Genomic DNA, 56836 nt, shown 5'->3' on the forward strand with positions numbered 1-56836 from the left:
CGGTCCCATCCCGAACCCGGAAGCTAAGACCCACAGCGCCGATGGTACTGCACCCGGGAGGGTGTGGGAGAGTAGGTCACCGCCGGAACACCATTAACGGTCGAGGACCCCCACCACCAGGTGGGGGTCCTCCCGCATTTAACCCCCCTTCTCAGGCAGGGCCGGGCCCCCGCAATACCTGCGGGAGCATCCCGCCACACCCCGCCAAACGTGAGGGAGCGTCACCGGACTTCCCGCCCGAGGTGGGGGAGCGTCACAGCCGCCGTCGACCACCCAACTGCCCGGCAGCCGGCGGCCGCCGACAGAAGTGCCGCAGGAGGTTGTGAGACTTCCCACCGCGGGCCTCCGTCGACCTGTTGCCGTTAGCCGGTAGCGGGTTGCTCGCCTAGAATTGGGGGAGATGTACGGACTTCGAAGCGCTTGATTTCGGGTTGCGTAGGAAACGAAACACGGAACAGAGCGGCTGCGATTGCGCCAGTGGTCAGCTCACAACAGGAGGATTCCAGCATGGCTGAGCACAATGATGGCAACCGCGGCGGCAAGGCCCACGGCAACTCGGGCGGACGCAGTTCCGGTGGAGCCCCGTTCCGCGGCACCAGCAACTCTGGCGGCGATCCCCGCGGATTCCGTTCCAGGGAAGACCGTGAGCGTAAGCCTTATGGTGATCGTGCTCCTCGTGAGGGCGGGGATCAGCGCGGCTTCGGAAACAGCGAGCGTAAGCCGTACAGCGGCGGCGGTGAGCGTAAGCCTTATGGTGATCGTGCTCCKCGTGAGGGCGGGGRTCAGCGCAGCTTTGGCGGCGACAGCCGTCCGTCCTATGGTGACCGCAAGCCGTACAGCGGCGGTGGTGAGCGTAAGCCTTATGGTGATCGTGCTCCGCGTGAGGGCGGGGAACAGCGCAGCTTCGGCGGCGGCGACCGTAAGCCTTATGGTGATCGTGCTCCGCGTGAAGGTGGGGGACAGCGCAGCTTTGGTGGCGACAGCCGCCCGTCCTATGGTGACCGTAAGCCGTACAGCGGTGGTGGCGATCGTGACCGTAAGCCGTACGGTGATCGTGCTCCCCGTGAAGGTGGGGGACAGCGCAGCTTTGGTGGCGACAGCCGCCCGTCCTATGGTGACCGTAAGCCGTACAGCGGTGGTGGCGATCGTGACCGTAAGCCGTACGGTGACCGTGCCCCGCGTGACGGCGGGGATCAGCGCAGCTTTGGTGGCGACAGCCGCCCGTCCTATGGTGACCGYAAGCCGTACGGCAGCGGCGAGAACCGCAAGCCCTTCGGCACCCGCGAGGATCGTCCCGCACGGGGCTTCGACCGTGGCGACTCAGGCCCGCGCCAGTACGGACGCGACCGCCCCGAGGACCGTCCGGTTCGCGTGCCCAATGCCCGCGACCTCCGCAGCGCCAACCGCCCGGACCGGGAGCGTTCACCCCAGATCGACGAGGACGTCACGGGCAAGGAGCTTGACCGCGCCACGCAGCACCAGATCAAGACCCTCGAAGGCACCAGCGCCGAATGGGTGGCCCGCCACCTCGTCATGGCCGGGAGGCTCCTGGACGAAGAACCTGAGCTTGCCTTCCAGCATGCCCTGGCAGCCAGCCGCCGTGGCGGACGCCTCGCGTCCGTCCGCGAAGCTGTCGGCCTGACGGCCTACGCAGCCGGCCACTATGGTGAAGCCCTCCGGGAATTCCGGACGTACCGCCGGATCAGTGGCTCCAACATGCACCTGCCCGTCATGGCCGACTGCGAACGCGGCCTTGGCCGCCCGGACCGTGCACTGGACATGGCCCGGTCCGACGAAGCCAAGGATCTCGACGCCCCCGGCAAGGTGGAACTGGCCATCGTTGCAGCCGGGGCCCGCACCGACCTCGGGCAGCTCGACGCCGCGGTTTCCGAACTGGAAATCCCGCAGCTGGACATCAACCGCGCCTTTTCCTACAGCCCCCGGCTGTTCCGTGCCTATGCTGACGCGCTGACGGCAGCCGGCCGCGCTGCCGAAGCCGCCAAATGGCAACGCCAGGCCACCGTGGCCGAAAACGCGCTGGGCCTCGGGGCTGACGAGGAACCCGACATCATCGATCTCGGCTGGGACGAGGAAGAAGAAGCCCGCGAGGAGGAACGGCAGCGCCGCCTCCGGGCGCAGGAGCATGCCGACACGCACGCCGGAACCGAAGAGCGCGCACCGCGTGCCGCAGGTGCCGCTGCCGCGGCAGAAGCCACCGGCGCCGCAGCCGGAGTGGCCGGCTTGAACGCGGGCGATGAGCTCGCCAGCGACGACGGAGCCGACGACGCAGAAGCCGACTACTTCGAGTCTGACGACGCCGAGTCAGACGTGGATTCAGTGGAATCCGACGTGCTCGACGAAGCTGATGACGAAGCCGATGACGAAGCCGACGGCGAAGCGATCGACGAGGCCGACCTGGAACTGAACGATGACGCGGACGAGGAACTCTCCGCTGACTCAGAGCCGGCGCAGCACGAAAGTGTGGAGGACTAATCGCATGACGGGAACCGCCCTGATCGCCACCTTTGATGCCCTGCTCTCCGATCTTGACGGCGTTGTCTATGCCGGCCCCAACGCCATTCCCGGGGCCGTCGAGTCGCTGCGCCGGCTGGCCGGGGTGGGCGTCGGGCTGGGCTACGTCACCAACAACGCATCCCGTTCCCCGGCACAGGTGGCCCAACACCTGCGCGATCTCGGCGCCCCCGCCGAGGACCACCAGGTGGTGAGTTCCTCGCAGGCAGCGGCAGCGCTGCTGGCGTCGATGCTGCCGGCCGGGGCACACGTGCTGATCACGGGCAGTGCCGCACTTGCCCGGGAAATTGAACTGGTTGGCCTGGTTCCCGTCCGCGGCGCGGAGGATGCCCCCGTCGCCGTCGTTCAGGGCTTTAGTCCGGAACTTGGCTGGAAGGACCTCGCCGAGGCATCGTACGTCGTCGCCGGCGGCGCCCTGTGGGTGGCCACCAACACGGACTGGTCCATTCCCCAGGCGCGTGGAATTGCCCCCGGTAACGGGACCCTCGTGGCCGCCGTGGCAGCCGCGACCGGCAAGAGTCCGATCGTGGCCGGCAAACCCGAAGCCCCACTGTTCCACACTGCCGCCAAGCGGCTGGCGGCGGACCGGCCGTTGGTCGTCGGCGACCGCCTGGACACCGACATCCTGGGCGGCAACAACGCCGGTTTCGCCACCGTCGCCGTGCTGACCGGAGTGGACACGAGGGAATCGATCCTCGCGGCACGATCTGTGGAACGCCCCGATTTCCTCATCAATGATCTGACCGGCCTGTACGCGCCATACCCTGCCGTAGAGCACGACGCCGGGCGGTTCCGCAGCGGCACGGCCTCGGCGGTCGTGCGGGGGCAGTCGGTCCACATCAGCGGCGACCCCGCCGACCTCGATTCGTGGCGTGCCGCCTGTTCGGCCTGGTGGGCCGCAAACCCCGAGACGACCAGCGCACTGGCTCCGGTCCTCGAGTGGTCCGATCACTAGGCTGGACACATGAGCGAGCTACACCAGGGACTGGACCAGGCCCCAGACGAACGGCCGGCTGAGGCGCCGACCCCTGCGGCCGATGTCGCTTGGCCCGAGCTGCCGTCGCAGCAGCTCCCGGCGGAGCTGTCCGGGCACGCCGCACCAGAGCACGCGGCAGCAGACCTTGATCCGGCCGTCAAGGCTGTCCTGGACCGCCTCGGGGCCGTGCGGCAAATGCCTGTGTCCGGGCACGGCGAAGTCTATGCGGGCATGCATGATGCCCTGCTGGAGGCCCTGAACGAAGACGTCGCCGGCCACGCCGGCGTGGCGCGCCGTATCCATGCCGCGGGGAACGGGGGATCGTGAGCCGGCTTGACCAGGCACTCGTCAGCCGGGGGCTCGCCAGGTCCCGGACCCATGCCGCCCGGCTCATTGCCGAGGGCAAGGTGAGCTCCGGGGGCGAGGTCCTCGCCAAGGCGTCCCTGCAGGTCCCGGAGGACGCCGCGCTGGACGTCACGGCCTCGGCCGAGGACGGCTACGTCAGCCGCGCCGGGCACAAGCTGGCCGGCGCGCTGGATGCCTTTCCCGCCGTCGACGTCGCAGGCAAACGGTGCCTCGACGCCGGCGCCTCCACCGGCGGGTTCACCGATGTGCTGCTTCGGCGCGGTGCGGCCCACGTGGTGGCCGTCGACGTGGGGCACGGCCAGCTGGTGCCGGAAATCCGGAATGACTCCAGGGTTTCCGTGCACGAAGGCCTCAACGTCCGCTACATGGCGGCCGCGGAAATAGGCGGACCGGCCGCCCTGACGGTGGCTGACCTGTCCTTCATCTCGCTGACGCTTGTGGTGGCGCCACTCGCGGCCTGCACCCTGCCCGGCGGCGACCTCGTCCTCATGGTCAAGCCACAGTTCGAGATCGGCAAGGACCGGCTGGGCCGGACCGGCGTGGTCACCTCGGAACGCGAACGCCGGCTCGCCGTGGGCAAGGTGGCTGCCGCCGCCGTGGACGCGGGCCTGGTCTTGTCAGGCCTCGCCCAGAGCCCGCTGCCGGGCCAGGACGGCAATGTCGAATACTTCCTGTGGATAAAACGCGCGATGTCGGAAGTCCCGCCTAAGATCGAGGAGCGGGACGCAGCTGTTGCTGCGTTGCTCGGAACAATCTGGCCGAACCACTAGTACCACCAGAAGGCGGAACCTGATGAGCAGGCGTGTCCTGATCCTGGCCCACACAGGGCGCGAGGAGTCCCTCAAGGCTGCCTGGGAAGCGTGTGCGCTGCTGCACGAATCCGGGCTGGTCCCCGTGCTGCAGGAGAACGAGCTCGGGGACATGGTCCGCTTCTTCGGCCGGCTCGACCACCCGGTCGAGGTCCTTCACGACCACGTGAAGCTGCCCGACGTGGAACTTGTCATGGTCCTCGGCGGAGACGGCACCATCCTCCGGGCTGCCGAACTGGTCCGCGAAGTCGATGTGCCGCTGCTTGGGGTGAACCTTGGCCACGTGGGGTTCCTGGCCGAGAGCGAACGGGCCGACCTCGCCCAGACCGTCGAGTGGATCGCCAGCCGTGACTACACGGTGGAAGAGCGCATGACGATCGACGTCCAGGTCTGGGTCCGCGGCCAGAAGATCTGGCACACCTGGGCCCTGAATGAGGCCGCGATCGAAAAAGGCAACCGGGAACGGATGCTGGAGGTGGTCACCGAAGTCGACGAACGCCCCCTGACCTCATTCGGCTGCGACGGCGTGGTCCTGGCCACGCCCACAGGCTCCACGGCCTACGCGTTTTCCGCCGGCGGTCCCGTGGTGTGGCCCGAGGTCGAGGCCCTCCTGATCGTGCCGATCAGCGCCCATGCCCTCTTCGCGAAGCCGCTCGTGGTTTCGCCGCGGTCCCGGCTCGCCGTCGAGATCCTGAACCGCACCGACGCCCAGGGCGTCCTCTGGTGCGACGGCCGCCGCTCGGTGGACCTGCCGCCCGGCGCGCGCGTCGAAGTGACCCGCTCCGCAACGCCCGTGCGTCTGGCCAGGACGCACCAGACCCCCTTCTCCGGCAGGCTCGTGCGCAAATTCCAGCTCCCCATCCAGGGCTGGCGCGGGCCCGTGCCCCAAACCCGGGCCATCCACACCGGCCCCCTCCCGATCATCCGCACGCCCCGTCCCATGCCGCCGCTTCCCTCGCCGCGCCACGCCGAACCCGGTGACGCGCCCGATCCCTCGCCAGATCCCACAACCGAGAAGTGAACCATGCTTGAAGAACTGCGTATCCGCGACCTCGGCGTCATCACCGACGCCACCCTGCCGCTGGGCCCGGGCCTCAGCGTGGTGACCGGTGAAACCGGTGCCGGCAAGACCATGGTGGTGACCGCCGTCGGGCTGCTCCTCGGTGCCAGGTCCGACGCCGGCGCCGTCCGCAGCGGCGCGAAGAGCGCCTCGGCGGAGGCTGTGCTGAAGCTCGACGCCGGCCACGCTGCCGTCGAGCGGTGCAGGGAAGCCGGGGCCGAGGTGGAGGAGTTCGACGGCGGTGTGGAACTGCTGCTGGCCCGCAGCGTCGGAGCTGACGGCCGCAGCCGGGCCTATCTGGGCGGACGCGCCGCGCCGGTGGGGGTGCTGGCCGAAATCGGCGAAACCCTCGTGGTGGTGCACGGACAGTCGGACCAGATCCGGCTCAAGAGCCCGGTGGCGCAACGCGGCGCCCTGGACAAATTCGCTGGCGAGAGCCTTGCGGGCGCGCTGACCGCCTATCAGGACCTCTACGCGCACTGGCATGCCAGCCAGGGCGAGCTGGACTCCTTGCGCAGTGCCGCGCGTGAACGCCTCCGCGAGGCCGAGTCGCTGCACGTTGCCCTGGCCGAGATCGACGCCGTGGACCCGCAGCCGGGGGAGGACGAGGCCCTCAAGGCCGAGGCCGTGAAACTGGCCAACGTAGAGGAACTGCGGATCGCGGCCAGCACCGCCCACCAGGCCCTCATCGCCGAGGACTTCGGTGAAGAAGCCGACGCCACCACCCTCGTGGACGCTGCCAAACGCACCCTGGAGCACGTGGCCGAACACGACGGGGAGCTGGGCTCTGCCGCGGCGCGCCTGGCCGAGGTCGGTTTCCTGCTCAACGACATCGCCGCTGAACTCGCCAGTTACCAGGCCGCCCTTGACACGGAGGGCCCGGAACGGCTCGCCGAAATCGAGGACCGACGGGCCGCGCTGGCCAAGCTGGTCCGCAAGTACGCGCCGAGCATCGACGAGGTGCTGGTCTGGGCGGAGGAGGCCCGGGCCCGGCACGAGGAACTCCAGGACGACTCCACCAGGATCGAAGCGCTGGACGCCGAAGTCGCACGGGCCGAAACCGAGCTCCGGAAGAAGGCCGCCGGGATCAGCAAGGCCCGCACCAAGGCCGCCAAGGACCTCTCCGCGCGGGTCAGCGCTGAGCTCACGGCGCTGGCCATGGCCGATGCCACCCTGGTCATCAATGTGGAGCCCGCAGGCCAGCTGGGACCGTTCGGGGCCGACGAGATCTCCTTCCTGCTTCAGCCGCACTCCGGCGCGCCGGCCCGGCCGCTGGGCAAAGGCGCCTCGGGCGGTGAACTCTCCCGCGTCATGCTCGCCATTGAGGTGGTGCTTGCCGCCGTCGATCCCGTCCCGACGTTTGTCTTCGACGAGGTCGACGCCGGCGTCGGCGGCCGTGCCGCCGTCGAGATCGGGCGCCGGCTGGCGATGCTGGCCCAGCACGTCCAGGTCCTCGTGGTGACCCACCTGCCGCAGGTGGCCGCTTTCGCGAACCAGCACATCAGGGTCACCAAGACTTCCGTGCGGGGCGCTGACGGGGCTACCGCCACCGGCTTCACCTCCAGCGACGTGCAGCTGCTGGACGAGGCCGAGCGCGTCCGCGAACTGGCCCGCATGCTGGCCGGCCAAGAGGACTCCGAATCAGCCCAGGCCCACGCCCAGGAGCTGCTGGACGACGCCAAACTCCTCCCGCAAAGCTAGGCGGGCCCGAAAGGACGTCCGCAGGGACTCCCGCAAGGACCGCTGCTAGGACAACAATCACATCGGGATCCCGCCAAGGAACCCGTGGAAGGCCGAATTGATGATAAGCTCAAACCCCGTGGTGCAGCGATCAAACTCTCGTGTAAATTCCCGGTTTCCGGGCTCGTCCAAGACGACCAAACACATCTTCGTCACCGGTGGTGTAGCGTCCTCGCTCGGTAAGGGACTGACGGCTTCGAGCCTCGGCCACCTCCTGCGGGCACGCGGTCTGTCTGTAACAATGCAAAAGCTCGATCCCTATTTGAATGTGGATCCGGGCACGATGAACCCCTTCCAGCACGGCGAAGTCTTCGTCACTGACGACGGCGCCGAGACGGACCTGGACATCGGCCACTATGAGCGCTTCCTCGATGAAAACCTCGAAGGATCGGCCAACGTCACAACCGGCCAGGTCTACTCGACCGTCATCGCGAAGGAACGCCGCGGCGAATACCTCGGCGACACCGTCCAGGTCATCCCGCACATCACCGATGAGATCAAGCGGCGCATGCGGCTTCCCGCCGAGGGCAAGAACGCCCCCGACGTCATCATCACCGAAATCGGCGGCACGGTGGGCGACATCGAGTCCCAGCCGTTCCTCGAATCCGCCCGCCAGGTCCGCCAGGACATCGGCCGCGGAAATGTGTTCTTCCTCCACGTGTCCCTCGTGCCGTACATCGGCCCGTCGCAGGAGTTGAAGACCAAGCCGACGCAGCACTCCGTTGCCGCGCTGCGCTCCATCGGCATCCAGCCCGAGGCAATCGTGATCCGGTCGGACCGCGAAGTCCCGCAGCCGATGCGCGACAAGATCGGCCGCATGTGCGACGTCGACATCGACGCCGTGATCGGCTGCCCGGACGCACCGAGCATCTACGACATCCCGAAGACCCTGCACTCCCAGGGTCTGGATTCCTACATCGTCCGCGCCCTGGACCTGCCGTTCAAGGATGTGGACTGGACCAGCTGGGACAAGCTGCTCGACGCCGTCCACAACCCGAAGCACGAAGTTGAGATCGCGCTCGTGGGCAAGTACATCGACCTGCCGGACGCCTACCTGTCCGTCACGGAGGCCCTGCGCGCCGGCGGCTTCGCCAACGACACCAAGGTCAAGATCCGCTGGGTCCCCTCGGACGAATGCGAAACCCGTGAGGGCGCAGTGCAGTCCCTGGCCGGCGTCGACGCCATCTGCGTTCCCGGCGGCTTCGGCATCCGCGGCCTGGAAGGCAAACTCGGCGCCCTGAAGTACGCCCGCGAAACCAAGCTTCCGGTCCTGGGCCTGTGCCTGGGCCTGCAGTGCATGGTGATCGAGTACGCCCGCAACGTGGTCGGCCTCGAGGGAGCGTCCTCGTCCGAGTTCGAGCCGGACTCCAAGTACCCCGTCATCGCCACGATGGAAGAGCAGCTGGACATCGTTGACGGCAAGGGCGACCTCGGCGGCACCATGCGCCTGGGCCTCTACGAGGCCAAGCTCGACGAAGGCTCCGTCGTCGCCGAGACCTACGGCGCCACGAAGGTCAGCGAACGGCACCGGCACCGCTACGAGGTCAACAACAAGTACCGCGATCAGATCGCCGCCAAGGGCCTGTCGTTCTCCGGAACGTCGCCCGACGGCAAACTGGTCGAGTTCGTGGAACTTCCCCGCGACGTCCACCCGTACTACGTGGCCACGCAGGCGCACCCCGAGCTCAGCTCGCGGCCCACGCGGCCGCACCCGCTGTTCGCGGGCCTGATTGAGGCTGCCCTTGGCCACCAGCGGGCCGGGGACGCCGCGAACGCTGCAAACAGCAGCCCGAGTGCAAAGGCCGATGCCCCGGCACCTGCGCCCAAGCCCTCGTCGGCAGCAGTGTCCAAGTAATTTCCAACTGAATCAAAGGACGGCGCGATGCCCGGTATGTCTGAGACCCCCAATGCTGCACGGCAGGTTTCGGATGAACCGAGCCCGCGCCGTCTTTTGTCGTCCCGAAAGGTGTACGAGGGCAGGATCTGGGACGTCGTCAGCGACAGTTTCCAGCTCAACGACGACGGCGACACCCTGGTCCGGGACTACATCGACCATCCAGGCGCGGTGGCGGTTCTCCCGATGAACGACGACGGCGACGTGCTGCTGCTCCGGCAGTACCGGCACCCCGTCGGCATGGACCTCTGGGAGATCCCCGCCGGGCTGCTTGACGTCGAAGGGGAGGACTTCGTCGTCGGGGCCGCCCGCGAACTGGCCGAGGAAGCGGACCTCGTCGCGGACCGCTGGAACGTGCTGGCGGACTTCTTCAACTCCCCGGGCTCCTCCAGCGAGGCCATCCGCATCTACCTGGCCCGCGGCCTCAGTGAGGTGCCGGGACATGAGCGGCACGTCCGCACGGACGAGGAAGCCGAAATCGAACTGCGCTGGACCCCGCTGGACGAGGCCGTGCAGGCGGTCCTTGACGGCCGTCTCCACAACCCGTCCGCCGTCGTCGGCGTCCTGGCCGCTGCCGCCGCCCGCGCGGGCAATTTCGAAAGCCTCCGCCCGGCCGACGCGCCCTGGCCCGCCCATCCCAGCCAGCGCTAGTGGAGCCGCTGATCGCCGAACCGCCGGCCCCGGCGCAGGCAGCCGCTCCCGAGCGCCCGCCCGCCAGGGCGTTGACGGCGATCGACCGCGCAATCACTGACTACCTGCAGCACATGGGCGTGGAGCGGGGCCTCGCGGCCAACACCCTCTCCGCCTACCGGCGGGACCTGGCCCGCTACGCCAGGCATCTGGCCCACGCGGGCCGGGAACGCCCCGCGGAGATCACCCGGCACGACGTCACCGGATTCGTTCAGGCGCTCTCCGACGGGTCCGACGGCGGCTCCGCCCTGGGCATCCGCTCGGCGGCCCGGACGGTGGTGGCTGTGCGCGGACTCCACAAGTTCTGGGCCCTCGAAGGCATCACGTCCAGCGACCCGGCCAGCGACGTCCACCCGCCCATGCCCGGTAAGCGGCTGCCCAAGGCCATCAGCGTCGATGAGGTCACCCGGATCCTCGAGGCGGCCGGCACGGACACGGCAACGGGCCTGCGCGACCGCGCGCTGCTCGAATTCCTCTATTCCACCGGTGCCCGCATCAGCGAAGCCGTGGGCCTGGACGTTGACGACATTTCCCTGCACACCTCCGGCGGGTCCGATGCCGGCGACGGGCCCGCGATCGTCAGGCTCTTCGGCAAGGGGTCCAAGGAACGCCTCGTCCCGCTCGGATCCTACGGGGCACGAGCCCTTGACGCCTACCTCGTCCGCGGCCGGCCCCTGCTGGCCGCCAAGGGCAAGGGCACCCCCGGCCTGTTCCTCAACGCCCGCGGCGGCAGGATCAGCCGGCAAAGCGCCTGGACCATTTTGAAGGCGGCGGCGGACAAGGCCCACATCACCAAGGACGTTTCGCCACACACGCTGCGGCACTCCTTCGCCACCCACCTGCTGGAGGGCGGCGCCGACGTCCGGGTGGTGCAGGAGCTGCTGGGGCACGCCTCGGTGACCACCACGCAGGTCTACACCCAGGTGACGGCCGATACGCTGCGGGAGATCTACGCCGCCGCGCACCCGCGCGCCCTGGGCTAAGGCGCAGTCCGCCGGGTCCCCGCACCGCGCCGGTGCCGGCAAACTTTTTTGCGGGCCTGTGTAAGAAAATGCCGTTCACTGGACACTTACACAGCAAGAAGAAGTCATCGATGTCCGGGGGAACCACCATGTTGGCTGCCAAAGAGCAAGCGTTCATTGATCTGCACACCCAGCACTCCGCGCGGGTCTACCGCTACATTGCCTGCCGTATCAGTGACCGGCACCGCGCCGAGGAACTGGCCGCGGACGTCTTCAGAATTGCCTGGGAGAAGGAGCTGTCGGAACCGCCCGGCATTGGCTGGCTGTTGGCAACGGCCCGGAATGTGGTCGGCAATGAGTACAAGGGCCGCCGTCGCCGCCAGGAACTTGTCGAAAGGCTGAAAGACGATGCGCGCAGCCAAATCCCCGAGTCAAACAATGAAGAACGAGGCGCCGTGGCAGAGGTGCTGGTGCAGCTCAGGGAGCGGGACCGCGAGGTCCTCATGCTCAGCTACTGGGACGAGCTGACCATCGCTGAACTGGCGCAGACGCTGGGATGTTCCTCATCCGCCGCTGCGGTTCGCCTCCACCGGGCACGCCGGGCGTTTGCGAAAGCTGCCCCCTCACATCTCATGACCGAACGGAAGGACTAGCCATGGACCGCATCGAACAGCTCATGAGGGATGCAAAACCTCGGGTGGGAGCGCCGGGAGCAGAGCCGGGAAGCGACTCTGCCCGCTCAATCGTATTTTCCACGGATCCGAATGTCGTTCTTTTGGCAGGGCGCACTCCGGCACGACGGAATGCCGTGCGGGCTGCGGCCGCGACTGTACTGGCCGCTGCAGCCATCGTTGGCGCGGTGGTTGTCGGCGGCAATCTGATGCCGCAACCAGCGCCGGGGCCGGCCCAGACGGGCATCCCGGCCCCGACTGTCTCCGCCAGCCCATCGCCGTCGTCCCCAACCCCGTCCGCTGCCTCACCAGCCGCCCCGTCGTCTCCCACGAAAGCGGGTCCTGCCGCTTTGAGCACCGGCGGGGTCGCATGCACCCTTGCCAACATTGACCAGCAGCGCAATGACCAGCAGCGCGCGATCATCCCGATTGCCCGCGCCGACCAGGGCTACTACACGGTGCTGGGCTGCGCCGGCGGCTGGCTCGCCTATTCCATTTCCGGTGACGGGATCCGGGCGCTCCAGCTCGACGGCGGCAACGCCTGGTTCAAGCTCGCCAGACTGCAGAACGGCCGGTTCCTCTGCGATGTCCGGCAGGAGTGGTCCAGCGTCTACAACTGGGAGTTCCAAGCCACGAACAACCAGGGCCTCACGCCGCAGCAGGCCATGGACAAGGAATTCGCGCAGAAGGGGATACCGGTCGAACTGAGGCCGCAGCTTGTCGGCGACGGCCCGGCCGCCGGATAGCGCCGGCAGCCTGCGGCAGCTATAGGGTTGAGCACATGAAGCTCACGCCAGTCACTCTCTGCTTCCCGCTCCGTGATGCGGAGAGCGGCACCGAGGTGCTGCTGGGCATGAAAAGGACCGGCTTTGGCATCGGCAAGATCGTGGGAATCGGCGGCCACGTTGAGCCGGGGGAGAGCGACGCCGAGGCCGTGGTCCGCGAGGTCTGGGAAGAAGCCGGGATCATAGTGCTCCAAGAGGACCTGGCCCACGCCGGCGTTGTCGAGTTCATCTTTCCGGCCCGGCCTGACTGGAACATGTCGTGCCGGCTCTTCACCACCCGGCGGTGGCACGGCGAACCCGCCGAGAGCCCGGAAATCACGCCCGAATGGTTCGACTCCGCGGCGTTGCCGCTGGAGCGGATGTGGCAGGATGCGGGGCACTGGCTGCCTCCGGCGCTGGCAGGCGAAACGATCGACGTCGTCGTGGTCCTCAACGAGGACAACGAGACTGTTGCGTCGGTCCGGATCCCGCGACGCTGAAGTCCGCGGGCAAACAGCACGGGCCGGCCACCTACGAATAGGTGGCCGGCCCGTGCCGGCTGTCCGGTCCCGTGCGTCCCGCAGGAAGCCCTGCTACGCCAGGTGCCGTTCCTCGACGCCGTTGTACTCGCTCAAGGGACGGATCAGGGAGTTCGAATCCAGCTGCTCCATGATGTGCGCCGTCCAGCCTGTGATGCGGCTGGCGACGAACAGCGGGGTGAACGTGGCGGTGTCGAAGCCCATGAGGTGGTACGTGGGTCCGGTCGGGTAGTCGAGGTTCGGCTTGATCCCCTTCGCCTCGTCCATCGCCGTCTCGAGCCCGTTGTAGAGGCCCAGCAGCTCCGGCCGGCCATAGTGCGCGATCATCTTGTCCAGCGCCGACTTCATGGTGGGCACCCGGGAGTCGCCGTGCTTGTAGACGCGGTGGCCGAAGCCCATGACCTTCTTCTTGTGGGCCAGGGCGTCCTCCATCCAGGCCTTGGCCCGGACGTGGGCGTCCTCCAGGGACTCCTCCGGCCGGATGCCGATCTCGTCAAAGGTGTGCATGACGGCCTCGTTGGCACCGCCGTGCAGCGATCCCTTGAGGGCCCCGATGGCGCCGGTCACGGCTGAGTGCAGGTCCGAGAGCGTGGAGGTGATTACCCGGGCCGTGAAGGTCGAGGCATTGAAGGAGTGCTCGGCGTACAAAATCATGGAGACATTGAACGCGTCGACTACTTCGGGGACGGCCTCCTCACCAAACGTCATCCAGAGGAAGTTGGCGTCGTAGCCCAGATCCTCGCGGGGTTCCACCACGTCCTGGCCGTGCCGGCGCCGCTGGTCGTAGGCCACCACGGCCGGCATCGCGGCGAACAGATCGATGGCCTTGGCCAGGTTGGCTTCGCGCGAGGCGTCCTCGGCGAGGGGGTGCCGGGCCCCCAACACCGACGTGGCAGTCCGGCAGACATCCATGGGATGCGCGGTGGTGGGCAGCGCGTCAATCACCTGTTTGACGACCGGATCCAGGGCGCGCCCGGCGCGTTCCCGGGCGGTGAACTCCGCCAGCTGCGCCGCGTCGGGCAGCTCGCCGTTCCAGAGCAGGTAGGCGACTTCCTCGAAGCTGCACTTGGCAGCCAGTTCCTGGACGGGGTAGCCGCGGTACAGCAGCGAGTTCGTGTCCGGGTTGACCTTGGAGACTGCGGTGTAGTCCACCACGACGCCGGCGAGGCCCTTTTTAATGTCCTGTTCAGCCATGCTGAAACTCCTTTGTTCCTAACGCCTGTATACCGGCACGTGCCGGAGGTTCTATGCGGGGCTTACTTACCGGGGATCTGGAAATTAAAGACTCCGGTATCGAAACGGTTGTAAGCCTCGTAATCAACGAGATCGTACAAACGCGCACGGGTCAGCATGCTTCCAACCTGTGCCTCCTGGGTTCCGTCGGCCTTAATCGATTCCAGAGTACGCTCCGCAGCGCCCATGGCACTACGGAGCAGCGTCACCGGATAAATGACCATATTGACGCCGACGCCGGCCAGCTCCTCCACGGTGAACAAGGCACTCTGGCCGAATTCGGTCATGTTGGCCAGGATCGGGACGTTGACAGCGTCGCGGATGGCCTGGAATTCGGCCAGGTCCTTCATCGCCTCCGGGAAGATCGCGTCCGCACCGGCCTCCACGAGCGCTTTGGCGCGCTCCTGGGCGGCCTCGAGCCCGTCCGTGGCGCGGATGTCGGTCCGGGCCATGATCAGGAAGTTCGGGTCGCGGCGGGCATCGGCCGCGGCCCGGATCCGCTTGGTGGCGGTTTCCAGGTCCACGACGTTCTTCCCGTCGAGGTGGCCGCAGCGCTTGGGGTTGAACTGGTCCTCGATGTGGCAGCCGGCCAGGCCGGCGTTCTCGAGTTCCTGGACCGACCGGGCCACGTTCATGGGCTCACCGAAGCCGGTGTCGGCGTCGACGATTGCCGGCAGGTCCGTCATCCGGGCGATCTGCCCGGCGCGGGTGGCGACCTCCGTGAGGGTGGTCAGCCCGATGTCCGGCAGGCCCAGGTCATTGGCGAGGACGGCGCCGGAAATGTACACCCCGGCGAAGCCCTTCTCCTCGATCAGCCGCGCCGAGAGCGGGTTGAACGCGCCGGGGAACTGGGCGATGGTGCCGGAGGCGAGGATTTCGCGGAACCGGATCCGCTTTTGCTCCGGGGTGACTTTCGAATACAACATTAGAAGAGTCCCTTCGGGGCGCCGGCGAGGTCGATCACGCCGTCGGCGGCCTGGATGTTCAGCTGGTCCAGCTCGCCGGCGGCGAGCTCGGGGAGCCGGGCGGCGGCGGCGAGGAAGCGCTCGATCTCCTCGTCGGCCACCAGGCCCGCGGCGAGGGTGCGGAACTTGTTGACGTACTGCTCCCGGGCGAACGGCCGGGCGCCCAGCGGGTGGGCATCGGCGACCGCGATGTCATCAGTGATGACCGTGCCGTCCTTGAGCGTGATCTCCACGGTGCCGCCGAAGGCCTTCTCGGCGATGTCCAGGGAGTGGTAGCGGCGGGTCCATTCCGGGTCCTCGACCGTGGTGACCTTGTGCCAGAGTTCCACGGTGTCGGGGCGGGCGGCGCGTTCCGGGGCGTAGGAGTCCACGTGGTGCCAGGTGCCGTCCTGCAGGGCGACGGTGAAAATGTACGGGATCGAGTGGTCCAGCGTCTCGCGGCTGGCCGTGGGATCGTACTTCTGCGGGTCGTTGGCGCCGGAGCCGATCACGTAGTGGGTGTGGTGGCTGGTCTTGATCAGCACGGATTCGACGTTGGCCGGGTCCGTGACCTCGGGGTGTTCGCCGTTGAGCTTGCGGGCGAGGTCGATCCACGCCTGGGCCTGGTATTCGGCCGAGTGTTCCTTGGTGTACGTGTCCATGATGGCCCGCTTGGCCTCGCCGGCCTCAGGCAGCGGCACGGTGTAGGAGGCGTCCGGGCCGTCCAGCATCCAGGCGATCACGCCGTCTTCGCCCTCGTAGATCGGTACGGGCGAGGTCTGGCCGCGCATCGCACGGTCCGCGGATTCGACGGCCATTTTGCCTGCGAACGCGGGGGCGTGCGCCTTCCAGGTGGAGATTTCGCCCTTGCGGGACTGCCGGGTGGCGGTGGTGGTGTGCAGCGCCTGGCCGACCGACTGGAAGATGGTCTCGACGTCGAGGCCCAGCAGGGTGCCGATGCCGGCGGCCGCGGACGGGCCGAGATGGGCCACGTGGTCGATCATGTGCTTGTGCAGGCAGATGGCCTTGACCAGGTTGACCTGGATCTCGTAGCCGGTGGCGATGCCGCGGACCAGGTCCCGGCCGCTGGAACCGACGTGCTGGGCGACGGCCAGGACCGGGGGGATGTTGTCACCCGGGTGCGAGTAGTCCGCGGCCAGGAAGGTGTCGTGGTAGTCGAGTTCACGGACCGCGACGCCGTTGGCCCAGGCGGCCCATTCGGGGGAGACGCGTTCCTCGATGCCGAAGACCTTGGCGCCCTTGCCGCCGGTGCTGGGGCCGTGGGTGAGGGCCTGGGCCCGGGCGGCGACGATCGGGGCGCGGTTCAGCGAGGCAACCGCCACCGAGGCGTTGTCGATGATCCGGTTGATCACCATGTCGGTGACCTCATCGGTGACCTCCACGGGATCCGCGGCGACCTTGGCGATCTTGTAGGCGAGCTGGTCCTCGCGGCCCAGGTTTTCCTCGCTCTTGTAAACGCGGACGTGGTGTTCCTTAACCATGGTGCTCCCTTTGCTGAGGTGTATGGGTGGCTTTGACGTGCGAAAGACTGCGGTGCAGGTGAAGCGTGGTGGCGGCCTCGGCCAGGCGCGGGTTGCCGGCGGCGATCGCCTCGGCGATGGCAGCGTGCTCGGCGGCCGCGGCAGTGAGCCGGGCGGCGTCGTCGGCGGCCAGGCGCCGGACGCGCACGAGGTGGACGCGGAGACTGCGCATGGCCTGGACGAGGTAGGCGTTGGAGATGGCGGCGTCGATGGCCGCGTCCAGCCGTCCGACCAGCCCGTAATAGTCGTGCAGGGCCGGATCCTGTCCGCCGATCAGTTCCGGGGCCTGGAGCAGTTCGCGCCGCAACGCATCGAAGGTTGCGGGGTCGCCGCGCTCGGCGGCCAGGGCGGCGGCCCTGCCCTCGAGGGTTTCGCGCAGTTCGAACAGTTCGTCGATGTCGTCCAGGGAAATGTCGGTGACGACGACGCCGCGGCCGCCCGCCGTCGTCGTCAGCCCTTCGGCCGTGAGCCGGCTCAGGGCCTCCCGCAGCGGGGTGCGGGAGATGCCGAGACGCGCCGACTGTTCCACCTCCGCGAGCACGGTTCCGGGCAGGAGGCGCCATTCGATGATGTCGTCGCGCAGGGCCGCGTAGGCCTTGTCGCTGGCGCGCATCCTGCCTCCTTCGGTGGCGGCTGTGTCGGGATGGAACATCATCAGTGTATACACGCAACGGCCCTTTGCCCAGCAATTGCCGCCTGTGGTGAACAAATAGCCGAGTTGTGTATACATGACCCTTGTATCGCTGGTCCGCCCCGGTTTACCCTTGTCTATCATTGGTCGCATCACAACGTCGTGGACAGGATGTACGTCATGGTCACCAAGAGCTACAGGGCAGCCTACGAACGGAGCCTGGAACATCCCGCAGAGTTCTGGCTGGAGGCCGCGGAAGGGATCTCCTGGCAGACGCCACCGCGGCAGGCCCTCGATGCGGGCCGGGCGCCGCTCTACGACTGGTTTCCGGACGGGGTCCTGAACACGTCGTACAACGCCCTCGACCGGCACGTCGCCCAGGGCAGGGGTCAGCAGGATGCCCTGGTCTACGACTCCGCGATGGTGGGCATCCGGCAGAGCTATACCTATGCGGAACTGACGGACCTCGTGGCCCGGTTCGCCGGTGTCCTGCGCCGCAGCGGCGTCGGCAAGGGCGACCGCGTGGTGATTTACATGCCGATGATCCCCGAGGCCGTGATCGCGATGCTGGCCACCGCACGGCTCGGCGCCGTGCACTCGGTCGTCTTCGGCGGGTTTGCCCCCAAGGAACTTGCCGCCCGCATCCGCGACGCAGCCCCCGCGGCGGTGGTGACGGCGTCCGGCGGCATCGAGCCGTCGCGCCGGATTGAGTACCTGCCCGCCGTCGCCGAGGCCCTCAGTATCGCCGGCGCCGCCGAAACCCCGGTGCTGGTCAAGGCCAGGGACGGCTTCGCCTCGACGGTGGCCTCCATGGCGGCCGAGCACCCCGGGTGGCTCGACTGGGACACCGAGATGGCCGCCGCCGAGGCGGCCGCGCCGGTGGACGTCAAGGCGACGGACCCGCTGTACATCCTCTACACCTCGGGCACCACCGGCTCGCCCAAGGGCGTGGTGCGGGACAACGGCGGCCACGCCGTGGCCCTGAAATGGACCATGGAAAACCTCTACGACGTCGGCCCCGGCGACGTCATGTGGACCGCCTCGGATGTCGGCTGGGTGGTGGGCCACTCCTACATCGTCTACGGTCCGCTGCTGGCCGGCGCCACCACGGTGCTGTACGAAGGCAAGCCGGTGGGGACGCCCGACGCCGGCGCGTTCTGGCGGGTCATCCAGGACCACAAGGTCAACGTGCTGTTCACCGCGCCCACCGCGCTGCGGGCCATCCGCAAGGCCGACCCTGAGGGCCGGTTCCTGGACAAGTACGACATTGCCAGCCTGCGGACCCTGTTCGCGGCCGGCGAGCGGCTGGACACCGATACCTTCCACTGGGCCTCCCGGGTGCTCGGTGTTCCGGTGGTCGACCACTGGTGGCAGACGGAGACGGGCTGGGCCATCTGCGCCAACCCCCGAGGCCTAGGCGGACTGCCGATCAAGGCCGGGTCGCCGAGCGTCCCGATGCCCGGCTTCCGGCTCAACGTCGTCGACGGCGCGGGCGGGGACGTCGAGGCCGGCACGGAAGGCAACATCGTCCTCGGCCTGCCGCTGCCGCCTGGCACCCTGACCACGCTCTGGCGCAACGACGACCGCTACATTTCCTCCTACCTCCAGGCGTTTGAGGGCTACTATGCCACCGGTGACTCGGGCTACCGGGACGAGGACGGCTATGTCTTCGTCATGGGCCGCACGGATGACATCATCAACGTCGCCGGACACCGGCTCTCCACCGGCGCCATGGAACAGGTGATCGGCCAGCACCCGGCAGTTGCCGAATGCGCCGTGATCGGCCTCGCCGACCCGCTCAAGGGCCAGCGGCCCAGCGGCTACGTGGTCCTCAAGTCCGGGGTGGACGTGCCCGAGGAAGTCCTGGTCAAGGACCTGATCGCCCTGGTCCGGCGCGACATCGGGGCCGTGGCGGACTTCAAGCACGTCACCGTGGTGGATGCCCTGCCGAAGACCCGTTCGGGAAAGATCCTGCGCAAGACCATGCGCCAGATCGCCGACGGCGAGACCTACGTGGTGCCCTCCACGATCGAGGACGCCGGCGTGATCGACGCGCTGCTCGACACCCTGCGCCCCGGCCCTTCGGAGTGACCGGAGCAGCCTCGTGGTCTACTGATAGTCGCCGGCCCGTTCGCGGGCGATTTCCAACAGGGTGGAGTGGAAGGCCACCTCGGCCGGGGCATAGACCTTGTCCTCCCGCTGCGCCAGCAGTATTCTCCGCAGCGGGGCCGCGGAACCCAGGCTCAGTACCTTTACGTCGGGATGCTGAAGTGCCACGGCGGTTTTGGGCACCATAGCCACGCCCATTCCCACGCTGACCATGGCCTGGGCCTCCTGGTAGTCGTTGGCCAGGAAGGCAATCTCCGGTTCGAATCCGGCGTCGTGAGCGGAACGCTGCAGCACCTCCACGACGGGGTGGGCCTCGGCGCGCACGATCCAGGACTCGTTGCGCAGGTCTTCCATGCGTACCTGCTCCCGCTCGGCGAGTGGATGGCTGCGGGCCACCAGGATAACGGTGCTCTCCCGGAAGACCTCGGTTACGCGGATGGAATCGTCCCGGAACGGGTTCCAGGGGTAATCCCAGAGCAGGCACAGACCCGTGACCCCGGACTGCAGATCTGCGACGAGTTCGTCGAAGCGGGCGCTGCGCAAAGAGAGGCTGATGGCCGGGTAGCGCTTCTTGAAGGTCCGGATGACGATGGGCAGGAAGGATCCGGCCAGGGTTGGGAATGTACCCACGGTCAGGGAACCGCGTCTGAGGCCGGCAATCTGGCCCAGGTCGGACCGGGCTGCCTGCATCTGCCAGACGATCTTGCGGGCGTGGCCGGCCAGAACCTGGCCGGCCTCGGTGGGCACCACCCCGCGGGAGCGGCGGGTGAGCAGAGGCTGCCCCACTTCCTGTTCGAGCTTGCGCAGCTGCTGGGAGACGGCCGAGGGCGTGTACATCATCAACTCGGCCGCCGCGGTGATCGAGCCCTGCTCCACCACCTCCAGCAGAAGCGCCAGCCGCCTTATGTCGAACAAATCCTGACCTTCGTCCTTTAGCAACGCTTCACCCTTCTTCGCCTTTGGTTCATTCCCTGCCGGGACGAGGCCTGCCTTGAGGACTTCGAGCACTTTTCCTGGCAACGGACGCTTTGCAGCTGGGGAATGATCCTCCAGCGCTCTATGAGTTAAGCAATCCTACATCCCCCTGAAAAAATCCAACATTGTCTAAAGTTGTGATCTGGCTCAATCTCTTTTCAGGTCCTCATTCAAGTCTGAGGCACGAGGAGAAGCGGGAAACACCATGAAGATCGAAGCCCAATGGATGCGCGGAGGCACCAGCAAGTGCTGGGTGTTCGAAGCGGAGCATCTTCAGGCGGGCGGCATCAGCCTGGATGTGCTGCTGCCGCGGCTGTTCGGCAGCCCGGATCCGCGCCAGATCGACGGCGTCGGCGGCGCCACCTCGACCACCAGCAAGGCCGTGATCGTGCACCGGCCCGTCAGTGGCGACGTCGACGTTGAGTACACCTTTGCCCAAGTGGGTGTCGAAGAGGCCGCGGTGGACTGGGGCAGCAACTGCGGGAACGGCTCGGCGGTGGTGGGTCTGTATGCCATCGAGAAGGGCTGGGTGCTCCCCAACGGAGACGTCACCCGGATCGTCACCCGCAACACCAACACCAACCAAATCATCGTCCAGCGCGTGGCCACCCCTGCCGGAGCCCTTGCCTCCGTTCCGGACGCCCGGACGCCAGGCGTACCCTTCCCCGGCTACGCTGTGGGGCTTGGCTTCCAGGACCCTGCCGGCAGGACCACCGGTGCGCTGCTGCCCACCGGTGCGGCCACTGACACCCTCATCGCCGGCGGAACCCGCTGGACCGTGTCGATGGTCGACGCCGGAGCGCCCGTGGTGATCGTCAACGCCGAAGAACTGGGCCTGGACCCGGCCAGGTACGACAGCTGGCGCGCCGGAGTGGAGCTGCAGCTGGATACCCTGGAGCAGATCCGGCGGCAGGCGGCGGTGCGGATGGGGCTGGTCCGCACAACAGCCGAAGCGGCCCGGGCCATCCCCAAGCTCGCCATCGTCGCCGCGCCCGCCCAGGCTGACCCAGACTGCGACGCCAACGTCATGATGCTCTCCATGGGCAAGCCCCACCCGGCCCTGGCCATCACCGGCAGCATCGCCCTGACCCTGGCCGCCCGCACCCCCGGCACCGTGCTGCACACCATTACGGGCGACTCCCTGGGGAGCACGCTCCGGCTCCGCACCCCCGCCGGGGTCATCGAGACCTGGAGCGAGGAGCACGACGGGACGCTCCTCGTAGGCGTCGACCGCACGGCCCGCACCATCGCCACAACCATCATCCATCTCCCCGAGGTCCCCGGCAGCGCCGTCGCTGCCTCCCTCGCGGGAGCCACCCGCTGAGGAGACCATCATGACCAAGACTGAGCACCGCACCGCTGTCGCTGCGGACCAGACCCGGGACAACGATGCCCCGCGTCCAACCCGCCGCCGCCGAATCCTACTGGTGGCGGCCGCCGGGTTCGCGTTCCTGGCTTTGATTGCGCTCGTGCTGGGGGGTGATATCTTCAACCCTTCGGCCACCCCGCAACCGGAGCACTCCATGACCGCTGTCCAAATCATCCCGCTCGTCATCCTCGTCATTATGTTCATCGTCGCCACGAAATGGCCGCTGAACATCGGCGTGATGGGGCTGGTTGCCTCCTTCGGCGTCGGCTATTTCATGCTCGGAATGACGGACAAGCAGATCCTCGAAGAGTTCCCCGCCAGCATCGTGGTGACGATCATCGGAGTCACGTACTTCTTCAGCATGGCCCAGCGGAACGGCACCATCGACATCATCGTCCAGACCTGTGTACGCCTCGTCAGGGGCAAGACGATGCTGCTGCCCTGGGTGTTCTTCCTGATCGCTGCTGCGCTCACGTCACTGGGCACCTTCTCGCCGGCCGCCGTCGCGCTGCTGGCGCCGGCGGCCATCGGCTTCGCCTACGAGTCCCGGATCCATCCCGTCTTGATGGGCGCATTCATCATCAACGGAGCCCACGCCGGCGGCTTTTCCCCGCTGTCCGTCGCCGGCGTGCTGGTGCACGATATCGCCCTGAAGAACGGATTTCCCATTTCCCAGGGCGCACTCTTCATCGCCAGCTTCGCTCTTAACCTCATTCTCTCCGTGCTCACCATCGTCCTGTTCGCCCTCCTGGGCAGGCTGCGGGACGGCGAAGGCGGCCAGCATGCCGACGTCGACACCGCCCGCACCAGCCGCCCTCGCGGGCAGCAGATCCTCACGCTGGCACTGATCGCGGTGATGCTCGTGTGCACCCTGGGCTTCCACCTGCCGATCGGCTTTGTCGCACTCTCCGCCGGGCTCCTGCTGGCGCTGGTCAATATCAAAGAACACCAGACGTTCATCGGCGGTGTCTCCTGGTCCACCGTCCTGCTGGTAGCCGGCATGATCACCTATGTCTCCCTGCTCCAGCACGTTGGCGTCATCGACACCCTCGCCGAGCAGGCTCTGGCACTGGGCGCACCGCTGCTGGTGGCGCTGGTCCTCTGCTATGTCATTGGCGTCGGCTCAGCCTTCGCCTCCTCCACGGCGTTGCTGACCGCGTTCATTCCCCTGGCCGGTCCGCTCCTGGCTACCAGCTCGCTGAGCGCATCAGGAACGGTCGCGGCGCTGGCTATAGCTGCCACGGTGGTGGATGTCTCGCCCTTCTCCACCGACGGTGCGCTGGTGGTCGCCAACGCCCGCGACAATGACAGGCAGCGAGTGTACCGGCAGCTGATGGCGTATGCCGGGGGAGTGGTGCTCGTAGCCCCGGCCCTCGCCTGGGTCCTGCTGGTTCCCACCGGCATCATGTAACCGCGCGGCCACCGGCGGTGCGGCTACCGATAGCCGGGCCGACCCCGCCGCATTGAATGAAGTCTTCGTTTGCGGCAAGTAACCACGCAGAAGGCCCGGACACACAGAGCCCGCCGGCACCAGACCGCAGTGGGGCGGCGAATGATGATCACCCGGATCATCGCCTATTCGCAACGCGCGCCGCCCCGCTGCCCTGACACGTCAACAGCGGCCGCATGGCACTAAGCATTCGCGATCATCCCGCCACAAGGAAACCGCCGGGACGGCATTTCGCGGCAGCGTTTCCCGGGATTGCCGGCAAGTGCCCTCCCGGTGACGGTAACGGGGAGCGGCAGGCCTACGTCCGCGGCCGGTTCCAGCGGTATTCGTTCTCCGGCCGCCCGGGGGCGCCGTAGCGGGCGGCGCGGGAGACCGTTCCGGCGTCGGCGAGGTATTCGAGGTAGCGCCGGGCGGTGACCCGGGACATCCCGAGCGCCTCCATGACCTCGCTGGCCGACACCGCCTCGGCCTGCTGCTTGATGTAGTCCTGGACGGATTCCAGCGTGGATACGGCCAGGCCCTTGGGCAGCGACAGCTCGGACGGGGCACGGAGGCTGGCGAAGGCCTGGTCCACATCGCTTTGGGACGCCCGGGCTCCGGCTTCCCCGGCCAGGGGTGCGGCCAGCTGCTCGCGGAACAGCCGGTAGCTGGCGAGCTTGTCCGCAAAGGTCGCGTAGGTGAACGGTTTGATCAGGTACTGGACCACGCCGGTGGCCACCGCGCTGCGGACAATGTTCAGTTCCCGCACCGCGGTGATGGCGATGATGTCCGCGAACAGTCCGGCCGCCCGCATCCGGCGTGCGATGTCCAGCCCGTGGAGGTCCGGGAGGTTCATGTCCAGCAGGACCAGCTCCACCGGATTGCCTGCCGCGGAGAATTCGGTGAGCAGGCGCAGGGCGGACTGGCCGTCGGGCGCGGAGCCCGCCAGGGTGAAACCGTCCAGCCTTTCTATGTAGGCGGCGTGCGCTGCGGCAGCGATGGGCTCGTCCTCGACGACGAGTACCCGGATCTCGCTCATGGTTGTCCCTCGGTAGTGACCGGCAGCGGAGTGACCGGCGGTGTTGTGACGGGCAGAGTGACGCGGAACAGCGCCCCGGCCGGGCTGGTGATTGTCATGGTACCGCCCAGCCGCTGTACCGCCTGGCGCACCAGGGCCAGTCCAAGGCCGCGTCCGAACGGTCCCGGGGCCTTGGTGCTGAAACCGTGCCGGAAGACGTCCTCCACGGCCGCGGGATCGATCCCGGGGCCGCTGTCCTCCACGGTAATCTCCAGGGCGGAGCCGGTGGTCTCGACGGTCAGCTCCACGAGCCGGGGTGCCGGCGCCTCGGCCGCGGCGTCGATGGCATTGTCCAGCAGGTTCCCCAGGATGGCCACGAGGTCCTGCACGGCCAGTCCGGTCACGGCCGTGGAACCGCTGGTATTGAGGGTCAGTTCGACGCCGCGTTCGTGTGCTTCGGCTGCCTTGCCCATGATCAGGGCGCCGAGCACGGGTTCCTCGATGGAGCTCACAATGTCATCCGTGAGCCGCTGGCTCAGTTCCAGATCTTTGGTGGCGAAGTCCAGCGCCTCGGGGCCCCGGCCCAGTTCCATGAGCGAGACGATGGTGTGGAGCCGGTTGGCGTGTTCATGGGTCTGGGCGCGGAGCGCGTCCGAGAGCGTGCGCATGGTCTCGAGTTCACTGCCCAGGGATTCGATCTCGGTACGGTCCCGGATGGTGGCGACCGTTCCATAAACAGGAGTGCCAGCGCCGGCAGCGCCGGACTTCGCTCCGCGCGGGCGGGCGCTGGCAGATTCGGGTCCCACCGCGGGGCCCTGGTTGACCACCAGGATCCGCGAGCCGGTCAGGTGGATCTCATCCAGGGCGGTCCGCCCCGATTCGAAGAGCTCTTTGAGGCTGGGGGCCAGCGGCAACTCCGCGAGGGAGGGCGCCGCCTGGCGGCCGCCCCCCGCAACCCCGCGGTCAGCGCCGGAGGTGGGACCGCCGTCGGCGGACTGCTTCCTCAACCCGAGCAGTTCGGCGGCCTGGTCGTTGTACATCACCACTTTGCCCTTGGGGTCGATGAGGATCACGCCCTCGCGCACCGAATGCAGCACCGATTCGTAGTACGCGAAGAGCTGGCCCAGCTCTTCGGGGCCCCAGCCGCGGGTCACCCGGCGCAGGTACCGTCCCAGGAGCCAGGCCGCCGCCGACCCGCCGGCCAGCAGCGCCAGGCTGATGGCCAGCAGCGCCGGCAACCGGCCGGAGAGTGCGACGTCCACCGTCCGGACCGTCACGCCCGCGGCCACGAGCGCCCGGACCTTGCCGTCGGCATCCTTGACCGGGGCGATGGTGCGCACCGACGGGCCGAGGGTGCCGGCCACGACTTCCGTGAACACCTGGCCATGGAGGGCCGCGTCAATGGAGCCGATATACGGTTTGCCCAGTTCCTCATCCCGCGGGTGGGTCCAGCGCGTGCGGTCCGGGGCCATGATCGTGATGAAATCCGCGTCGGCGTCGTTCATGGTCTTCAGGGCATACGGCTGCAGCAGGGCCGTGGGATCGGCCGAGTCCGCCGCAGCCAGGACGAAGGGGGCGTCGGCGACGGCGGTGGCGATGCCGGCCATCCGGCGTCCGGCCTCGTCGTAGGCGTGATCGCGCGCGTCCACGAACACGGCCGTGCCAACGATGGCCGTCAGGGCCACCACGAACAGCAGGTTGGCCGCAAACAGCCTGCGGGCGATGCTCCAGCGCCGGATCATCAACACCTTCCATGACCAATATGAACGCAAGGGTGATGCGCGTCACCTTCTCATCAATGATGGGGTTACACGCAAGAAGGACAAGAGCGGACCACAGCCAGGACCGCACCAAGTCCAGCCTATCCAAGGAGAACACCATGGCCTCTCAACGAGGAGAGTCAGCAGCACCGGCCGCCGCTCCGGCCAAGAAGCGCAAGGGACTGGACAAGTCCCACTACCTCTACATCGCAGTCATCGTAGCCGTGATCGCAGGTGCCGTTATCGGCCTGCTGTTCCCCGAGGTCGGCAAATCCCTCAAACCACTCGGCGACGGCTTCATCAAACTCATCAAGATGATGATCGCGCCCGTGATCTTCTGCACCATCGTGCTGGGCATCGGCTCCATCGCCAAGGCCGCCACGGTCGGCAAGGTCGGCGGCCTGGCGCTCGCCTACTTTGTGGTCATGTCCACGTTCGCCCTGGGGATCGGCCTGGTGGTCGGCAACCTGATCCACCCGGGCGAGGGCCTCAAGCTCGCCCCCTATGATCCGAACAAGAAGGCGGCCGTCGACAGCACCGTTGACTTCCTGCTGGGCATCATCCCGGGCGACATTCCCGTGTTGCCGACCCTCCTCGCCGCCATCCTGGTCGGCTTCGCGCTGCAGAAGATGGGACCGCAGGGAGCCCCGATCCTCAAGGCCGTCGGTTACGGCCAGGCCCTCGTGTTCCGCATCCTCATCATGATCATGTGGCTGGCCCCGGTCGGAGCCTTCGGCGCGATCGCCGCAGTGGTCGGTGCCACCGGCTTCCAGGCCATCATCAGCATGGCGACCCTGATGGGCGCCTTCTACATCACCTGCGCCCTGTTCATCGTCGTGATCCTCGGCGGCCTGCTCAAGGCGGTCGCAGGCGTCAGCATCTTCAAGCTCATGAAGTACCTCGGCCGCGAATACCTGCTGATCTTCTCCACGTCCTCCTCCGAAGCCGCGCTGCCCCGCCTGATCGCGAAGATGGAACACCTCGGCGTGTCCAAGCCCGTCGTGGGTGTCACGGTCCCCACCGGGTACTCCTTCAACCTCGACGGGACCGCCATCTACCTGACCATGGCCGCACTGTTCGTCGCCAACGCCATGGGCACGCCGCTGGACCTTGGCGCCCAGGTTTCCCTGCTGGTCTTCATGATCATCGCCTCCAAGGGTGCCGCCGGCGTCACCGGTGCCGGCCTGGCCACGCTGGCCGCCGGACTCCAGGCGCACGCACCCCAACTGCTGGGCGGCGTGGGCATGATCGTCGGCATCGACCGGTTCATGTCCGAGGCGCGCGCCCTGACCAACTTCACCGGCAACGCCGTCGCCACGGTGCTGATCGGCACCTGGGTCAAGGAGATCGACGGCGGACGCGTGGACCGTGTCCTGGCCGGTGCCGAGCCGTTCGACGAAGAGACGATGCTGGCCGGCCACTCCGGCGCACAGGATGCCGCCGAACAGCCCGCACAGCCGGCACAACCGGTCCTGGCACACGCCTGAACCCGCGCCTGCACCGTCCCGAACCACGCCGGAACCGGCCAGGGCCGCACCCCGGCCCTAAACTGACCGGACGCACTACCGCTCGATGACGCCCCAAGCGCCCGGCAGCCCAGCTGCCGGGCGCTTGGGCGTTCGGTTCAGCCCTCCTCGGCGCCGAAGGGGGTGACCACCGTGCGGCGGGGCGTCCCGGCGTCGTCGTAGCTCAGGGTGCTGACGCGGACGCCGTACAGCGCGGAAAGCTGCGCATCGGCGAGGAGCGGCCCGGCAGGCCCGGTCACCACACCCGCGGCGCCCATGAGGACCACCGAGTCCGCGAGGAACAGGGCGTGGTCCGGGTGATGGGTGCTCACGAGCAGCGACATCCCGGTCCGCACGAGTTCCCTCAGCAGCTGGAGGACCCGGACCTGGTTCTTCAGGTCCAGCCCGGTGGACGGCTCATCCAGGACGAGGAGCCGCGAACCGCCCGCGATAGCCCGTGCAATGAGGACCAGCTGCTGCTCGCCCCCGCTCAGCGTCGGAAACAGCCGGTCGGCCAGGGCGGCGATCCCCACCCGGTCCATGGCGCGGAGCGCGGCGGCCCTGTCCCGGCTGCCGGGGGAGCGGAAAACGCCGATGTGGCGGGCACGGCCCATGACCACCATGTCCAGGGCCGGGTAGCCGAACGTGCTGCCGCGCGCCTGGGGAACATAGCCCGCCGTCTCGGACCTGCGCACCGCACCCTCCTGTACGGCCAGCATGCCGGCCGCGCAGCGCACCAGGGTCGTTTTGCCGCTGCCGTTGGGCCCCAGGACCGCGGTCACGGTGCCCGGCGGCACCGAGAAGCTGAGATCCTTGAACACCCAGTTCTGCGGCGAATAGCCAAACCCGGCCCCGTGAAGCTCAAGCACCGTCCCAGATCCTCTCCCGGTTCCGGCGCAACAGCACGAAGAACACCGGTGCGCCGATCAGGGCGGTCAGGACGCCCAACGGGATTTCCCCGGCCGTGGCGGTGCGCGCGATGGTGTCGATGGCGATCAGGTAGGCCCCGCCCAGCAGGAAGGAGACCGGCAGCAGCACCCGGTGGTCCGGTCCCACCCACATGCGTGCGAGGTGCGGGATGACCAGCCCCACCCAGCTGATGACGCCGCTGACGGCGACGGCCCCGGCGACCATGAGAGCCACGGCGGCGAGGACCGCCCAGCGCAGGGGGCGCGGCCGGAGCCCCAGGGCGGTGGCGTCGTCGTCGCCGAGCGAGAGCACATTGATCCGCCACCGCAGGGCCAGCAGGACGACGCCGCCGGCAGCGATCGGAATGAGGGCCACCAGCACTTTCGCCCAGGTGGCGGTGGAGACACTGCCAAGCAGCCAGAAAACGATGGCGGGCAAGGTGGTGAACGGGTCCGCCAGATACGTCACCAGGGCCACCAGGGCGGAGAAGAAGGAGGCCGTGACGATTCCTCCGAGGACCACCATGAGGATGTGGGCGCCGCCCCGCCCGGACGTGATGAGGAAGACGATTCCCAGTGCCAGCAGCCCGAAGCCGAACGATCCGCCCACGAGGGCGACGGGGCCCAGGCCCAGCAGCAGGGCCAGGGCACCGCCGAAGGAGGCGCCCGAGGAGACGCCGATGACCTCCGGGCTGACCAGGGGGTTGCGGAACACGGCCTGCAGGGCCGCGCCACCGATTGCGAGGGCGCCACCGACCAGCAGGGCCAGCAGGACCCTGGGCAACCTGATCAGCAGCACCACGTTTTCCTCGGCCGCGGGAAGGCCCGGGCCGAAGGGAACTATTCGGGACGCCAGGATCTGCACGACATGGTCCAGGGACACGCTGTAGCGGCCGCTGGCGAGTGCAACCGCCGACACGGCCGCCAGGACTGCTCCTGAGAGCAGGCATGGACCGATGACCTGGCGCAGCCCCGGTCCCCGGCCGCCGGGGGGTCCCGTGGTCAGAGGCTGGGCCTCACGAAGCATCGAACTGCCGGTAGTTGGCCGAGGTGCCGTTGGCTTCGGTCCAGAGGATCTTGTCCAGCTCCGGCGCCGATGGCCGGTAGCGGTACAGGAAGTCGAAGTAGTCGTTTGTCTCGTCCCTCAGCGTGGAGCGGTTGCCGGAGGGGAAACTGACATCTGTGAGCCAGCGCCACATCAGTGGCGATTCCTGGCCGGGGGGATCCCAGCGGTAGCCGCCCAGCGGGACCTTGTAGACGCGGCGGGAGCGCACGGCGGAGACGCTTTGCCACACCGGGTTGCCGTAGACGTCGGCGGGCATCGCGTCGTCGAAGTTCCCGAGCAGGATGATTTCCGGATCCCAGGCCAGGACCTGTTCGACGTCCACGCCCACCATGCCCTTGCCCTGAAGGCCCTGCGGGCCGGTGGCGGGGTTGTGTGCCCCGATGAGCTTGATGTAGAAGTCGTTGTAGCTGCCGTTTCCGGCTACCTTGAGGCCGCCGCTGAACCTGTTGAAGTAGATGATGCCCGGGCCGCCGGTGCCGCGGGCGGCGGCCTCGGCCTGGATGGCCTTCTGTTGCCCGTCGCTGCGCGCCTTCATCTGCACGGCCCGGTCCGGCCGGCCCAGCATCGTTGCGAAAAGCGCGGTCCACGTGTCCACGTCCTGCTGCGTGCCGGTGTTCGTGATGCCCAGGACCTTCATCCCGGCCTGTTCCAGGGGTGCCGTCAGTTGCGCATCGCTCCACTGGACCACGACGTCGGGGTTCAGCGCCCGGATGCTTTCGACATTGGGCGTGAAGTCGGTCGTGGCGATGTCGTGCGGGATGTTCAGGGCCTCCGGGTACATGGTGCCCATGGCGCCGTCGCGCATGGCGACCCATGAGGCGTTGTGCATCCCGGCCAGATGGCCGGCGCCCTGGTCGACGGCGGCCAGCAGGGAGGCGGCGGGCATGGGAATGGTCACCACACGGGTGACCGGGCGGTCGAAACTCAGGACCGTCCCGCGCTGGTCCGTCACCTGGATCCCGGCCGGGCCGGAGGCGGAACCCGGGGGCGCAGTACCGGCAGCCCCTGCCGGCGGCGTTGACTGCGGCGACGACTGTGGCGCCGTGCCGGCCGCGGCGCAGGAAGCGAGGAACAGCGCCCCTCCGCCGTAGAGGGCCGCTGCCAGGACAGATCGTCGGTTGGCTTCGGGGACGCTCATCGGCCTACCTCCCGGGAAGGACCGCGCGCAACGGCCATTCGCTCCGCGCCGGCCACAGCAATGGTCCCGGTGCGGCATTTCCTCACAGCATCCGCCGAATGCGCAGGGGTGTCAATGCCGGTCCCGCCGGGCATTGTTCGCCGATGGGCGCCGGTGCTAGCCTCGCTGATATCCCCTGTGAAATGAGGCCACGGGATGGAAATCAACGGCGCCCAACTGTTTGTCCGCTACGCGTATCCGCCGAATTCGCGGGGCAGCTGCGGGCCGCCTGACAGCGACGCGCTGCTGCACTATGGCCAGTCCGGGGTGACCGACGCGGGCCTGCGCGAACTTGCGAAGGGGTTCGCCGGGGCCTGGCCGTACCTGGAGCTCATCGCCGGCGCCACCGGCAACCCGGACCCGCTGGACTACGCGGTGGTGGAGGCCTACTGGGTGGGAAACTCGCTGCTGGACTCCGTGGGTGTGCGCAGCATCGGCAATTCCATGGAGGACCGGTTCCGTGCACGGACCGGGCATCAGTTCCCGCATCTGATGGAAGGGGTCCTGGCCGGCGGCGTCCCGCATCACAGCTTCCACGTCCTGGAAATCTATCCGTGGACGGGACTCTTGCGCGATGACAGGCGCTCATCCACGGCCCTGAATGTCCTTGACCAATGCCGCATCCGGTGGGGCGAGGTGGTGGCCGTCGAAGGGGACAGCGCCCTCGTGCGCTCGCGGCCCCTGGCGTGGGACGGGATGGCGCTGTCGCTGGGGGAACCGGTGATCGAGACGGCCAAGTACGCCGTGGCCGGGTCCGGCTTCATCGCTGACCTCATGCCCGGGGACATGGTGTCCCTCCACTGGGACTGGGTGTGCGACCGGCTCTTGCCAGCCCAGCTCCACCGGCTCCAGCACTACTTTGCGCGCCACCTCAAGATCGCGAATTCCGGCGTGGAGCACCGCGGCGCCGCGATCGCCCTCGAATAGCGGCGCCTTCAGTTCCTTCAGTGGGGGAGATCCTTCAGCGGGAGAGTTCCTTCAGTGGGGGAGTGAAGGCTACGGGACCGTGTCGGTGGGGTCCGGGCCCCGTCCCATGAGCTCAAGTCCCGTCATCGCACGGTCGGCGCCTTCCTGGTCCACGCGTTCCAGGGCGAAGCCCATGTGGATCAGGACCCACGTGCCGCTCTCCACGGGGCCGTCATCGAGGAGGCCAATGTTGATTTTGCGCTCCACCCCGGCCACATCCACGAGGGCGAGTTGCCCGTTGTAGCCGTCGATCACTTCGATGATCCGGCCCGGTATTCCCAGACACATCCGTGGTTCCTCCTTAGCCTGTTTCATCCGGAGCCGCGCTCGCGGGCGCTGCGTCTGCGTTCGTGATGCGGGCTGTGACCAGGGTGCGGACTGCTTCCACGGCTGCCGGAACCGCGCGGGACACGTCCTCGGACAGTCCCATGCCCTCGTCCGTTCGCCCCGCGATGCAGCCGACCAGGTAGGTCTCCGGCAGCGATCCGCCCAAAACACGCAGACGGCGGAGGACAGCCAGCGGGTCCATGCCATGAGGATCGAAGGCCGGATTGGCCCGCAGGCCGGCCGGCGTCAGCGGACCGCCGCTTTCCAGGTCCTCCACCCGGATCTTCAGGATCCGGAGCGTTCCCGCGCCTGCGCTCCCGTCCGCCGGGGCCGGAAGCACATCCACGAGCACCAGCGCATCCACCCCGTCGAGGAGATCGTAGGCGAGGTGCAGCCCGCGGATCCCGTAGTCCCGTACCTGGACCTCCTCCGGCGCCCAGCCGGGCAGGCCGGACACCTCCTCGGCCAGCCGGCGGGCGACGGCCGGCCCAAATCCGTCGTCGCGAAGGAACACGTTCCCCACGCCCGCCACGAGGACCCCGCTCACACCGGGCCTCACATGCTCCGCATTCGCACGTAGCGTTTAATGTCCGGAATTGAACGCAGGCCGACGACGGCTGCTGCCAGGCCCGCGGCCAGCAAGAGCACGACTGTCATGATGCCCAGAGCTTTCATGGTGATGGTTCCTTTCCGTTGTCCGGGGCCGGCGCCGCGGCGAGCGGGACGAGTTCCTCGGGGGCGAAATACAGATACCGTCCGTACCACTCCTGCAGTTCGGCGGCGGGGTCGGCCTCGAGGACCACCGCGACGTGCGTTCCGCCGTCGACGTCGAAGTGGACTCCGGTGACACGCCCCGACTTGCCGGCGAAGAAGAGGTCCTGGGCGTCGGCGCGGCGCAGCGGGACAACCCGCACCCTGCTGCCGCGTGAGATCGGGACGCCGTCGATGAAGACGGTGTCCGATCCCGGATCCACGGCGGCGTCCCGGGCCGGATCCCACCACGGCGTGCCGGTGTCCGCGTCGGAGGCGCCCGGAACCGAGAATTCCGGAACCGAGAACTCCGGAACTGCGAACTCCGGATAGGCCGGGACCGCGGGGCCGGGGAAGCCGTCGCCTCCGATGCTCCCGGGTCCGCGGGGCGCACCGGCGTGCGGGTTCCGCAGGATCCCGTGCAGCTGCTGGAGCTCCTCTGCCGTCATGTTTTCGCAGCGTTCGATGATCGCCGCGGCCCGGGCATCGGTTGACCGGGCCTCCGCCTTTTCCGCATCGGTCAGGGTGAGCACCCGCAAGGTCAGGATTTCATCGATCTCCGTCGCGTCGAACAGTTCCACGGTGCTTTCCGGTGCCACCGCCGGATGGTCATAGAGGATGATCGGGGACAGGAGCAGGACATCGCGCTGCCCCTCGGGGCCGGCGAGCACGGGCCAGCAGCGGTGCTGGCTGCACGAAGCCGCCGCCGCCGCTGCCCATCCCGGCGGATCGATCACCGACAGGAAATCGGCATCGTGGACGGCGAGCAGGACATGGGCTCCGATGAACGAGTACTCGATGGCGGAACGCGTGTCGGTGGCCGCTGCCGCCGCGTTCTCCACCGTGACCCTGAGCCGCCACAGCGGCCCGTGGGCCGGCCCCGCCGCGGCATCTGCTCCGGCGGCCTGCCCCGCCGCGGCATCTGCTCCGGCGGCCTGCCCCGGCGTCGCCACTTGCGCCGCCAGCAGGCGCACCTCGCCACGAAGCTCCCGCCGCCGGCGCACAAGCCGGCCCGCAATGGCGCCGGCGGAATCCAGCACGGGCTCGATGTCCTCGTTCGCCGGCACGTTCACCGGCGCGGACACGCCCGCGGCAAGCTGGCCGAGGCTGTACGGCCCGAGGGTGATCTCCTGATCCGTTGCCTCGTCCCAGCTAAGCCACCGGGAGGCGCCGACGGTGAGTTCGTCGACGGGCGTGAATCCGCCGTCATCCGCGCGTTCGGCGGACCGTCTCTGGAGGTGCAGGAAGCGCAGGTGCACGTCGACCCGGGCCGCGGGTCCCGGCTCGAGGAGGCAATCCGCTGCCATGTCCGGCGCTTCGCCGGCACCGGATTCAGCCGCGCCCGGCGGCCCGAGCACGCCGAACTGCCAGCGGGCCTGGTTCTTGGCGGACGAGGCGCGGTAGGGGTACAGGAGGTATCCCTCGTAGAGGACGGCGTCGGCGACGGCGCGGGCCAGGCTGAGTCCGGTGTTCACGGCACCGGGTCACCCGCCCCGGCCAGCAGCCCCTCGATAGCGGCCTCCCAGGAAATCAAGCCGTGGACCGCCTTGTACCTGGCCAGGGCCGCGAGGACGTCGCGGTCCAGGCGGATCCATCCCTGGTTCGGGAAGAATGCGTCCATCAGCGAGCGCCAGGCCGCCACGGGCAGGGCGTACCGCGTTTCCCGGTCCCAGGGAATCTGCTCGACGCCGAAGCCCGCCGCGCCGCGCGTGAAGACCGTCCCGGAGAAGAGGAACTCCAGCGGGACCGTCCCGTCCCGCAGGGAGTTCAGGTATTTTGCCGCTGCGACGTCGAAGTCGAACGTGCAGGGCAGCGGCAGGTCAACGTCGGCACTGTCCGCAAATCCCTGGACCAGGACGCCGCTGTGCATCCAGATGAAGGGCTTGAGTGTGGTGGGCCACCGTCCGCGGGTGCCGAAGAGTTCCAGCAGCCCGGCTTCCTCGTCGGCATCGTAGCCGCGGCGCTGGGCCAGGATCCGCACCTGGCACCGCAGGGCCATGGCATGGACGGCGGCGCCACTCTTCTCCTGGATCCGCAGGCGCGCGGTCAGCTGGGGTGCGGCCGCGTAGGGCTCCGGGGCGATGTCCAGCACACTGAATTCGAGCTCAACCATGGCGTCCCTCCAAGTCTGCCGCGGGGGCGCCCGGCCTGCTGCGGCGGCTGATCCGGTCGAAGAATCCCGCGAGCTCCTGGCGGGACTCCTGGCCGCCGTCGAAGCCTTTCCATACCCGCCGCAGGCGGCCCACCAGCTCGTAGCACGCATCGATGGGGACCAGGTGGCAGTCCGCCCGGTCCCGGTCCGGGCCGGGGGCGCGGATCAGCAGGGCTTCCGTGTCGGGGGCGAGCACGGTGATGGCCGGGTTGGCCGCCTCGACCAACGCCCAGGCAGCCAGGGGAAGTTCGGACTCCGTGGCGCCCGCGGGGCTCGGGTAGAAAGCGGCCGTCCGGCCAAGAGTCGAGTTGAAGAAGAAGAATGCCAGCCCCACCGGGATTTCCAGCTCGTCCCACTGGGCCTGGCCGAGCTCGAAGGGCTCGAACGAGAGGTAGCGGTCAGGGACGGAGCGGTAACGCAGATGGGCCGACGAGTCCGTGAACAGCAGATAGCAGGGCCGGCACGTGCACAGCAGGGAGCGGCCCTCCAGATCCACCACGTGCTGGTGGGCGTCCGGGATGGGCTCCGCGCACATCTCGCAGCGCTCGCCGGCAGGCTGGGCCGGGCGGGTGGACGTTATCCGGCGGAGCACGGCCAGCGCCGACGCGCTGTTTCCGGCCCTGTTGTTTCCGGCGGTGGCGTTTCCGGCGCTGTTGTTTCCGGCGCTGCCGGGCGGCTGACTCCCGGTTCCCGGCGTCGCCGTCATGCCCTGCTCCGTTCCCGTGCCGCGGAATTCATGTGCCGGCATCTCACAGAGGGTCCGCGGTGGTGGGGACGGCCACGGAGGGAACCCCGTCGCGGAGCAGCAGCGGAAGGGGATCAAGATGCAGCCCCTTGTCCTCGAGGCAGGCCCCGGCCTTCCGGACGTCGAAGTGGCTGCGGCAGTGCGGGCAGCGCAACAGCCCCCCGCCCACCGGGGCAGCCAGCGCCCGCTGCAGCGAGGCGCCCGGCATGGTGTGGGTGCACCGCGGGCAGCGGTCCACAAACGCGTAGATGTCCGGGCCGATCCGGCACGTGAGCACCTCCACGCCCGCCACCAGGAAGCCGGCCACGGCTCCGGACTCCAGCTCAGCGAGGGCCGGGACCGCCTGCCACGAGCCTGGGGCCGGTGTGCCGGAGTCGGGGACCGCCCAGTCCGGCGCGGCACTGCGAATGCCGCCGTCGGGCGGGCCGCCCAGCCCGTCCAGCCGCGAGCGCAGGGCGCCGACCGGGATGAGGGCGGGAACGGCGGCGGGGGCCGCTTCCTCCACTTCGATGCCGGTCACCTCGGGCGCCGCAGATTCGATCGCGTCCTCGACGGCGAGCTTGAGCGTCACCGACGACGACGGACAGCCCTGGCAGCTGCCCAGCAGCCTCAGCCGGACGACGCCTTCTTCGCTGATGCCGAGCAGCTCCACATCGCCGCCGTGCGAGCCGAGGTAGGGCCGGACCGAGTCCAGGGCGCCGGCAATCCTGCCGGGCAGGTCCACGGGGTGCAGCCCGTGGATCAGGAGCAGGCCCGACACCAACGGGTCGGACGTGAGGGCGGACAGCGTTCCGGGCCCGAGCGCACCCTGCGAATCGAGCACGTGCAGGATCCGTTCCAGCCCGGCACCGTACAGTTCCGTCACCTGCCGGACCAGTTCTTCCGCCCGGTCCCGGGCCACCGGACCGCCCGAGCCCAGCGCGTCCAGGAGCGAACTGATCCGTTCACCTGCCGAGCCCAACAGATTCTCCCGGTCCATGGCGGGCTACTCACCGGTGAGCGACTGCGTGGGGGAGTGCAGCAAGTCCAGCGTCTGCCCGTCGCCGAGATACATGTGGACGCCGCACGGCAGGCAGGGGTCAAAGCTGCGGACGGTGCGCATGATGTCGATGCCCTTGAAATGATCGCGGTCGTTCTCCTCGAAGATGGGCTGGCCCTGCACCGCGTCCTCATACGGGCCCGGTGTTCCCTCGGAGTCGCGCGGGCTGGCGTTCCACGGCGTCGGCGGATAGGGATGGTAGTTGGCGATCTTGCCGTCGCGGATCACCATGTGGTGCGAGAGCACGCCGCGGACGGCTTCGGTGAAGCCGCAGCTGATGGCTTCCTCCGGCACCTCGAAGGACTCCCACGTCTTGGTGCGGCCGGCCCGGATCTCCTCGAGCGCCTTTTCGGCGAAGTGCAGGGCGGCGGCCGCCGCGTAGGCCTGGAAATAGGTCCGGGCGCGGTTCCGCTCCAGCGTGTTGCTCCACTGAGGGATCTTCCATTCCAGGGTCACCGGGCCCTTCAGCGCAGTCTTGGGCAGCTCGATCTGGACGCTGCTGCCCGTTGACTTGAGGTAGCCGGTGTCGACGAAGCCGGCAAGAGCGGTCGACCAGAGCCGGGCCAGCGGGCCGCCGCCGGTATCCAGCGCCAGGTTGCTTTCGCCGTCATTCCACCGCGGTGACATCACCCAGCTGTACTTGTCCTCGAGGTCGCGCTTCTGCGGCCGCGGGTTGGTGTGCTGGTTCCAGGGGTGCCGGCGGTCCACCGGGTTGCCCAGCGGATCGCGGGTGACGAACATTTCCTGGTCGCCCCAGTCCTCGTAGTAGGACGAGCCCAGCATGATCCGGATCCCCAGGTTGATGCGCACCAGGTCCGTGGTCACGAGTTTGCCGTCCACCACGACGCCGGGCGTGACGAACATCTTCCGGCCCCACTCCGTCATGTCCTTGTAGGCGAAATTGCAGAACTCCGGGTCCTGGAAGGACCCCCAGCAGCCCAGCAGGGTGCGCCGCAGCCCCACCTGCTCGTACCCGGGCAGGGCCGCATAGAAGAAGTCGAAGAGGTCATCGTGCATCGGCACGACCTTCTTCATGAACTCCACGTACCGCATGAGCCGGGTGATGTAGTCCGTCATCAGCTGGATCGTCGCCACGGTGCCCACGCCGCCGGGATACAGCGTGGAGGGATGGACATGCCGGCCCTCCATCAGGCAGAACATTTCCCTGGTCATCCGGCTCACTTGCAGTGCCTCGCGGTAGAACTCCCCGGTAAACGGGTTCAGCGAGCGCATGATGTCCGCGATGGTGCGGTAGCCGTGCGCGGCTGCCTGCGGGGCCGGCGTGTTCTCGGCTTTGGCCAGCATCGACGGGTTGGTTTCGGAGACCATCTTCTCGCAGTAGTCCACGCCGACCAGGTTCTCCTGGAAGATGTTGTGGTCAAACATGTACTCGGCAGCCTCGCCCAGGTTGACGATCCATTCGCCGAGGTGGGGCGGCTTCACGCCGTAGGCCATGTTCTGCGCGTAACAGGAACAGGTGGCGTGGTTGTCGCCACAGATTCCGCAGATCCGGCTCGTGATGAAGTGTGCGTCCCGGGGGTCCTTGCCGCGCATGAAGATGGAATAGCCGCGGAAAATTGAGGACGTGCTGTGGCATTCCACCACTTGGTTGTTCTTGAAATCGACCTTGGTGTAGATGCCGAGGCTGCCGACGATCCTTGTGATCGGGTCCCAGGCCATCTCTACCAGGTTCTCGCCCGCGGTACCGTCCGCTGAGGGCATCGGAATCGTCGAAGTCATTGCATTGCCTCTCTGCCTAGCGTCCCTACCAGGTCCGCTTGGCGCCGGTCAGCAGATCATTACCGGGTTTGCGCCAGCGGGGTTCCTGGTCCAGCGTGTGCTTCGTGATGTTCCGCAGTGTCCTGATGGTCTTGCCGTACGGCATGATCGAGGCGGTCGACAGCTTGCCGCCGGGAGGTTCGTCCATGAACGGCATGAATTTGTCCGGGAAGCCCGGCATTGTGCAGCCGATGCAGATGCCGCCCACGTTGGGGCAGCCGCCGATTCCGTTCATCCAGCCGCGTTTGGGCACGTTGCACTTGACCACCGGCCCCCAGCAGCCGAGCTTGACAATGCACTTCGGGGACCCGTATTCGGTGGCGAAGTCGCCCTGTTCGTAGTATCCCGCGCGGTCGCATCCCTCGTGCACCGTCTGGCCAAACAGCCAGGTCGGCCGGAGCGCCTCATCCAGGGGAATCATGGGGGCCTGTCCGGTGGCCTGATACAGCAGGTACGTCATGGTTTCGGAAAGGTTGTCCGGCTGGATGGGGCAGCCCGGGACGCACACGATCGGGATCCCGGCTTTGGAGCGCCAGTCATACCCGAGATAGTCGGGCACCCCCATGGCGCCGGTGGGGTTTCCGGCCATGGCATGGATGCCGCCGTAGGTCGCACAGGTCCCGGCGGCGATGATCGCCGTCGCCTTGGGCGCCAGCCGGTCCAGCCACTCGCTGGTGGTGATCGGCTGTCCGGTGTCGAGGTTGTTGCCGAAGGCCGCCCAGTAGCCGCCCGCGGCGTGCAGCTTTTCATTCGGGATGGACCCCTCCACCACCAGCACAAACGGCTCCAGCTCGCCGCGGTCCGCCTTGCGGAACCACTCGAGGAAGTCGTCGGCGCCTTGCTGCGGGCCGCATTCGAAGTCGATCAGCGGCCAGTGCATGGCAATCTTGGGTAGTCCGGGAAGCGCCCCAAGGGCTATCTCCTCGACGCTTGGCTGGGTTGCCGCCGTCAGGGCCACGGAGTCACCGTCGCAACTGAGTCCGGCATTGATCCACAGGACGTGGATCAAGGTTTCTTCCGCTTTCAATGCAGTAGCTGTAGGCATCGTTGCCTCCTTCGGAGCCCGCCCTGTGGCCGCGGCTCGAATGTTGCGTCAAACGTCAAACGCGTAGTCCGCCAGAGCGCGGCGCACTCCCGGCGGCAGCCGCCGCCGGGTGGGGATTCTTCCGGATCCACTCCAGCCAGCCGTCCATGCCGTCGCCGGTGGTAGCTGACAGGGTCAGGACGTCGACGCCGGGATTCAGCAGGCGCGCCTGGCGCACGCAACGCTCGACGTCGAACTCCACATAGGGGAGCAGGTCTGCTTTGTTGATGATCACCAGGTCGGCAGCCAGGAACATGTGGGGGTATTTCTGCGGTTTGTCATCGCCCTCCGTAACTGAGATCACGACGACCCGGGCCGATTCGCCGAGGTCGAACAATGCGGGGCACACAAGGTTGCCCACGTTTTCGATGAAGAGTGTCGATCCGGGGACCGGATCCAGCGCGCCCAGCGCCCGCTGCAGCATCCCGGCATCCAGGTGGCAGCCTGCCCCGGTGTTGATTTGGATCACCGGCCGCCCGGTGGACCGGATACGGTCGGCGTCCAGCGAGGTCTCCTGGTCCCCTTCGATCACACCAATGTCCAGCTCACCGGCAAGTTCCCTGATGGTCCGGACCAGGAGCGTGGTCTTGCCGGCCCCTGGGGAACTCATGACATTGAAGGCCTGGATGCCGCGTCCTTCCAGCCAACCCCGGTTCCGTGCGGCCAGGAGGTCGTTCTTGGCGAGCAGGTTCTCCTCCAGGGAGATGAGGGTCCGTCCCTCCGCCGCGGGACTGTGCCCGGCGTCGGCTGTCCCGGGGGATTGGGGATGCTGATGGCCGTGATCGTGATCGTGATCGTGATCGTGATCGTGATCGTGATCGTGGGGATGGCCGTGATCGTGATCGTGGGGATGGCCGTGATCGTGCGGATGCGGATGTTCGTGCGGGGCCGCAGCAGCGGGCAAGATGTCGTGCACAGTGCCGTCGAGGTCCGAAACTCTGGTGCCGGCGTCGTCGCCGCATCCGCACGTCGCACACATGTCTACGCAACCTCCACCGAGGTGACCAGGAGCTCCCGGCCACTGACGACTTCGACATCGGCACTGCCACAGGGGCAGAGCAGAAACATGTCCTCAAGGACGAACTCGTCGCGGCAGCTGCGGCATCTGGCCCGGCCCTCGGATTCATCGATCGTCAGGGTTGCCCCGGCCAGCGGCGTGTCAGCTGAAACGACTTCGAAGCAAAAGCGCACGGCGTCCGGGAGGACGCCGCTCAAGGGTCCGATCCGCAGGTTGACGCCCGTCACGGAGCGGCCACCGGTCCGGTCCAGGACCGCCTCTACAAGACTTTGCGTGATCGAAAGTTCGTGCATGAGCCGCTGCCACCTCGTCGTTTCAATGTAGGCCTGCGGGGTACAAACTTCAATATCTCCGGGGCCGCCGGAGCGCGGGCCCGCCTGCCTGTTTCAGCCCCTCGCTGCGCGCCTGCGGGCGTCCCCTCGGCGTCCCCCCGGGCGTGCCTGCCGGCACGCCCGGGCCGCCGTGACAGCCCGGTAGCAACCTTCGACTTCAACCCGAACGTCAAGGCACAGCCTCCGGCGCAGTGTCAAGGTCCGGCGAATACCGTGTCGGGCGCTGTAACCTTGGGAGGAACGCGCTGGGCTCCGGGAGCCCGGAGGCGGCAAAATGAAGCACGACAATCACCGTCATCGAAAGTGTGGATAGATACGTGAGCAGCGAACAGGGTTCAGCAACTCTGGAAGGCACCGAACTCGATCTGGAAGACGCCGTCATGGGCCCCACCGGGCGGCCCCAACGCGACTTTCCGGAGCCCGCGCCGCTGTCCTCCCACGGTCCTGCGCGGGTCATCGCCATGGTGAACCAGAAGGGCGGGGTGGGCAAAACCACGTCCACGATCAACCTCGCCGCCGCCCTGGCCGAATATGGCCGCCGCGTGCTCCTGGTCGACTTCGATCCGCAGGGTGCCCTGTCCGCCGGCCTGGGCACCAATCCTCACGAGCTCGACCTCACCGTGTACAACGTGCTGATGGACCGCAAGGTGGACATCCGCGACGCCATCCAGAAGACCGGCGTGGAAAACGTGGATCTGCTCCCGGCCAACATCGACCTCTCCGCCGCCGAGGTGCAGCTGGTCAATGAAGTGGCCCGCGAACAGGTGCTGGACCGGGCCTTGAAAAAGGTCGAGGACGACTACGACGTCGTCCTGATCGATTGCCAGCCCTCGCTCGGCCTGCTCACCGTCAACGCGCTGACCGCCGCCCATGGGGTCATCATCCCGCTGATCTGTGAATTCTTTGCCCTGCGCGCCGTGGCGCTGCTCGTGGAAACCATCGACAAGGTCCAGGACCGCCTCAACCCGCGCCTGCAGGTCGACGGCGTGCTCGCCACGATGTACGACGCCCGGACCCTGCACGGCCGCGAGGTAATCGCCCGCCTCGTGGAGGCCTTTGGCGACAAGGTCTTCGAAACCGTCATCAAGCGCTCGATCAAATTTGCCGACGCCACGGTCGCGGCCGAGCCCATCACAACCTACGCGGGCAACCACGTCGGTGCCGACGCCTACCGCCGCCTGGCCAAAGAGCTGATCTCGCGCGGCGGCGCGCCCTAGCCAGGGTCGTGGCAGGCGCCTTTTCTCCGCCAGCGAATCTCGACATGCCTGCGGAGCTCGACACACGCGCGGAATCCGCGCGGGCCGCGCGGCCGGAGGACCCAGCAGAACAGGGCGTCAAAAAGCCCGGATTCGAAGTGCGGCTGGCCAACTTCACCGGCCCGTTCGATCTCCTGCTCGGCCTGATCTCCAAGCACCAGCTGGACATCACCGAGGTGGCGCTGTCCACGGTCACTGACGAATTCATCAAGTACATCAGGGGCCTGCAGCAGCTGGGGGAGGAGTGGGCCCTGGATGAGGCCAGCGAATTCCTGGTGATTGCGGCCACCCTCCTGGACCTCAAGGCGGCCCGGCTGCTGCCCGCGGGCGAGGTTGAGGACGATGAGGACATTGCCCTGCTGGAGGCCCGGGACCTCCTGTTCGCCCGGCTGCTGCAGTACAAGGCGTTCAAGCAGGTGGCCGGCATGATCGGCTCCACACTCGAGCTTGAGGCCCGGCGCTATCCCCGGCAGGTTGCCCTTGAGGGACACTTCGCTGCCCTGCTTCCGGAACTGCTGTGGCGGCACACCCCTGCCCAGTTCGCCTCCCTGGCCGAGGCGGCCCTCAAACCCAAGGAGGCAGCCCCCACCGAAGTAGGCCTCGAACACCTGCACGGCGCGCCCGTCAGCGTCAAGGAACAGGCCGAGCTGCTGGGGAACCGGCTGCGGCTGGGCACGCCGCTGAGCTTCCGGGCCCTGATCGCCGACGCCGAATCCACGCTGGTGGTGGTGGCGCGGTTCCTGGCGTTGCTGGAGCTGTTCCGCGACCGGGCAGTGGGCTTTGACCAGCTGCTGCCGCTGGGGGAACTGACGGTGCACTGGACGGCCGATACCCAGGGGTGGAGCAGCGAAAACCTGAGTGAAGAATACGAGGACCAACCGTGAACGAACGACTCCCTGACGCTGCCCGCGAGGCCGGGCCGGACGCCGGGCCGGACGTCGCGAGCCTGCCTGGGGGCGCCCGCGCGGCCCTCGAAGCGGTCCTGATGGTGATCGACGAACCGGCCACGGCCCAGGCCCTGGCAGCCGGGCTGAACCTGACGGTCGACGTCGTCGAGACCCTGCTGGCTGAACTGCAGCGGGAGTATAACGGTTATACTGTTAATGCCCCGGATGTGGACGATGCCAGTTTGAACGGCTTCAGCGCCACCGCCCGGGGTTTTGAATTGCGGAATATCGCCGGAGGCTGGCGGATCTATTCCCGCGCTGAATTCGCCGAGATCGTTGGGGAATTCGTGCTGGAAGGACAGACGGCCAGGCTGACGCAGGCGGCGCTCGAAACGCTCGCCGTCATCGCTTACCGCCAGCCCGTATCTAGGGCGCGGGTGTCTGCAATTCGAGGAGTCAACGTTGACTCTGTCGTGCGGACGCTGACGCAGCGGGGGCTGATCGAGGATTCGGGAACCGATCCTGAATCCGGAGCAATCCTGTACCGCACGACGTCGTATTTCCTGGAGCGAATGGGAATCGGCTCGGTGGCGGAATTGCCACAGCTTTCACCCCACCTTCCGGGGCTTGAAGGCATCGAAGAGTTTTACGACGCTGGAAGAATGTAGGCAGGAACAACTGCCTGCGCACGAGTATCCACTAGGGCAGAATCATTTTGCCCAGTCGGCGGGTGTTGTCGGGAGACAGCGGCCGTCGGCCAACAAACGAAGGACGGGTCATGACACAGGCGGGACGCCAGGGTTCACCACGTAACAGTTCGGGACGTAACAGTGCCGGACAAAACTCAGCGCAAGGCTCAGGCCGCGGCGCACAGGGCGGTTCGGGCCGCAGCGGCGGAGCCGACTACAAGGGCGGCGCAGGCCGCAGCTCCCAGGGCGGCGCAGGCCGCAGCGGCGGAGCCGGCTACAAGGGCGGCGGAGACCGCCCCTTCAAGCACCCCAAGCCTCGCGAAGAGGCCTTCATCGATCCGGACCTGCAGGGTCCGGACGGCGCGCCGTCGGCCGCCCGCCCGGCTTCCGCTGACTGGAAGTCGAAAGCGCCTTCCGGCAAGGAGGCCGCCCGCAAGGCAGCAGCCCGCAAGCCCGGCTTCGGCAAGGCCCCCGGCACTCCCGGCGCCCTCAAACCCAAGCCGCGCGTCGGCGCCGGAGCGGCCAAGGCCACCGGTTCCCGCGTCTTCGGCAGTGAACGCTTCGGCCAGAACCTCGGGCCCGTGCGCAAGCCGGCCCGCAAGCGCGGACCCCGAGCCGAGGTGCCGCAGTCTGAGCTGCACGACGCCGACGGCACCCGCCTCCAGAAGGTCATGGCTTCCGCCGGCGTCGCCTCACGGCGGGTCTGCGAGGAAATGATCGCCGAGGGCCGCGTCGAGGTCGACGGCCAGGTGGTCACCGAACTCGGCGTGCGCGTCGACCCGAAGACGGCAGTGATCCACGTCGACGGACTGCGCATCCAGCTGGACGAGAACATGGTCTACATGGTCTTCAACAAGCCCAAGGGCGTTGTCTCCACCATGGAGGACCCGGACGGCCGCCCGTGCATCAGCGACTTTGTCCGCAACCACCACGGCGAACGCCTCTTCCACGTGGGCCGGCTTGACGTCGCCACCGAAGGGCTGCTGCTGCTGACGAACGACGGCGAGCTCGCCAACCGCCTGACGCACCCGTCCTATGAAGTGCCCAAAACCTACCTCGTGCAGGTCCGCGGGCCCTTCCCGCAGGGCGTGGGCGCCGAACTCAAGGGCGGCGTCGAACTCGAGGACGGCATCGCCTCGGTGGACTCCTTCAAGCTCGTCGACTCGACCCCGGGCCACGTGCTGATCGAGGTCGTGCTGCACTCGGGCAAGAACCGGATCGTCCGGCGCTTGTTCGACGCCGTCGGCTTCCCCGTGCTGCGCCTGGTGCGCGTCAAGGTCGGCCCCATCGGGCTCGGCGACCAGCGCCAGGGCAGCATCCGCAACCTCGGCAAGCAGGAAGTCGGCCACCTGCTGGCCTCCGTGGGGCTGTAAGCATGTCCGCCTTCCGCACGCACGGCCGCGGCCACCTGAACGGCCCGGTGCTCGTCCTGGGCTCCGGGCTACTGGGCACCAGCATCGGGCTGGGGCTGCGGGGGCGGGGCGTCCCTGTGTTCCTCTCGGATCCCTCACCGACCAACCAGGCCGTCGCCGTCGACATCGGCGCCGGCCTGCCGCTGGCGCGCCTCGAGGGGGAGGCGCCGGAGCTCGTCGTCGTGGCCGCGCCGCCGGATGTCACGGCGGACGTCGTGGCCAAGGCGCTCCAGGACTACCCGCACGCCGTCGTAGTGGACATCGCGAGCGTGAAGGCGCAGATCCTGGCCGATCTCCGTAGCCGCGGTGCGGACCTGGGCCGCTACGTGGGGACCCACCCCATGGCCGGGCGCGAGAAATCGGGCCCGGTCTCGGCCCGGGGCGAGCTGTTCACCTCCATGCCGTGGGTCGTGTGCCCGACGGAGGAGACACTGCCGGAGTCCCTGCGGGTGGCGCGTGCGCTGGCCGGCGATCTCGGCGCCGTCGTGTCCGAATTCGCTGCCGACGAGCACGATGCAGCCGTGGCGCTCGTCTCACACCTGCCGCAGGTGATGTCCTCGCTCGTGGCCAGCCGCCTGCAGGGCACGCCCCTGCACGCCCTGTCCCTGGCCGGCAACGGGCTGAGGGATGTCACCCGGATCGCCGCAAGCGATCCCACGCTCTGGGTCCAGATCCTTGGCGCGAACGCGGAAAAGGTGGTGGAGATCCTGCACGGAGTCCGCGAGGACCTCAACCGGCTGATCGGCACCCTGGAAGCACCGGCCGCTCCCGGCGCCAGGCTGGACCTTGCCCAGCTGATCAGCGAAGGCAATGCCGGCCAGTCCCGGATCCCGGGCAAGCACGGCGGACCCCCGCAGGCATACTCGTGGCTGACGGTGCTGGTGGATGACACACCCGGACAGATCGCCAAGCTGCTGACCGAGATTGGCGAGATCGGCGTCAACGTCGAAGACCTCCGCCTCGACCACTCTTCGGGGCAGAATGTGGGCATGGTGGAAATTTCCGTCCTGCCCAACAAGCACGACCTTTTGATAGCAGCCCTCAACGACCGTGGATGGCGGGTACTCCAGTAATGACCCAGGAACTCATCGAGACAGTGGACGTAGTCCGCCCCGGAAAAAGCCTTGTGGTTGCCATCGACGGCCCCTCCGGCTCCGGCAAATCCAGCGTGAGCAAAGAGGTGGCCCGCCGGCTGAAACTGGCCTACCTCGACACCGGCGCGATGTACCGCGCCCTGACGTGGTTCTGCCTGCAGAGCGGCACGGACCTGGACGACGGGGCCGCCGTCGAGACCGCCGCAGAGACCCTGCCGCTTGAAATCAGCACCAGCCCGCAGGAAGAGTACGTCCGCGTCGGCGGGCACGATGTCACTCTCGCCATCCGGGAACCCGCCATTTCAGCGGCAGTCAGCGCCGTCGCCACCACCCTGGGCGCGCGGACTGAACTGATCCGCCGGCAGCGCGAGCTGATCGAAAAGCACCACCACCGCATGGTGGTCGAAGGCCGGGACATCACCACCGTCGTCGCGCCCCATGCCGAGGTGCGGATGTTGCTGACCGCCAGCGAGGAAGCCCGGCTGCGCCGCCGCGGCATCCAGCTCGGCGGCAGCCAGAATGCCGAGCAGCTGGCAGCCCAGGTCACGCACCGCGATGCCAAGGACTCCACCGTAGTGAACTTCACCACGGCCGCCGACGGCGTCGTGACCCTGGACTCCTCCGACCTGGACTTTGACGAGACGGTCCAGGCCGCACTCGACATCGTGGACACCGTGGTCAACCACTCTCCTGTTCCGCTCCGGGCCGTCCACGGTGACTGAGGGGCGCGCCGGACTGCCGGGGACAGCGCCCGCCTCCCTGCCCGGTCAGTGGACGACGGCGTGGAGCCGGCCCGTGGGCTGGCTCCTGGACCACCTCGTCTACCGCACCTCGGTCAGCGGACGCTCCAACGTCCCCGCGGCCGGTCCCGTGATCTTCGCGGGAAACCACATCAGCTTCCTGGACGGGCCCGTCATGTTCGGCGCCTCGCCCCGGCCCATGCACATCCTCGTCAAGCAGGAGATGTTCAGCGGGTTCCTCGGCCGCGTCCTGGCCGCGTCGGGCCAGTTGCCCGTCGACCGCCGCGGTGGCCGTGCGGCGCTGGCCACGGCCCGGAGCCTGCTCGACGCCGGACGGTGCGTCGGGATTCTTCCCGAAGGCACCCGGGGGAGCGGTGAGGCCGCCGCGATCAACAACGGCGTCGCCTGGCTGGCGCTTAACTCCCGCGCCACCGTGGTCCCCGTGGCCATCCTGGGCACAAGAATCGGCGGCGAACACCTGGACACCGTGCCCGCACCGCGCCGGCGCCTGCATGTCAGCTTCGGCGGGGCCATCAACGTCAGCCGCAGGCCCGGCGAGACCGGGCGTGTTTCAATGGACAGGGCGGGAACCGAAATCCGGGCCGCATTAGCGCGCCATGTCCAGGACTCAGTACTAAGAACCGGGCAGCCCCTGCCCCACGCGGAATCACCGCATGAACGTCATGAAGAAGTAGCCGGGACGCCGGCAGATCACCACCTAAGGAAAGTGCAATGAGCGATACGACTCAAACCTCCGGCAATTTTGGCGCCGGCGAAGACGAATACACGCCCACCGGCACCGACCAGGTGGCTGAAAACCTTGCCGCCCTGGACGATGACGAAGCGGAACTCCGCGCGGCCTCGCTGCGTGCCGGGCTGGACGACTACGAGCTCGACGAAGACGACGCCGCGCTGCTGAGCGGCCACTTCGACGACGAGGACTTTGACGGCCCGGTCAAGCTGGACCCGGTCCTCGCCATCATCGGACGGCCCAACGTGGGAAAATCCACCCTGGTCAACAGGATCCTGGGCCGCCGCGAGGCCGTGGTCGAGGACACCCCCGGCGTCACCCGCGACCGTGTCATGTACTCGGCAAACTGGAACGGCCGCAACTTCACCGTGGTGGACACCGGCGGGTGGGAGCACGATGCCCGCGGCATCCACGCCCGTGTGGCGGAGCAGGCCGAGATGGCCGTGGAACTTGCCGACGCCGTCCTGTTCGTCGTCGACTCCGCCGTGGGCGCGACCGCGACCGACGAAGGCGTCATGAAGATGCTGCGCAAGTCGAAGAAGCCGGTCATCATGGTGGCCAACAAGGTGGACGACTTCGCCCAGGAAGCCGACTCGGCCACCCTCTGGGGCCTGGGCTTCGGCGAACCGTACCCCGTCTCGGCCTTGCACGGCCGCGGCGTGGCGGACCTCCTGGACCACGTCATGGACACCCTCCCGGAGTACTCACTGATTGAGGGCCTCGAGCGCTCCGGCGGACCCCGCCGCATCGCCCTGATCGGCCGCCCGAACGTCGGCAAGTCCTCGCTGCTGAACAAGCTCGCCGGTTCCGAGCGTGTGGTGGTGGACAACACCGCCGGCACCACCCGCGACCCGGTCGATGAATTCATCGAACTCGGCGGACGCACGTGGCGCTTCGTGGACACCGCCGGCATCCGGCGCCGCCAGCACATGGCCCAGGGCGCGGACTTCTACGCTTCCCTGCGCACGCAGAGCGCCCTCGAAAAGGCCGAGGTCGCCGTCGTGCTCCTGGCCGTGGACGAGGTGCTCAGCGAGCAGGACGTCCGCATCCTGCAGCTTGCCGTTGAATCCGGCCGCGCCCTGGTGCTGGCCTTCAACAAATGGGACCTCCTCGACGACGAGCGCCGCCGCTACCTGGAACGCGAAATCGAGCAGGACCTGGCACACGTGGCCTGGGCGCCGCGCGTGAACATCTCGGCCAAGACCGGCTGGCACAAGGACCGGCTCGTCCCGGCCCTGGACACCGCCCTGGAAAGCTGGGACAAGCGCATCCCCACCGGACGCCTCAACGCGTTCCTGGGCGAACTTGTCGCAGCGCACCCGCACCCGGTCCGCGGCGGCAAGCAGCCCCGCATCCTGTTCGGCACCCAGGCCTCGAGCCGGCCGCCGAAGTTCGTGCTCTTCACCACCGGATTCCTGGATCCGGGATACCGCCGCTTCATCACTCGACGCCTCCGGGAGACCTTCGGCTTCGAGGGCACGCCGATTGAGGTCAACATGCGCGTGCGCGAAAAGCGTGGCAAGAAACGTTAATTCCGACACACCTTGCCGGGACAGCCTGAAATTGTCACAGGCACCCTCCCGGATCGTGTAAGCTTTTGGAGGTGGTTCGGCCGGACTGCTTGGAAGAAAACCTGGAGCGAATCCGGGAAGACTTCCGGGCGGAGAACGGTGGAACCAGCGGGCTGTAGCGCAGCTTGGTAGCGCACTTGACTGGGGGTCAAGGGGTCGCAGGTTCAAATCCTGTCAGCCCGACCAACAGCTGAAACCCCGCCATTCCTGATGAAGGAATGGCGGGGTTTTCTGTTTCCCGGACACATCCGCTCCGTGGTGTTCCCAGGAAGGTCCGCGGTGATCCGCTATTTCAGGAAGCGGGACGTCCGGCGGTCGGCCAGGATCTTTCCTTTGGTCTGGCACGTCGGGCAGTACTGCAGGGCGGAATCGGCAAAGGAAACCTCCCGGACCGTGTCCCCGCACACCGGACACGGTTCGCCGGTCCGGCCGTGGACCCGCATGTGGCTCCGCTTGGTGTCCTTGAGCTCGTTGGGCGGCTTGCCCTTGGCCTCCGCCACCGCCGTTCCCAGAATGGTGTGGATGGCGTCGTAGAGGTGCTGCACGTGCGTCCGGTCCAGCGACCTGGCGATCGCGAACGGCGAAGTCCTGGCGGCGTGCAGGATCTCGTCACTGTACGCGTTCCCAATCCCGGCGATGATGCCCTGGCTCCTCAGGACGCCCTTGATCTGCTGGGAACTGGAGCCGAGAATCCCGGCCAGGGCATCGACGTCGAAGTCCGGACTGAACGGATCCGGTCCGAGCGCCGCGATGCCGGGCACGTCATGCGGATCCCGGACCACATAGACCGCCAGGCTCTTTTTCGTGCCCGCTTCGGTCAGGTCCATGCCCACCGGGCCGGAATCGGTGGAGAACGTCAGCCGCAGCGCGATGTGGCCCTTCCCCATTTTCAGCTGGGCGTCGGTGGGGGAGTCCGTGAAGCGGACCCAGCCGGCCCGGGCGAGGTGGAAGACAAAATGCAGCCCGTCCGCTTCCAGGCTGACAAACTTGCCGAACCTTTGCACGCCGCTGACGGCCTTGCCCTGGAGGTCGGAGTAGGGAGGGTCTGCCGTCTTGAGCACGGCGAAGGAGACCGGCTGGATTTTCCGCACCATTGCTCCGCGCAGGTGCTCGTCCAGAAAGTCCGTCAGGGCCGCAACTTCAGGAAGCTCAGGCACGGCCTAGCCCTCACGTGTCCGGACGGTCCCGGCACCCCGGTTGTTCACATTCCCGCCCTTCAGCGGAGCATGTTCTGCCATGGCACCATCTTCGCAGATGCCTCCCCGGCCCCTGCCCGATGTGCCTATACTTTCAGCGGCGGCTAGAACAAACGACTGCCGCCGCCAGGTGATTGACCCGATGAAAGGCCCGTCATGAGCATCATTCCCGAAGACCTGTCCTACACCGCAGAACACGAATGGGTTTCGGCCCCCAACGCCGACGGGGTTGTGCGCGTGGGCATCACTGATTTTGCCCAGGACGCCCTCGGGGATGTCGTCTACGCCCAGATGCCCGAGGTCGGGACCACCATCAAGGCCAACGACGTCGTCGGCGAGGTCGAATCCACCAAGAGCGTCAGTGACATTTACGCCCCGGTGACGGGCGAGGTGGTCGCCAGGAACGAGTCGCTGGACACCGATTCCGCCCTTATCAACTCCGATCCGTACGGTGAAGGCTGGCTGATCGAAATCAAGCTCGCGGAAGCCGACGCGGTCGAGTCCTTGCTCAGTGCATCCGAGTATGAACAGCAGGTAGGCTAAAGACAGAGGTCATTCGGGCCGGGGCCGCCGGCGAGTGTTGTTGGGATAACAAAACAAGGCCGCGCCCCGCCGAAGGGCCTCATTACCGGGACTGCAAGGCTTTTCCGGACGGCATGCGTTGTTTGCAGGGGGGACACCTGCAACGAATGAGGAGGACTCAATGTTTGGGCACGAACGGAACGACACCGGTGACGGTTACGGCACGGGTGGAGTGAAGGCTTCGGAGACCACGTCGATCAACCTCACTCCGGTGCGCGACGAACCCAATTTCACGCCGAAGCTTTCGACTGAGGAACGGGCAGCGGTTGAGGCCCTTCCCTTCGGATCGGCCCTGCTCGTCGCGCACAGCGGCCCCAACGCCGGTGCGCGGTTCCTGCTGGACTCCGACGTCACCACGGCGGGCCGCCACCCGGACGCCGACATCTTCCTCGACGACGTCACTGTTTCGCGCAGGCACGTCGAATTCCGCCGTACTGCGCGCAGCTTTGAGGTTGTGGACACCGGGAGCCTGAACGGCACCTACGTCAACCACGACCGCGTGGACTCGGTGGAACTGAAGTCCGGCAACGAGGTCCAGATCGGCAAATTCCGCCTCACCTTCTACCTCAGCCCTGCCCGCGCAGCAGGCAACGTCTGATTCCGGGGTAGTTGCCTGTGGCCACGGCACATGCGGATCGGCGCGGACCCCAGGTTCTGAACATCGGGGAAGTCCTGGCTCAACTGAGCGACGACTTCCCCAGCATGACTGCGTCAAAAATCCGGTTCCTTGAAGAAAAGGGACTCATCAACCCGCAGCGGACACCTGCCGGCTACCGTCAGTACTCCGAGAACGACGTCGAACGGCTGCGCTTCGTCCTCTCACTCCAGCGTGACCAGTACCTGCCGCTGAAGGTCATCAAGGACTACCTGGATGCGATCGACCGGGGCGAACGGCCGGAGAACCTGCCGGCAGGCGTCACGTTGTCCCCGCGGATTGTCTCCGAGGAGCTCGCCTCCGAGCTGCAGAGCCGGGCACGCAGGCTCAGCGAGGAGCAGCTGCGCGCCGAATCCGGGGCGAGCGTCCCGCTGCTGGAATCGCTCCTGAGCTACGGCCTGATCGGGCACGTCAACGGCAAATTCGACGAACACGCGCTGCAGGTCGCGCGGGCCTGCGTCCAGCTGGAGAGCCATGGCCTGGAACCCCGCCACCTGCGGCCCTTCCAGGCGGCTGCCGACCGCGAATTCGGGCTCGTGGAGCGTGCTGTGGCCACCCTGACCTCCCGCAAGGACGCAGCCTCCCACGCCCGCGCCGCCGAGGCGGCCCGGGAAATCAGCGACCTCTGCCTGTCCTTGCACCAGGCGCTGGTCCACGACCGCATCTCAAGGATGGACATCTGATGATTGAGGTGGAGATTGTCGGCGTGCGGATCGAGTTGCCGTCCAACCAGCCGCTTGTCCTGCTCAAGGAAATCCATGGTGAGCGCCACGTGCCCATCTGGATCGGGACCCCGGAGGCCAGCGCCATCGCCCTGGCCCAGCAGGGGGTCATCCCGCCCCGGCCGATGACCCACGACCTCCTGGTGGACGTTGTCGAGGCCCTGGGCCACACGATCGTCAGCGTCAACATCGTGGCGGTGGAGGACAACATCTTCTACGGGCAGCTGCAGTTCGAGAACGGCACCACCGTGAGCTCCCGGGCCTCCGATGGGTTGGCCGTTGCCCTGCGCGCCAAGTGCCGGATCTGGTGCGCCGACGCCGTCATGGACGAGGCCGGCGTCCGGATCACCGAACACGACGAGGGCGAGGACACGCACCCCGGACCCGCCGTGGACGAGGAAGTCGAACTGCGGCGCTTCCGCGAGTTCCTCGACGACGTCGAACCCGAAGACTTCGGCGGCTGAGCCGGCCCAGGCAACCGGCGCCAGGGAACCTGCCGCGATTGCGGGCGTGCCTGTGACTGCTGGTGTTTCTGATACGTGCGTGACAGCTGTGGCGGCACCAAACGTTAAAGTCGAGGATGAAACTTTCGACACGCCCTTGGAATAGCCCCAACGTCTTTGACCTTGGGCCCCGGCAGGCCTAACGTCGAAGGTACAAGTTCCCATTGCATACGGTAGCCGCGCAAGTCACACTGGAAGGTGCAGTCCGGCTGAATTACACGGATGAAATATTCATCCGGTGTCATGCAGCTGTTCACATCTATTGCTGCCGATGCAACAAACCCAGGGGAACCCACGACAAGGAGGGTCCACGTGAGTCCGAAAGGCGAAGCAGGCGAGCTGAAGCAGGCCTCAACGGCCGGCGTTGCTGTGCCCGCCAGCGGTGCCCAAGGCCTGCTGTTCACCGAGGATCTCCCCGTTCTGGACGAGGACGCGGGCTACCGCGGACCCACCGCCTGCAAGGCGGCCGGCATTACCTACCGCCAACTCGATTATTGGGCGCGCACCGGACTCGTTGAGCCCGCCGTCCGCGGTGCGGCCGGCTCCGGCTCGCAGCGGCTCTACGGCTTCCGCGACATTCTGGTGCTCAAGGTGGTCAAACGGCTCCTGGACACGGGCGTCTCCCTGCAACAGATCCGCACCGCCGTGGAACACCTGCGCGAGCGCGGCGTCGAGGACCTCGCCCAAATCACGCTCATGAGCGACGGCGCCAGCGTCTACGAGTGCACATCGGCAGATGAAGTCATCGATCTCGTCCAGGGCGGCCAGGGGGTGTTCGGCATCGCCGTCGGCCGCGTATGGCGCGAAGTTGAAGGAAGCCTCGCAGCTCTTCCCAGCGAACACGCCGCGGACCAGTCCTTTCCCGACGACGAGCTGAGCAAACGCCGGGCGGCCCGCAAGATCGGCTAGCGCCCGCAGCTGCAAACGTGACTGAGCACAGCAACGACTGAGCACAGAAACTGAGTACAACAAGATGAGGCCGCCTCCCGGACAGGGAAGGCGGCCTCATTTCTGTTGGGCTGTGTACGGCAGTCCGGGGCTACCGAAGGCTGCGGTCTCGGACAGCGCCGGCCGGGGCCACGCCGCCCTGGTTCAGCAGGTTCTGCAGCAGGGCATCGAAGAGCCCGGCCGCATTCTTGGCCGAGTCGCCGGGCCAGTGGTGGATGGAGTGGGCGGCGCCCTGGATCTGCTGCCAGTTGGCCTGCTCCGGGATATGCGGGCTCAACAGCAGTTGGCCGAACATGGATTCCATCTCCGAGAGCCGGAACGTGTGCTCGGCCGAACTGCTGCGCACCCGGTTGGCCACGATGCCGGCAGGGGACAGCTTGGGGGCGAATTCCTGCCGGAAGAGCTGGATGGCGCGCATGGTGCGTTCCGTGCCGGCCACCGAGAAAAGCCCGGGCTCGGCTACCAGGGTCACCTTGTCGCTTGCGGACCACGCCATCCGGGTCAGGCCGTTCAGTGACGGGGGGCAATCGACCAGGACGAGTTCGTAGTTCGTGGCGCCTGCCAGGACCGTGGAAAGCCGGCGAAGGTCGCGGCGGCCCAGGTCGGGGCGGTCGTAGATGCCGGTATAGGCAGAGCCGACGGCCACGTCCAGGACGGAGGTTGCCGCGCCGGACTGAATCCTGCCGTTGGCACTGCCGTTGGCGTTGCTACGGCCGTTGATCCGGGCGTGTTCCACCCAGCCGCTGGGGACCACGTTGTCCGCCAGATGTGCCCGCCGCGGCGACCTCAGCATCCTGCCGATATCGAGCTGATCGTCCGGACTCACGCCCAGGGCCGTGCTGGCGTCGGCATGCGGGTCAAGGTCGACGACGAGGGTGGGGATTCCGGCGGCCAATGCCGCCGACGCCAGTCCGGTGGTCACGGATGTCTTGCCGACACCGCCTTTGAGGCTGCTGATGCTCACTACTTGCACTTGAAAAACCAATACCTAACGCCGGTTGCCGAGACGGGGTCGTGCCGGCTCCTGCGTTCTTCGGAGCCGGGGCGTGCATGCGCCACCCACCCACTCATCATATGTTGATGCTCCGGCGAAACCCGTTTCATCCGGCGTGGGGCGCCAGAACCTCGCCAATCGGACGGACGGGGAAAGCTCTAAGGCCAAGGCCCTGCCCATCGCGGCGTCCGTGACGGATAATGCTGTGACAGTCGCCACAATGATTTGTGTTTGCCCGCACAGGTCCTAGACACTGTGAGCACTTACCGATACGCCCGCGATGAAGCAGGAGAAGTATGTTTTCTAAGATTCTGGTGGCCAACCGCGGCGAAATCGCGATTCGCGCCTTCCGCGCGAGCTACGAGCTGGGTGCCAAGACTGTCGCTGTGTTTCCCCATGAGGACCGCAACTCCATTCACCGCCAGAAGGCCGATGAGGCGTATCTGATCGGCGAGGAGGGACATCCGGTCCGGGCATACCTGGACGTTGATGAGGTGGTGCGCGTAGCCAAGGAGTCCGGGGCGGACGCCATTTACCCCGGTTACGGTTTCCTCTCCGAGAACCCGCGCCTGGCGCGGGCTGCGAAGGCGGCCGGCATCACCTTCGTCGGCCCGCCGGCCGAGGTCCTGGAACTCGCCGGTAATAAGGTTGCCGCCCTCGAGGCCGCGCGCAAGGCCGGCGTCCCGGTCCTCAAGTCCAGCCAGCCGTCGAAGGACCTGGACGAACTGATCGCCGCCGCGGATGAAATCGGCTTCCCCATTTTTGCCAAGGCCGTCGCCGGCGGCGGCGGGCGCGGCATGCGCCGCGTGGACACCCGCGAGGCGCTCCCGGAGGCCCTGCAGGCCGCCATGCGCGAAGCCGACACCGCGTTCGGCGACCCCACCATGTTCCTGGAGCAGGCCGTCCTGCGCCCGCGCCACATCGAGGTCCAGATCCTGGCCGACGCGGAGGGCAACGTGATGCACCTCTTCGAGCGTGACTGTTCCATCCAACGCCGCCACCAGAAGGTCATCGAGATCGCCCCGGCGCCGAACCTGGACGAAGGCATCCGGCAGGCGCTGTACCGCGACGCCGTGAAGTTCGCGAAAGCGCTGAACTACGTCAACGCCGGTACCGTCGAATTCCTTGTCGACACGGTGGGTGAGCGGGCCGGCCAGCACGTATTCATCGAAATGAACCCCCGGATCCAGGTCGAGCACACGGTGACCGAGGAAGTCACCGACGTCGATCTCGTCCAGGCGCAGCTGCGCATCGCCGCCGGTGAGAGCCTCGCGGACCTGGGCCTGTCCCAGGAGAGCGTCCAGCTCAAGGGTGCCGCCCTGCAGTGCCGCATCACCACGGAGGACCCGGCCAACGGCTTCCGGCCCGACGTCGGCAAGATCACCGGCTACCGCTCGGCCGGCGGCGCAGGCGTCCGGCTTGACGGCGGCACCGTCTACTCGGGCGCGGAGATCAGCCCGCACTTCGACTCCATGCTGGTCAAGCTGACCTGCCGCGGCCGCAACTACCCGGCCGCCGTCGCCCGGGCCCGCCGCGCCCTCGCCGAGTTCCGCATCCGCGGCGTGTCCACCAACATCTCCTTCCTGCAGGCGGTCCTGGACGATCCCGACTTCGTCGCCGGGGATGTGGCCACCTCGTTCATTGACGAACGGCCCCAGCTGCTGAAGGCACGGGTCTCGGCCGACCGCGGCACCAAGCTGCTGACCTGGCTTGCCGACGTCACTGTCAACAAGCCCAACGGCGAACTCAAGGTCCACACGGACCCGGCGGACAAGCTTCCGGCCCTGGATGACGCAGCGGCCCGGCCAGGGTCCCGCCAGCGTCTCCAGGAACTCGGCCCGGAAGGGTTTGCCCGTGCCCTGCGCGCGCAGGACGCCGTGGCCGTCACGGACACCACGTTCCGCGACGCGCACCAGTCCCTGCTCGCCACCCGGGTGCGCACCCGGGACCTCGTGGCGGCTGGTCCCGCAGAATCC

At 67.6% G+C, this 56836-nt stretch carries 54 protein-coding genes, 1 tRNA gene and 1 rRNA gene (1 of these 56 cut by a window edge); 33 read left to right on the forward strand and 23 right to left on the reverse strand.

Going from position 1 to position 56836, the window contains the following annotated elements; all coding sequences use genetic code 11:
- The 13 genes from rrf to AC1DDH_RS15665 all read left to right on the forward strand — a co-directional run.
- Window positions 1-88 (forward strand): 5S ribosomal RNA (gene rrf, locus AC1DDH_RS15605); the annotation flags it as partial.
- Window positions 89-1371: 1283 nt separating this feature from the next.
- Window positions 1372-2493, forward strand: coding sequence for a hypothetical protein (locus AC1DDH_RS15610; RefSeq protein WP_476955773.1), 1122 nt, complete (start codon window positions 1372-1374; stop codon window positions 2491-2493).
- A gap of 4 nt (window positions 2494-2497) precedes the next feature.
- Window positions 2498-3487: an HAD-IIA family hydrolase gene (locus tag AC1DDH_RS15615; RefSeq protein WP_476850374.1), complete on the forward strand. Its 990-nt coding sequence runs from the start codon at window positions 2498-2500 to the stop codon at window positions 3485-3487.
- Window positions 3488-3496: 9 nt separating this feature from the next.
- Entirely contained in the window at window positions 3497-3835 is a 339-nt protein-coding gene (locus AC1DDH_RS15620) for a hypothetical protein (RefSeq protein WP_476955774.1), read from the forward strand.
- Window positions 3832-4644 carry a TlyA family RNA methyltransferase gene (locus AC1DDH_RS15625; protein ID WP_459384348.1) on the forward strand — a complete coding sequence of 271 codons (813 nt, stop codon included), beginning with the start codon at window positions 3832-3834 and terminating at the stop codon, window positions 4642-4644. The genes AC1DDH_RS15620 and AC1DDH_RS15625 overlap by 4 nt, the downstream gene beginning before the upstream one ends.
- A 22-nt stretch (window positions 4645-4666) precedes the next feature.
- Window positions 4667-5704 carry an NAD kinase gene (locus AC1DDH_RS15630; protein ID WP_476857871.1) on the forward strand — a complete coding sequence of 346 codons (1038 nt, stop codon included), beginning with the start codon at window positions 4667-4669 and terminating at the stop codon, window positions 5702-5704.
- 3 nt (window positions 5705-5707) lie between these two features.
- Complete coding sequence (gene recN / locus AC1DDH_RS15635) at window positions 5708-7444, forward strand: DNA repair protein RecN (protein WP_476955775.1); 1737 nt, start codon at window positions 5708-5710, stop codon at window positions 7442-7444.
- 100 nt (window positions 7445-7544) lie between these two features.
- Window positions 7545-9338: a CTP synthase gene (locus tag AC1DDH_RS15640; protein ID WP_476955776.1), complete on the forward strand. Its 1794-nt coding sequence runs from the start codon at window positions 7545-7547 to the stop codon at window positions 9336-9338.
- Between the two features lie 27 nt (window positions 9339-9365).
- Window positions 9366-10028, forward strand: coding sequence for an NUDIX domain-containing protein (locus AC1DDH_RS15645; RefSeq protein WP_476850379.1), 663 nt, complete (start codon window positions 9366-9368; stop codon window positions 10026-10028).
- A gap of 11 nt (window positions 10029-10039) precedes the next feature.
- Window positions 10040-11050, forward strand: coding sequence for a site-specific tyrosine recombinase XerD (gene xerD, locus AC1DDH_RS15650; protein ID WP_476955819.1), 1011 nt, complete (start codon window positions 10040-10042; stop codon window positions 11048-11050).
- Window positions 11051-11082: 32 nt separating this feature from the next.
- Window positions 11083-11682, forward strand: a complete 600-nt coding sequence (locus AC1DDH_RS15655) for an RNA polymerase sigma factor (protein WP_476888304.1) — start codon at window positions 11083-11085, stop codon at window positions 11680-11682.
- 368 nt (window positions 11683-12050) lie between these two features.
- Window positions 12051-12446: a hypothetical protein gene (locus tag AC1DDH_RS15660; RefSeq protein ID WP_476955777.1), complete on the forward strand. Its 396-nt coding sequence runs from the start codon at window positions 12051-12053 to the stop codon at window positions 12444-12446.
- Between the two features lie 35 nt (window positions 12447-12481).
- Window positions 12482-12964 carry an 8-oxo-dGTP diphosphatase gene (locus AC1DDH_RS15665; RefSeq protein WP_028277411.1) on the forward strand — a complete coding sequence of 161 codons (483 nt, stop codon included), beginning with the start codon at window positions 12482-12484 and terminating at the stop codon, window positions 12962-12964.
- A 93-nt stretch (window positions 12965-13057) separates the two neighbouring features.
- On the opposite strand, the gene AC1DDH_RS15670 is transcribed toward AC1DDH_RS15665, so the two are convergent.
- From AC1DDH_RS15670 to AC1DDH_RS15685, 4 genes are all read right to left on the reverse strand, one after another.
- Complete coding sequence (locus AC1DDH_RS15670) at window positions 13058-14197, reverse strand: bifunctional 2-methylcitrate synthase/citrate synthase (RefSeq protein ID WP_476932324.1); 1140 nt, start codon at window positions 14195-14197, stop codon at window positions 13058-13060.
- A gap of 62 nt (window positions 14198-14259) precedes the next feature.
- A complete protein-coding gene (prpB, locus tag AC1DDH_RS15675) occupies window positions 14260-15162 on the reverse strand; it encodes a methylisocitrate lyase (protein WP_230007909.1) in 903 nt (300 codons plus the stop codon).
- Window positions 15162-16682: an MmgE/PrpD family protein gene (locus AC1DDH_RS15680; RefSeq protein ID WP_476955778.1), complete on the reverse strand. Its 1521-nt coding sequence runs from the start codon at window positions 16680-16682 to the stop codon at window positions 15162-15164. The genes prpB and AC1DDH_RS15680 overlap by 1 nt, the downstream gene beginning before the upstream one ends.
- Window positions 16675-17334, reverse strand: coding sequence for a GntR family transcriptional regulator (locus AC1DDH_RS15685; RefSeq protein ID WP_028277407.1), 660 nt, complete (start codon window positions 17332-17334; stop codon window positions 16675-16677). Before AC1DDH_RS15685 ends, AC1DDH_RS15680 begins: the two co-directional genes overlap by 8 nt.
- A 198-nt stretch (window positions 17335-17532) precedes the next feature.
- Between AC1DDH_RS15685 and AC1DDH_RS15690 the strand changes: the two genes are divergently transcribed.
- A complete protein-coding gene (locus AC1DDH_RS15690) occupies window positions 17533-19443 on the forward strand; it encodes an AMP-binding protein (RefSeq protein WP_476955779.1) in 1911 nt (636 codons plus the stop codon).
- A gap of 18 nt (window positions 19444-19461) precedes the next feature.
- On the opposite strand, the gene AC1DDH_RS15695 is transcribed toward AC1DDH_RS15690, so the two are convergent.
- Complete coding sequence (locus AC1DDH_RS15695) at window positions 19462-20400, reverse strand: LysR substrate-binding domain-containing protein (RefSeq protein WP_476948479.1); 939 nt, start codon at window positions 20398-20400, stop codon at window positions 19462-19464.
- 241 nt (window positions 20401-20641) lie between these two features.
- On the opposite strand from AC1DDH_RS15695, the gene AC1DDH_RS15700 reads away from it, so the two are divergent.
- Together AC1DDH_RS15700 and AC1DDH_RS15705 are read left to right on the forward strand one after the other, a co-directional pair.
- Entirely contained in the window at window positions 20642-21760 is a 1119-nt protein-coding gene (locus AC1DDH_RS15700; protein WP_476955780.1) for a PrpF domain-containing protein, read from the forward strand.
- A 10-nt stretch (window positions 21761-21770) separates the two neighbouring features.
- Entirely contained in the window at window positions 21771-23216 is a 1446-nt protein-coding gene (locus tag AC1DDH_RS15705) for an SLC13 family permease (RefSeq protein ID WP_476870548.1), read from the forward strand.
- 337 nt (window positions 23217-23553) lie between these two features.
- On the opposite strand, the gene AC1DDH_RS15710 is transcribed toward AC1DDH_RS15705, so the two are convergent.
- On the reverse strand, window positions 23554-24273 hold the full coding sequence (locus AC1DDH_RS15710) for a response regulator (protein ID WP_223916554.1): 720 nt from the start codon (window positions 24271-24273) through the stop codon (window positions 23554-23556).
- Window positions 24270-25994, reverse strand: a complete 1725-nt coding sequence (locus tag AC1DDH_RS15715; protein WP_476850386.1) for a sensor histidine kinase — start codon at window positions 25992-25994, stop codon at window positions 24270-24272. Before AC1DDH_RS15715 ends, AC1DDH_RS15710 begins: the two co-directional genes overlap by 4 nt.
- Window positions 25995-26131: 137 nt before the next feature.
- Between AC1DDH_RS15715 and AC1DDH_RS15720 the strand changes: the two genes are divergently transcribed.
- Window positions 26132-27499, forward strand: coding sequence for a cation:dicarboxylate symporter family transporter (locus tag AC1DDH_RS15720; protein WP_476850387.1), 1368 nt, complete (start codon window positions 26132-26134; stop codon window positions 27497-27499).
- 137 nt (window positions 27500-27636) lie between these two features.
- Here AC1DDH_RS15720 and AC1DDH_RS15725 read toward each other — a convergent pair whose 3' ends face one another.
- The 3 genes from AC1DDH_RS15725 to AC1DDH_RS15735 form a co-directional block, all read right to left on the reverse strand.
- Window positions 27637-28386, reverse strand: coding sequence for an ABC transporter ATP-binding protein (locus AC1DDH_RS15725; protein WP_476955781.1), 750 nt, complete (start codon window positions 28384-28386; stop codon window positions 27637-27639).
- On the reverse strand, window positions 28379-29344 hold the full coding sequence (locus tag AC1DDH_RS15730; protein ID WP_476859873.1) for a FecCD family ABC transporter permease: 966 nt from the start codon (window positions 29342-29344) through the stop codon (window positions 28379-28381). Before AC1DDH_RS15730 ends, AC1DDH_RS15725 begins: the two co-directional genes overlap by 8 nt.
- A 97-nt stretch (window positions 29345-29441) precedes the next feature.
- Window positions 29442-30629, reverse strand: coding sequence for an ABC transporter substrate-binding protein (locus AC1DDH_RS15735; protein ID WP_476955782.1), 1188 nt, complete (start codon window positions 30627-30629; stop codon window positions 29442-29444).
- 195 nt (window positions 30630-30824) lie between these two features.
- Between AC1DDH_RS15735 and AC1DDH_RS15740 the strand changes: the two genes are divergently transcribed.
- Entirely contained in the window at window positions 30825-31595 is a 771-nt protein-coding gene (locus AC1DDH_RS15740; RefSeq protein ID WP_476955783.1) for a DUF6390 family protein, read from the forward strand.
- 69 nt (window positions 31596-31664) lie between these two features.
- Here AC1DDH_RS15740 and AC1DDH_RS15745 read toward each other — a convergent pair whose 3' ends face one another.
- From AC1DDH_RS15745 to AC1DDH_RS15795, 11 genes are read right to left on the reverse strand one after another with little or no spacing between them, the layout of a single operon-like run.
- Window positions 31665-31922: a HypC/HybG/HupF family hydrogenase formation chaperone gene (locus tag AC1DDH_RS15745; protein WP_230008283.1), complete on the reverse strand. Its 258-nt coding sequence runs from the start codon at window positions 31920-31922 to the stop codon at window positions 31665-31667.
- A 13-nt stretch (window positions 31923-31935) separates the two neighbouring features.
- The gene (locus tag AC1DDH_RS15750) at window positions 31936-32520 is read right to left on the reverse strand and encodes a hydrogenase maturation protease (protein ID WP_476873043.1); all 585 of its coding nucleotides are present in this window, start codon (window positions 32518-32520) and stop codon (window positions 31936-31938) included.
- A complete protein-coding gene (locus tag AC1DDH_RS15755) occupies window positions 32517-32636 on the reverse strand; it encodes a DUF6893 family small protein (protein ID WP_018772298.1) in 120 nt (39 codons plus the stop codon). Before AC1DDH_RS15755 ends, AC1DDH_RS15750 begins: the two co-directional genes overlap by 4 nt.
- Complete coding sequence (locus AC1DDH_RS15760; RefSeq protein ID WP_476955784.1) at window positions 32633-34186, reverse strand: hypothetical protein; 1554 nt, start codon at window positions 34184-34186, stop codon at window positions 32633-32635. The genes AC1DDH_RS15755 and AC1DDH_RS15760 overlap by 4 nt, the downstream gene beginning before the upstream one ends.
- Window positions 34183-34824: a DUF6084 family protein gene (locus AC1DDH_RS15765; RefSeq protein WP_476857885.1), complete on the reverse strand. Its 642-nt coding sequence runs from the start codon at window positions 34822-34824 to the stop codon at window positions 34183-34185. The genes AC1DDH_RS15760 and AC1DDH_RS15765 overlap by 4 nt, the downstream gene beginning before the upstream one ends.
- Window positions 34817-35611: a DUF5947 family protein gene (locus AC1DDH_RS15770; RefSeq protein WP_476955785.1), complete on the reverse strand. Its 795-nt coding sequence runs from the start codon at window positions 35609-35611 to the stop codon at window positions 34817-34819. The genes AC1DDH_RS15765 and AC1DDH_RS15770 overlap by 8 nt, the downstream gene beginning before the upstream one ends.
- A 1-nt stretch (window position 35612) precedes the next feature.
- Complete coding sequence (locus AC1DDH_RS15775) at window positions 35613-36587, reverse strand: NifU family protein (protein WP_476955786.1); 975 nt, start codon at window positions 36585-36587, stop codon at window positions 35613-35615.
- A gap of 6 nt (window positions 36588-36593) precedes the next feature.
- Window positions 36594-38387 carry a nickel-dependent hydrogenase large subunit gene (locus AC1DDH_RS15780; RefSeq protein WP_476955787.1) on the reverse strand — a complete coding sequence of 598 codons (1794 nt, stop codon included), beginning with the start codon at window positions 38385-38387 and terminating at the stop codon, window positions 36594-36596.
- A gap of 25 nt (window positions 38388-38412) precedes the next feature.
- Complete coding sequence (locus AC1DDH_RS15785) at window positions 38413-39471, reverse strand: NADH-quinone oxidoreductase subunit B family protein (protein WP_476850398.1); 1059 nt, start codon at window positions 39469-39471, stop codon at window positions 38413-38415.
- Between the two features lie 55 nt (window positions 39472-39526).
- Window positions 39527-40489 carry a hydrogenase nickel incorporation protein HypB gene (gene hypB, locus AC1DDH_RS15790; protein WP_476955788.1) on the reverse strand — a complete coding sequence of 321 codons (963 nt, stop codon included), beginning with the start codon at window positions 40487-40489 and terminating at the stop codon, window positions 39527-39529.
- Window positions 40490-40491: 2 nt separating this feature from the next.
- Complete coding sequence (locus AC1DDH_RS15795; protein WP_028275916.1) at window positions 40492-40821, reverse strand: hydrogenase maturation nickel metallochaperone HypA/HybF; 330 nt, start codon at window positions 40819-40821, stop codon at window positions 40492-40494.
- 356 nt (window positions 40822-41177) lie between these two features.
- Here AC1DDH_RS15795 and AC1DDH_RS15800 point away from each other — a divergent pair, with 356 nt between their 5' ends.
- The 9 genes from AC1DDH_RS15800 (at window position 41178) to AC1DDH_RS15840 (ending at window position 49446) form a co-directional block, all read left to right on the forward strand.
- On the forward strand, window positions 41178-42077 hold the full coding sequence (locus tag AC1DDH_RS15800; protein ID WP_018772307.1) for a ParA family protein: 900 nt from the start codon (window positions 41178-41180) through the stop codon (window positions 42075-42077).
- A 44-nt stretch (window positions 42078-42121) separates the two neighbouring features.
- Window positions 42122-43000 carry a segregation and condensation protein A gene (locus AC1DDH_RS15805; protein WP_476887844.1) on the forward strand — a complete coding sequence of 293 codons (879 nt, stop codon included), beginning with the start codon at window positions 42122-42124 and terminating at the stop codon, window positions 42998-43000.
- A 62-nt stretch (window positions 43001-43062) separates the two neighbouring features.
- The gene (gene scpB, locus AC1DDH_RS15810) at window positions 43063-43671 is read left to right on the forward strand and encodes an SMC-Scp complex subunit ScpB (RefSeq protein WP_156945075.1); all 609 of its coding nucleotides are present in this window, start codon (window positions 43063-43065) and stop codon (window positions 43669-43671) included.
- 110 nt (window positions 43672-43781) lie between these two features.
- On the forward strand, window positions 43782-45065 hold the full coding sequence (locus tag AC1DDH_RS15815) for a pseudouridine synthase (RefSeq protein ID WP_476955789.1): 1284 nt from the start codon (window positions 43782-43784) through the stop codon (window positions 45063-45065).
- A 2-nt stretch (window positions 45066-45067) separates the two neighbouring features.
- Window positions 45068-46177, forward strand: a complete 1110-nt coding sequence (locus tag AC1DDH_RS15820; RefSeq protein ID WP_476955790.1) for a prephenate dehydrogenase — start codon at window positions 45068-45070, stop codon at window positions 46175-46177.
- Window positions 46177-46920 (forward strand): (d)CMP kinase, encoded by a 744-nt coding sequence (cmk, locus tag AC1DDH_RS15825; protein WP_476955791.1) that lies wholly within the window; start codon window positions 46177-46179, stop codon window positions 46918-46920. The genes AC1DDH_RS15820 and cmk overlap by 1 nt, the downstream gene beginning before the upstream one ends.
- 73 nt (window positions 46921-46993) lie before the next feature.
- On the forward strand, window positions 46994-47674 hold the full coding sequence (locus AC1DDH_RS15830; protein WP_476955792.1) for a lysophospholipid acyltransferase family protein: 681 nt from the start codon (window positions 46994-46996) through the stop codon (window positions 47672-47674).
- A complete protein-coding gene (gene der, locus AC1DDH_RS15835) occupies window positions 47671-49221 on the forward strand; it encodes a ribosome biogenesis GTPase Der (protein WP_028275909.1) in 1551 nt (516 codons plus the stop codon). Before AC1DDH_RS15830 ends, der begins: the two co-directional genes overlap by 4 nt.
- 148 nt (window positions 49222-49369) lie before the next feature.
- Window positions 49370-49446, forward strand: a tRNA-Pro gene (locus tag AC1DDH_RS15840).
- 101 nt (window positions 49447-49547) lie between these two features.
- On the opposite strand, the gene AC1DDH_RS15845 is transcribed toward AC1DDH_RS15840, so the two are convergent.
- On the reverse strand, window positions 49548-50417 hold the full coding sequence (locus AC1DDH_RS15845; RefSeq protein ID WP_476955793.1) for an Fpg/Nei family DNA glycosylase: 870 nt from the start codon (window positions 50415-50417) through the stop codon (window positions 49548-49550).
- A gap of 195 nt (window positions 50418-50612) precedes the next feature.
- Between AC1DDH_RS15845 and gcvH the strand changes: the two genes are divergently transcribed.
- From gcvH to AC1DDH_RS15870, 5 genes are all read left to right on the forward strand, one after another.
- A complete protein-coding gene (gene gcvH, locus AC1DDH_RS15850; protein WP_079553886.1) occupies window positions 50613-50999 on the forward strand; it encodes a glycine cleavage system protein GcvH in 387 nt (128 codons plus the stop codon).
- A 160-nt stretch (window positions 51000-51159) separates the two neighbouring features.
- Window positions 51160-51636 carry an FHA domain-containing protein gene (locus AC1DDH_RS15855; RefSeq protein ID WP_028275906.1) on the forward strand — a complete coding sequence of 159 codons (477 nt, stop codon included), beginning with the start codon at window positions 51160-51162 and terminating at the stop codon, window positions 51634-51636.
- Between the two features lie 17 nt (window positions 51637-51653).
- Entirely contained in the window at window positions 51654-52376 is a 723-nt protein-coding gene (gene ftsR / locus AC1DDH_RS15860; RefSeq protein ID WP_026266235.1) for a transcriptional regulator FtsR, read from the forward strand.
- The gene (locus tag AC1DDH_RS15865) at window positions 52376-52879 is read left to right on the forward strand and encodes a bifunctional nuclease family protein (RefSeq protein ID WP_230009361.1); all 504 of its coding nucleotides are present in this window, start codon (window positions 52376-52378) and stop codon (window positions 52877-52879) included. The genes ftsR and AC1DDH_RS15865 overlap by 1 nt, the downstream gene beginning before the upstream one ends.
- Before the next feature lie 351 nt (window positions 52880-53230).
- Window positions 53231-53827 carry a MerR family transcriptional regulator gene (locus AC1DDH_RS15870; protein ID WP_028275903.1) on the forward strand — a complete coding sequence of 199 codons (597 nt, stop codon included), beginning with the start codon at window positions 53231-53233 and terminating at the stop codon, window positions 53825-53827.
- Window positions 53828-53957: 130 nt separating this feature from the next.
- On the opposite strand, the gene AC1DDH_RS15875 is transcribed toward AC1DDH_RS15870, so the two are convergent.
- Entirely contained in the window at window positions 53958-54839 is an 882-nt protein-coding gene (locus tag AC1DDH_RS15875) for a ParA family protein (protein ID WP_476857893.1), read from the reverse strand.
- A gap of 317 nt (window positions 54840-55156) precedes the next feature.
- Here AC1DDH_RS15875 and AC1DDH_RS15880 point away from each other — a divergent pair, with 317 nt between their 5' ends.
- On the forward strand, window positions 55157-56836 hold the 5' portion of the coding sequence (locus AC1DDH_RS15880) for a pyruvate carboxylase (protein WP_476955794.1). It continues 1716 nt past the right edge of the window; the window shows 1680 of its 3396 coding nt (coding positions 1-1680); its start codon is at window positions 55157-55159; the stop codon falls past the right edge of the window.

It is taken from the genome of Arthrobacter sp. 10T425, assembly GCF_056393985.1.

Coding starts and splice junctions, on each gene's coding strand:
- AC1DDH_RS15615 (WP_476850374.1), top strand. CDS start 2,498: ATGACGGGAACCGCCCTGATCGCCACCTTTGATGCCCTGCTCTCCGAT.
- AC1DDH_RS15620 (WP_476955774.1), top strand. CDS start 3,497: ATGAGCGAGCTACACCAGGGACTGGACCAGGCCCCAGACGAACGGCCG.
- AC1DDH_RS15630 (WP_476857871.1), top strand. CDS start 4,667: ATGAGCAGGCGTGTCCTGATCCTGGCCCACACAGGGCGCGAGGAGTCC.
- recN (WP_476955775.1), top strand. CDS start 5,708: ATGCTTGAAGAACTGCGTATCCGCGACCTCGGCGTCATCACCGACGCC.
- AC1DDH_RS15640 (WP_476955776.1), top strand. CDS start 7,545: ATGATAAGCTCAAACCCCGTGGTGCAGCGATCAAACTCTCGTGTAAAT.
- AC1DDH_RS15645 (WP_476850379.1), top strand. CDS start 9,366: ATGCCCGGTATGTCTGAGACCCCCAATGCTGCACGGCAGGTTTCGGAT.
- AC1DDH_RS15665 (WP_028277411.1), top strand. CDS start 12,482: ATGAAGCTCACGCCAGTCACTCTCTGCTTCCCGCTCCGTGATGCGGAG.
- AC1DDH_RS15670 (WP_476932324.1), bottom strand. CDS start 14,197: ATGGCTGAACAGGACATTAAAAAGGGCCTCGCCGGCGTCGTGGTGGAC.
- prpB (WP_230007909.1), bottom strand. CDS start 15,162: ATGTTGTATTCGAAAGTCACCCCGGAGCAAAAGCGGATCCGGTTCCGC.
- AC1DDH_RS15680 (WP_476955778.1), bottom strand. CDS start 16,682: ATGGTTAAGGAACACCACGTCCGCGTTTACAAGAGCGAGGAAAACCTG.
- AC1DDH_RS15685 (WP_028277407.1), bottom strand. CDS start 17,334: ATGCGCGCCAGCGACAAGGCCTACGCGGCCCTGCGCGACGACATCATC.
- AC1DDH_RS15690 (WP_476955779.1), top strand. CDS start 17,533: ATGGTCACCAAGAGCTACAGGGCAGCCTACGAACGGAGCCTGGAACAT.
- AC1DDH_RS15700 (WP_476955780.1), top strand. CDS start 20,642: ATGAAGATCGAAGCCCAATGGATGCGCGGAGGCACCAGCAAGTGCTGG.
- AC1DDH_RS15705 (WP_476870548.1), top strand. CDS start 21,771: ATGACCAAGACTGAGCACCGCACCGCTGTCGCTGCGGACCAGACCCGG.
- AC1DDH_RS15710 (WP_223916554.1), bottom strand. CDS start 24,273: ATGAGCGAGATCCGGGTACTCGTCGTCGAGGACGAGCCCATCGCTGCC.
- AC1DDH_RS15715 (WP_476850386.1), bottom strand. CDS start 25,994: ATGATCCGGCGCTGGAGCATCGCCCGCAGGCTGTTTGCGGCCAACCTG.
- AC1DDH_RS15720 (WP_476850387.1), top strand. CDS start 26,132: ATGGCCTCTCAACGAGGAGAGTCAGCAGCACCGGCCGCCGCTCCGGCC.
- AC1DDH_RS15735 (WP_476955782.1), bottom strand. CDS start 30,629: ATGAGCGTCCCCGAAGCCAACCGACGATCTGTCCTGGCAGCGGCCCTC.
- AC1DDH_RS15740 (WP_476955783.1), top strand. CDS start 30,825: ATGGAAATCAACGGCGCCCAACTGTTTGTCCGCTACGCGTATCCGCCG.
- AC1DDH_RS15745 (WP_230008283.1), bottom strand. CDS start 31,922: ATGTGTCTGGGAATACCGGGCCGGATCATCGAAGTGATCGACGGCTAC.
- AC1DDH_RS15755 (WP_018772298.1), bottom strand. CDS start 32,636: ATGAAAGCTCTGGGCATCATGACAGTCGTGCTCTTGCTGGCCGCGGGC.
- AC1DDH_RS15765 (WP_476857885.1), bottom strand. CDS start 34,824: ATGGTTGAGCTCGAATTCAGTGTGCTGGACATCGCCCCGGAGCCCTAC.
- AC1DDH_RS15770 (WP_476955785.1), bottom strand. CDS start 35,611: ATGCCGGCACATGAATTCCGCGGCACGGGAACGGAGCAGGGCATGACG.
- AC1DDH_RS15775 (WP_476955786.1), bottom strand. CDS start 36,587: ATGGACCGGGAGAATCTGTTGGGCTCGGCAGGTGAACGGATCAGTTCG.
- AC1DDH_RS15780 (WP_476955787.1), bottom strand. CDS start 38,387: ATGACTTCGACGATTCCGATGCCCTCAGCGGACGGTACCGCGGGCGAG.
- AC1DDH_RS15785 (WP_476850398.1), bottom strand. CDS start 39,471: ATGCCTACAGCTACTGCATTGAAAGCGGAAGAAACCTTGATCCACGTC.
- hypB (WP_476955788.1), bottom strand. CDS start 40,489: ATGTGTGCGACGTGCGGATGCGGCGACGACGCCGGCACCAGAGTTTCG.
- AC1DDH_RS15795 (WP_028275916.1), bottom strand. CDS start 40,821: ATGCACGAACTTTCGATCACGCAAAGTCTTGTAGAGGCGGTCCTGGAC.
- AC1DDH_RS15805 (WP_476887844.1), top strand. CDS start 42,122: ATGCCTGCGGAGCTCGACACACGCGCGGAATCCGCGCGGGCCGCGCGG.
- AC1DDH_RS15815 (WP_476955789.1), top strand. CDS start 43,782: ATGACACAGGCGGGACGCCAGGGTTCACCACGTAACAGTTCGGGACGT.
- AC1DDH_RS15820 (WP_476955790.1), top strand. CDS start 45,068: ATGTCCGCCTTCCGCACGCACGGCCGCGGCCACCTGAACGGCCCGGTG.
- cmk (WP_476955791.1), top strand. CDS start 46,177: ATGACCCAGGAACTCATCGAGACAGTGGACGTAGTCCGCCCCGGAAAA.
- der (WP_028275909.1), top strand. CDS start 47,671: ATGAGCGATACGACTCAAACCTCCGGCAATTTTGGCGCCGGCGAAGAC.
- gcvH (WP_079553886.1), top strand. CDS start 50,613: ATGAGCATCATTCCCGAAGACCTGTCCTACACCGCAGAACACGAATGG.
- AC1DDH_RS15855 (WP_028275906.1), top strand. CDS start 51,160: ATGTTTGGGCACGAACGGAACGACACCGGTGACGGTTACGGCACGGGT.
- AC1DDH_RS15865 (WP_230009361.1), top strand. CDS start 52,376: ATGATTGAGGTGGAGATTGTCGGCGTGCGGATCGAGTTGCCGTCCAAC.